52 protein-coding genes and 2 tRNA genes (2 of these 54 cut by a window edge) are annotated in these 57671 nt (G+C 44.4%); 48 read left to right on the top strand and 6 right to left on the bottom strand.

Translation table 11 applies throughout. The features are described 5' to 3' along the window. The 8 genes from FXV78_RS05300 to tyrS all read left to right on the top strand — a co-directional run. Nucleotides 1-122, top strand: the final stretch of a protein-coding gene (locus FXV78_RS05300; protein ID WP_004844026.1) for an energy-coupling factor transporter transmembrane component T family protein. 703 nt of this gene lie to the left of the window's left edge; only the last 122 of its 825 coding nucleotides appear in the window; the start codon falls outside the window, past its left edge; its stop codon occupies nucleotides 120-122. Nucleotides 123-143: 21 nt separating this feature from the next. Next, entirely contained in the window at nucleotides 144-884 is a 741-nt protein-coding gene (gene truA / locus FXV78_RS05295) for a tRNA pseudouridine(38-40) synthase TruA (protein WP_004844027.1), read from the top strand. 143 nt (nucleotides 885-1027) lie between these two features. Beyond that, a complete protein-coding gene (gene nagB / locus FXV78_RS05290) occupies nucleotides 1028-1759 on the top strand; it encodes a glucosamine-6-phosphate deaminase (RefSeq protein ID WP_004844028.1) in 732 nt (243 codons plus the stop codon). Nucleotides 1760-2051: 292 nt separating this feature from the next. Further along, nucleotides 2052-2888, top strand: coding sequence for a BglG family transcription antiterminator LicT (gene licT / locus FXV78_RS05285; RefSeq protein ID WP_004844029.1), 837 nt, complete (start codon nucleotides 2052-2054; stop codon nucleotides 2886-2888). Nucleotides 2889-2902: 14 nt separating this feature from the next. After that, complete coding sequence (locus FXV78_RS05280) at nucleotides 2903-3391, top strand: PTS sugar transporter subunit IIA (protein ID WP_004844030.1); 489 nt, start codon at nucleotides 2903-2905, stop codon at nucleotides 3389-3391. Between the two features lie 96 nt (nucleotides 3392-3487). Continuing rightward, nucleotides 3488-4945: an N-acetylglucosamine-specific PTS transporter subunit IIBC gene (gene nagE, locus FXV78_RS05275; RefSeq protein ID WP_004844031.1), complete on the top strand. Its 1458-nt coding sequence runs from the start codon at nucleotides 3488-3490 to the stop codon at nucleotides 4943-4945. Between the two features lie 240 nt (nucleotides 4946-5185). Further along, a complete protein-coding gene (locus FXV78_RS05270; RefSeq protein WP_004844032.1) occupies nucleotides 5186-5929 on the top strand; it encodes a copper homeostasis protein CutC in 744 nt (247 codons plus the stop codon). A gap of 435 nt (nucleotides 5930-6364) precedes the next feature. Then, complete coding sequence (gene tyrS, locus FXV78_RS05265) at nucleotides 6365-7588, top strand: tyrosine--tRNA ligase (RefSeq protein ID WP_039959996.1); 1224 nt, start codon at nucleotides 6365-6367, stop codon at nucleotides 7586-7588. A gap of 133 nt (nucleotides 7589-7721) precedes the next feature. Here the strand turns inward: tyrS and FXV78_RS05260 are convergent, their stop codons facing one another. Next, nucleotides 7722-8336: a LysR substrate-binding domain-containing protein gene (locus tag FXV78_RS05260; RefSeq protein ID WP_004844034.1), complete on the bottom strand. Its 615-nt coding sequence runs from the start codon at nucleotides 8334-8336 to the stop codon at nucleotides 7722-7724. A 414-nt stretch (nucleotides 8337-8750) separates the two neighbouring features. On the opposite strand from FXV78_RS05260, the gene FXV78_RS05255 reads away from it, so the two are divergent. The 21 genes from FXV78_RS05255 to FXV78_RS05155 all read left to right on the top strand — a co-directional run bounded on the left by FXV78_RS05255 (nucleotide 8751) and on the right by FXV78_RS05155 (nucleotide 32416). After that, complete coding sequence (locus tag FXV78_RS05255; RefSeq protein ID WP_022038408.1) at nucleotides 8751-9224, top strand: complex I 24 kDa subunit family protein; 474 nt, start codon at nucleotides 8751-8753, stop codon at nucleotides 9222-9224. A gap of 5 nt (nucleotides 9225-9229) precedes the next feature. Continuing rightward, the gene (locus FXV78_RS05250; RefSeq protein ID WP_004844037.1) at nucleotides 9230-11131 is read left to right on the top strand and encodes an NADH-quinone oxidoreductase subunit NuoF; all 1902 of its coding nucleotides are present in this window, start codon (nucleotides 9230-9232) and stop codon (nucleotides 11129-11131) included. A 12-nt stretch (nucleotides 11132-11143) separates the two neighbouring features. Next, a complete protein-coding gene (locus tag FXV78_RS05245) occupies nucleotides 11144-12877 on the top strand; it encodes a [FeFe] hydrogenase, group A (RefSeq protein WP_039959979.1) in 1734 nt (577 codons plus the stop codon). Between the two features lie 191 nt (nucleotides 12878-13068). After that, nucleotides 13069-13797: a DUF5640 domain-containing protein gene (locus tag FXV78_RS05240; protein ID WP_004844039.1), complete on the top strand. Its 729-nt coding sequence runs from the start codon at nucleotides 13069-13071 to the stop codon at nucleotides 13795-13797. Between the two features lie 75 nt (nucleotides 13798-13872). Then, the gene (asnS, locus tag FXV78_RS05235; RefSeq protein WP_004844040.1) at nucleotides 13873-15264 is read left to right on the top strand and encodes an asparagine--tRNA ligase; all 1392 of its coding nucleotides are present in this window, start codon (nucleotides 13873-13875) and stop codon (nucleotides 15262-15264) included. A 103-nt stretch (nucleotides 15265-15367) separates the two neighbouring features. After that, complete coding sequence (locus FXV78_RS05230) at nucleotides 15368-16423, top strand: metallophosphoesterase family protein (RefSeq protein ID WP_004844041.1); 1056 nt, start codon at nucleotides 15368-15370, stop codon at nucleotides 16421-16423. A gap of 8 nt (nucleotides 16424-16431) precedes the next feature. Then, nucleotides 16432-17919 carry an ATP-binding protein gene (locus tag FXV78_RS05225; protein ID WP_004844042.1) on the top strand — a complete coding sequence of 496 codons (1488 nt, stop codon included), beginning with the start codon at nucleotides 16432-16434 and terminating at the stop codon, nucleotides 17917-17919. A gap of 20 nt (nucleotides 17920-17939) precedes the next feature. Next, nucleotides 17940-19274: a CCA tRNA nucleotidyltransferase gene (locus FXV78_RS05220; RefSeq protein WP_004844043.1), complete on the top strand. Its 1335-nt coding sequence runs from the start codon at nucleotides 17940-17942 to the stop codon at nucleotides 19272-19274. Nucleotides 19275-19357: 83 nt separating this feature from the next. After that, the gene (locus tag FXV78_RS05215; protein WP_009244147.1) at nucleotides 19358-20428 is read left to right on the top strand and encodes a protein kinase family protein; all 1071 of its coding nucleotides are present in this window, start codon (nucleotides 19358-19360) and stop codon (nucleotides 20426-20428) included. Between the two features lie 48 nt (nucleotides 20429-20476). Beyond that, complete coding sequence (locus tag FXV78_RS05210; protein ID WP_004844045.1) at nucleotides 20477-22207, top strand: phospho-sugar mutase; 1731 nt, start codon at nucleotides 20477-20479, stop codon at nucleotides 22205-22207. Nucleotides 22208-22387: 180 nt separating this feature from the next. Continuing rightward, nucleotides 22388-22663 carry an HU family DNA-binding protein gene (locus FXV78_RS05205; RefSeq protein ID WP_004844047.1) on the top strand — a complete coding sequence of 92 codons (276 nt, stop codon included), beginning with the start codon at nucleotides 22388-22390 and terminating at the stop codon, nucleotides 22661-22663. 93 nt (nucleotides 22664-22756) lie between these two features. Further along, entirely contained in the window at nucleotides 22757-22996 is a 240-nt protein-coding gene (locus FXV78_RS05200; RefSeq protein WP_004844049.1) for an RNA-binding S4 domain-containing protein, read from the top strand. 80 nt (nucleotides 22997-23076) lie between these two features. Beyond that, nucleotides 23077-23361, top strand: coding sequence for a sporulation protein YabP (gene yabP / locus FXV78_RS05195; protein ID WP_004844050.1), 285 nt, complete (start codon nucleotides 23077-23079; stop codon nucleotides 23359-23361). Nucleotides 23362-23369: 8 nt separating this feature from the next. Then, nucleotides 23370-23678: a spore cortex biosynthesis protein YabQ gene (yabQ, locus tag FXV78_RS05190; protein ID WP_004844051.1), complete on the top strand. Its 309-nt coding sequence runs from the start codon at nucleotides 23370-23372 to the stop codon at nucleotides 23676-23678. A gap of 133 nt (nucleotides 23679-23811) precedes the next feature. After that, on the top strand, nucleotides 23812-24150 hold the full coding sequence (locus FXV78_RS05185) for an FtsB family cell division protein (protein ID WP_022038417.1): 339 nt from the start codon (nucleotides 23812-23814) through the stop codon (nucleotides 24148-24150). 88 nt (nucleotides 24151-24238) lie between these two features. After that, nucleotides 24239-25669 (top strand): SpoIIE family protein phosphatase, encoded by a 1431-nt coding sequence (locus FXV78_RS05180; protein ID WP_004844053.1) that lies wholly within the window; start codon nucleotides 24239-24241, stop codon nucleotides 25667-25669. Nucleotides 25670-25677: 8 nt separating this feature from the next. After that, nucleotides 25678-27087, top strand: a complete 1410-nt coding sequence (gene tilS / locus FXV78_RS05175) for a tRNA lysidine(34) synthetase TilS (RefSeq protein ID WP_004844054.1) — start codon at nucleotides 25678-25680, stop codon at nucleotides 27085-27087. Beyond that, nucleotides 27071-27598, top strand: coding sequence for a hypoxanthine phosphoribosyltransferase (gene hpt / locus FXV78_RS05170; protein ID WP_004844055.1), 528 nt, complete (start codon nucleotides 27071-27073; stop codon nucleotides 27596-27598). Before tilS ends, hpt begins: the two co-directional genes overlap by 17 nt. Before the next feature lie 15 nt (nucleotides 27599-27613). Then, nucleotides 27614-29434, top strand: coding sequence for an ATP-dependent zinc metalloprotease FtsH (gene ftsH, locus FXV78_RS05165; protein ID WP_004844056.1), 1821 nt, complete (start codon nucleotides 27614-27616; stop codon nucleotides 29432-29434). A gap of 71 nt (nucleotides 29435-29505) precedes the next feature. Continuing rightward, complete coding sequence (locus tag FXV78_RS05160) at nucleotides 29506-31587, top strand: glycoside hydrolase family 13 protein (protein WP_009244140.1); 2082 nt, start codon at nucleotides 29506-29508, stop codon at nucleotides 31585-31587. Beyond that, nucleotides 31562-32416 (top strand): pyridoxamine kinase, encoded by an 855-nt coding sequence (locus tag FXV78_RS05155; RefSeq protein ID WP_004844058.1) that lies wholly within the window; start codon nucleotides 31562-31564, stop codon nucleotides 32414-32416. The genes FXV78_RS05160 and FXV78_RS05155 overlap by 26 nt, the downstream gene beginning before the upstream one ends. A gap of 50 nt (nucleotides 32417-32466) precedes the next feature. Here the strand turns inward: FXV78_RS05155 and FXV78_RS05150 are convergent, their stop codons facing one another. After that, nucleotides 32467-33330 (bottom strand): methionyl aminopeptidase, encoded by an 864-nt coding sequence (locus FXV78_RS05150; RefSeq protein WP_004844059.1) that lies wholly within the window; start codon nucleotides 33328-33330, stop codon nucleotides 32467-32469. A gap of 217 nt (nucleotides 33331-33547) precedes the next feature. On the opposite strand from FXV78_RS05150, the gene FXV78_RS05145 reads away from it, so the two are divergent. The 8 genes from FXV78_RS05145 (at nucleotide 33548) to FXV78_RS05110 (ending at nucleotide 40945) form a co-directional block, all read left to right on the top strand. Beyond that, nucleotides 33548-34624: a 6-phosphofructokinase gene (locus tag FXV78_RS05145; protein ID WP_004844061.1), complete on the top strand. Its 1077-nt coding sequence runs from the start codon at nucleotides 33548-33550 to the stop codon at nucleotides 34622-34624. Between the two features lie 27 nt (nucleotides 34625-34651). Further along, a complete protein-coding gene (gene dnaX, locus FXV78_RS05140; protein ID WP_004844062.1) occupies nucleotides 34652-36220 on the top strand; it encodes a DNA polymerase III subunit gamma/tau in 1569 nt (522 codons plus the stop codon). 3 nt (nucleotides 36221-36223) lie between these two features. Further along, the gene (locus FXV78_RS05135) at nucleotides 36224-36577 is read left to right on the top strand and encodes a YbaB/EbfC family nucleoid-associated protein (protein ID WP_004844063.1); all 354 of its coding nucleotides are present in this window, start codon (nucleotides 36224-36226) and stop codon (nucleotides 36575-36577) included. Between the two features lie 21 nt (nucleotides 36578-36598). Next, nucleotides 36599-37195 (top strand): recombination mediator RecR, encoded by a 597-nt coding sequence (recR, locus tag FXV78_RS05130; protein WP_004844064.1) that lies wholly within the window; start codon nucleotides 36599-36601, stop codon nucleotides 37193-37195. A gap of 20 nt (nucleotides 37196-37215) precedes the next feature. After that, nucleotides 37216-38328, top strand: a complete 1113-nt coding sequence (locus FXV78_RS05125) for a LacI family DNA-binding transcriptional regulator (protein ID WP_004844065.1) — start codon at nucleotides 37216-37218, stop codon at nucleotides 38326-38328. A gap of 185 nt (nucleotides 38329-38513) precedes the next feature. Continuing rightward, a complete protein-coding gene (gene fsa / locus FXV78_RS05120) occupies nucleotides 38514-39167 on the top strand; it encodes a fructose-6-phosphate aldolase (RefSeq protein ID WP_004844066.1) in 654 nt (217 codons plus the stop codon). 15 nt (nucleotides 39168-39182) lie between these two features. Next, nucleotides 39183-40019, top strand: a complete 837-nt coding sequence (locus FXV78_RS05115) for a transketolase (RefSeq protein WP_004844067.1) — start codon at nucleotides 39183-39185, stop codon at nucleotides 40017-40019. Next, a complete protein-coding gene (locus FXV78_RS05110; RefSeq protein ID WP_004844068.1) occupies nucleotides 40007-40945 on the top strand; it encodes a transketolase family protein in 939 nt (312 codons plus the stop codon). Before FXV78_RS05115 ends, FXV78_RS05110 begins: the two co-directional genes overlap by 13 nt. A 59-nt stretch (nucleotides 40946-41004) precedes the next feature. Here the strand turns inward: FXV78_RS05110 and FXV78_RS05105 are convergent, their stop codons facing one another. Continuing rightward, a complete protein-coding gene (locus tag FXV78_RS05105; protein ID WP_004844070.1) occupies nucleotides 41005-41361 on the bottom strand; it encodes a DUF2085 domain-containing protein in 357 nt (118 codons plus the stop codon). A 6-nt stretch (nucleotides 41362-41367) separates the two neighbouring features. Further along, a complete protein-coding gene (locus FXV78_RS05100) occupies nucleotides 41368-41664 on the bottom strand; it encodes a zinc-ribbon domain-containing protein (RefSeq protein ID WP_004844071.1) in 297 nt (98 codons plus the stop codon). A 202-nt stretch (nucleotides 41665-41866) separates the two neighbouring features. On the opposite strand from FXV78_RS05100, the gene FXV78_RS05095 reads away from it, so the two are divergent. The 6 genes from FXV78_RS05095 to FXV78_RS05070 all read left to right on the top strand — a co-directional run bounded on the left by FXV78_RS05095 (nucleotide 41867) and on the right by FXV78_RS05070 (nucleotide 46047). Further along, the gene (locus FXV78_RS05095; RefSeq protein WP_330371469.1) at nucleotides 41867-42394 is read left to right on the top strand and encodes an HD domain-containing protein; all 528 of its coding nucleotides are present in this window, start codon (nucleotides 41867-41869) and stop codon (nucleotides 42392-42394) included. 144 nt (nucleotides 42395-42538) lie between these two features. Continuing rightward, nucleotides 42539-43660 (top strand): LysM peptidoglycan-binding domain-containing protein, encoded by a 1122-nt coding sequence (locus FXV78_RS05090; RefSeq protein ID WP_039959985.1) that lies wholly within the window; start codon nucleotides 42539-42541, stop codon nucleotides 43658-43660. 47 nt (nucleotides 43661-43707) lie between these two features. Continuing rightward, a complete protein-coding gene (locus FXV78_RS05085; protein WP_004844074.1) occupies nucleotides 43708-44901 on the top strand; it encodes a DUF5711 family protein in 1194 nt (397 codons plus the stop codon). 8 nt (nucleotides 44902-44909) lie between these two features. Next, nucleotides 44910-45728 (top strand): CvpA family protein, encoded by an 819-nt coding sequence (locus tag FXV78_RS05080; protein ID WP_004844075.1) that lies wholly within the window; start codon nucleotides 44910-44912, stop codon nucleotides 45726-45728. A 136-nt stretch (nucleotides 45729-45864) separates the two neighbouring features. Beyond that, nucleotides 45865-45937: transfer RNA gene (locus FXV78_RS05075), tRNA-Ala, on the top strand. A gap of 38 nt (nucleotides 45938-45975) precedes the next feature. Further along, nucleotides 45976-46047 (top strand) — tRNA-Asn (locus tag FXV78_RS05070). An 82-nt stretch (nucleotides 46048-46129) separates the two neighbouring features. Here the strand turns inward: FXV78_RS05070 and FXV78_RS05065 are convergent. Both FXV78_RS05065 and FXV78_RS05060 read right to left on the bottom strand, forming a co-directional pair. Next, nucleotides 46130-46600, bottom strand: a complete 471-nt coding sequence (locus tag FXV78_RS05065) for an ImmA/IrrE family metallo-endopeptidase (RefSeq protein ID WP_004844076.1) — start codon at nucleotides 46598-46600, stop codon at nucleotides 46130-46132. A gap of 20 nt (nucleotides 46601-46620) precedes the next feature. Then, nucleotides 46621-46944, bottom strand: coding sequence for a helix-turn-helix domain-containing protein (locus FXV78_RS05060; RefSeq protein ID WP_004844077.1), 324 nt, complete (start codon nucleotides 46942-46944; stop codon nucleotides 46621-46623). A gap of 240 nt (nucleotides 46945-47184) precedes the next feature. On the opposite strand from FXV78_RS05060, the gene FXV78_RS05055 reads away from it, so the two are divergent. The 5 genes from FXV78_RS05055 to FXV78_RS05035 form a co-directional block, all read left to right on the top strand. Beyond that, nucleotides 47185-54159, top strand: coding sequence for an RICIN domain-containing protein (locus FXV78_RS05055; protein WP_039959986.1), 6975 nt, complete (start codon nucleotides 47185-47187; stop codon nucleotides 54157-54159). Between the two features lie 14 nt (nucleotides 54160-54173). Beyond that, entirely contained in the window at nucleotides 54174-54623 is a 450-nt protein-coding gene (locus FXV78_RS05050; protein WP_105084797.1) for a DUF4304 domain-containing protein, read from the top strand. A gap of 133 nt (nucleotides 54624-54756) precedes the next feature. Then, nucleotides 54757-55242, top strand: coding sequence for a hypothetical protein (locus FXV78_RS05045; RefSeq protein ID WP_004844081.1), 486 nt, complete (start codon nucleotides 54757-54759; stop codon nucleotides 55240-55242). 351 nt (nucleotides 55243-55593) lie between these two features. Continuing rightward, nucleotides 55594-56679: an IS701 family transposase gene (locus FXV78_RS05040; RefSeq protein WP_004841879.1), complete on the top strand. Its 1086-nt coding sequence runs from the start codon at nucleotides 55594-55596 to the stop codon at nucleotides 56677-56679. Between the two features lie 109 nt (nucleotides 56680-56788). Then, nucleotides 56789-57671, top strand: partial view of a leucine-rich repeat domain-containing protein gene (locus FXV78_RS05035; protein ID WP_039959987.1) — the 5' portion only. The gene runs 29 nt beyond the window's last position; only the first 883 of its 912 coding nucleotides appear in the window; it begins with the start codon at nucleotides 56789-56791; its stop codon lies beyond the right edge, outside the window.

Below are 57671 nucleotides of genomic sequence, written 5' to 3'. Positions count from 1 at the left end.
CCAAGATGAAACCGCTCGTGTATTACAGCCGTGACAGAGTTGCGTATCTTGTGACAGCAGTGTATCTGGCTGTGATCATTGTGCTGGGAAGATTTGTGCCGTTTCATATCTGGATATTCTAGGACGAAGGAATTGAGAAAATTATGAAAAGATTGAAACTGACCGTTGCTTATGACGGAACGAATTATTGTGGATGGCAGATCCAGCCGAATGGAATTACGGTGGAAGAAGTTCTGAACCGTGCGCTCAGAAAACTGACAGGGGAAGAGATTACGGTCATCGGGGCAAGCAGAACAGATTCCGGGGTACATGCCCTTGGGAATGTGGCAGTGTTTGATTCTGAAACCTCCATTCCGCCGGAGCGGATTTCATATGCCCTGAACCAGAGGCTTCCGGATGATATTGTTGTGATCAGATCAGAAGAAGTGTCAGCAGACTGGCATCCGCGATACTGCAATTCAAAAAAAACGTATGAATATCATATTCTGAATGCGAAAATACCGGATCCCACAAGAAGGCTGACCCGGTATTTTGTGTCATTTGATCTGGATATTGAGAAGATGAAAAAGGCTGCACAGTATCTGGTAGGGACTCACGATTTTGTGAGTTTTTGTAATGTGCGTACGGATGTGGAGGATACCGTGCGTACGATTTACAGTCTGGATATTTTGCCGGTGGGAGATGAGATTACTATCCGGATACAGGGAAATGGATTCTTGTATAATATGGTGCGTATCATTGTGGGGACACTGGTGCGCGTGGGGCGGGGATTTTATACCCCGGAGCAGGTACAGGAGATTCTGGAAGCGAAGAACCGCAAAGCCGCAGGGGTGACAGCTCCGCCGCAGGGGCTGTTTCTTGTAGGAATCGAGTATGAAGAATAATATCTAAAAAGGAAAGCAATTTTTAGATTGTACAAAAGCAGGAAACAAGTATATAATAAATATGATTTATCCGTTTCGGATGAATGATGATCGGCCGCATTTTGGAGTTCGCGGGCTGGTATGGATAGAGGAGGAAATGGAACATGAGGATTATTGAAACAAAAGACTACAATGATATGAGCAAAAAAGCAGCGAATATTTTGTCTGCACAGGTGATCATGAAACCGGATTGTGTACTGGGACTGGCAACAGGTTCCACACCGATCGGTACATATGAGAAGCTGGTAGAATGGTATGAAAAAGGGGATCTGGACTTTTCTCAGGTGACTTCTGTCAATCTGGATGAATACAAAGGACTGGACCGTAAAAATGACCAGAGCTATTACTACTTCATGCATGAGCATCTGTTTAATCATGTAAACATCAAGGAAGAGAATACAAATGTGCCGGATGGTACACAGCCGGATGGAGAAAAGGAGTGTGCGCGCTATGAAGAACTGATCCGTTCTCTTGGCGGTGTGGATCTTCAGCTTCTCGGACTGGGACACAATGGTCATATCGGATTTAATGAACCTGCAGATGCATTTGATAAGACGACACACTGTGTAGATCTGACAGAGAGCACGATCGAAGCAAACAAGCGTTTCTTCGCATCCGCAGATGAGGTTCCGAGACAGGCATATACGATGGGAATCGGAACGATCATGCAGGCAAAGAAGATTCTGATCATTGTCAGCGGAGAAGATAAGGCAGATATTGTAAGAGATGCATTTTTTGGACCGGTTACACCACGGGTTCCGGCTTCAATCCTGCAGATGCACAGCGATGTGACACTGGTGGCAGATGAGGCAGCGCTGTCTAAAATCCCAAGATAAAAAAGCGTTGGTACATTTATACGAAAATATAAAAAAAATATAAACAATATTACCAAAATCTAAATTCGGGGCTGCCGGAAGGTTGACTTGAGGTGTCACCTCTGGTATAGTTTATATAACGAATTGAATCAAATTGGATTGTTACTGTCAGGCAGGCAAAACCAGTTTTACGAGAGAGTAATACCATAGGTTTATTCTCTTGTAAAGGCTGGTTTTTATTATTTTACGGGGAACTCCAGACACAACTGACAGAACAGGAAAAAGATTCGTATAAAAGAGGATTCGGTATAGAATGTTAATTGAAAAAATTATAAATAATAATATCGTGTCGGCTGTAGACAGCAAAGGAAGAGAAGTTGTTGTCATGGGACGCGGGCTTGGGTTTGGTATGAAGCCCGGCAGGCAGATTCAGGAGAACAAGATTGAGAAAGTGTTCCGGATCAAAAGTCAGACACTTGCAGAACAGTTTAAAGATCTTCTTGCAGACATGCCGCTTGAGCATGTAAAGGTATCCAGTGATATCATCACCTATGCGAAAGAAAATCTGAAGTTAAAGCTCAATCAGAGTATATATGTGACACTGACAGATCATATTAATTTCGCGATCACAAGATATCAGCAGGGGATTAAGCCGCAAAATGCATTGTTATGGGAGATTAAGAGGTTTTACTCGAGGGAATATGAATTGGGAATGTATGCGGTCAAGACGATTGAAGAAAAGCTGAGGATCCGGCTTCCGGAGGATGAGGCGGGATTTATCGCACTTCATTTCCTGAACGCAGAATATGGAACAGATATTCGGGATGCAGTGAAGTTTCCGAATCTGGTAAAAAAGATACTGGAAATTGTAGAAGAGAAGCTTCAGATTGAATTGGATGAAACATCTCTCCATTATGAGAGATTTGTAACACATATCAAGTTTTTGCTTCAGCGGGTCTACCGAAAAGAGCTTCTTCCGGATGAGGAGTCTGAACTGGCGGAGCTGATGCAGAAAAAATATCAGAAAGAATATGACTGCAGCAAGATGGTTGCTGCATATATTGAAGAAGAGACAAAATGCAGCCTGTCAGGAGAGGAGATCATGTATCTGGCGATCCACATCCGGAGAGTGACGACTGCGGAAGAATAAAAGGAGGAAGAAAGATGTTTGGACTTTTTAAGAAGAAAAAAGATAAAGCACATGTATTAGGAGCACCGGCAAAAGGGAAGGCAGTTTCTCTCAAAGAAGTCAGCGATCCGACATTCAGTGAGGGGATTCTGGGAGACGGAGTTGCGGTGATTCCATCAGAAGGCAAAATTTATGCGCCGGCAGACGGTACGATCGGAATGGTATTTGATACCCTTCATGCGATCAGTCTGACCACAGATTTTGGGGCAGAGGTTCTGATTCATGTGGGACTGGATACGGTACAGTTAAAAGGAGAGGGATTCGAAGGTCATGTAAAAGCCGGAGATACCGTGAAAAAGGGAGATCTGCTTTTGACAGTAGATCTTGAGAAGGTGAAAGCTGCAGGATATGATATCATCACACCGGTGCTGATCTGCAACACAGCAGATTATGCGGCTGTGACAGCTCAGGCAGACAAAGAGGTCAACGCCGGAGATGATGTTCTGACCGTAGAAGAAAAATAGTTTTATAGATATGGTTTTAAACCGGTGGTACTTGCCGGATTAAAATAAATAAAGGGATTCCAATAAGGAAAAGGATTTTGAGAAGGAGGAAAAGAAATGAAATTTTTACAAAAATTAGGTAAATCCTTAATGCTCCCGGTAGCATGTCTGCCTATCTGTGGTATCCTGATGGGACTTGGATACTGGATGTGTCCGGCTACAATGCAGGGTGGAGAAATTAACGGTATCATTCAGCAGATTGGTTTTTATCTGGTAAAAGCAGGGGGAGCTTTGATCGATAATATGGCAATCCTGTTCGCGATCGGTATTGGTGTTGGTATGGCAGATGATAATGATGGTACAGCTGCTCTTTCTGCGCTGGCTTCCTGGCTGATGATCACAAACCTGCTTTCTACAGCAAACGTTTCTGTTATCAGAACTCTGTCAGAAACTTCTACATTAGCATTCGATAAAATCGCGAATCCATTTATTGGTATCATCGCAGGTCTGATTGGATCTATGTGCTACAACAGATTTAAAAATACACAGCTTCCTGACTGGCTGTCATTCTTCAGCGGTAAACGTTGTGTGGCAATCGTATCAGGTGTTGTATCTATCATTGCATCTGTTGTATTGCTGTTTGTATGGCCGGTTATCTTCGGAGCACTGGTTGCACTTGGAGAAGCAATCGTAAGCCTGGATGCTGTTGGAGCTGGTATTTATGCATTCTTCAACAGACTGCTCATCCCATTCGGTCTGCACCATGCACTGAACAACGTATTCTGGTTCGATACGATCGGCCTTGGAGATCTGACACACTTCTGGGCAGGCGAGACATCAGCAGATGTTACATGGAGCCTTGGTATGTACATGTCAGGATTCTTCCCATGTATGATGTTCGGTATTCCTGGTGCTGCGCTTGCTATGGTACATACAGCAAAACCTGCTAAGAAGAAAGTTGCTATCGGTCTTGTTGCTTCTGCAGCGATCGCAGCATTCGTATGTGGTGTTACAGAGCCATTCGAGTTCGGATTCATGTTCCTTGCTCCAGTTCTGTATGTAATCTACGCTTTACTGTATGGTATTTTCGTAACAATTACAACATTGGTTGGATTCCGCGCAGGATTCAGCTTCTCAGCAGGTGCGACAGACTTGTTATTCTCAGCATCCCTTCCGGCTGCTCAGAAAACATGGATGATCATTCCTCTTGGAATCGCAGCATTCATCGTATTCTACGTGGTGTTCCGCTTCGCAATCGTGAAGTTCAACTTAAAGACTCCGGGACGCGAGGATGATGATGTAGATGAGACAACAGTAAAACTTGCAAACAATAACTTCACAGAAGTTGCTAAAATTATTCTGGAGGGTGTCGGCGGAAAAGAAAACGTAGCATCCATCGACAACTGCATCACAAGACTTCGTCTTGAAATCAAAGATTACACAAAAGTAGATGAGAAGAAGATCAAATCTGCAGGTGTTGCAGGAGTAATCCGTCCTGGAAAAACATCCGTACAGGTTATCATCGGAACAAAAGTTCAGTTCGTAGCTGACGAGTTCAAAAAATTGTGTAAATAAAATCAAAATTTAAATCCCTTTACTCATGAGGCCGCTGTAAGCGGCCTTTTTGAGTGGAGTGGAGGGAATAAGAAGTTTGTTGAAATCAAATGGAAAGTATGATAGACTCTCAAACAGGAAAGACCTGTGACAGGGGGCGCACAGGACAGCATACGAAGTTATTATATTGCGTTGCTTACCTTTCTTGATAAGAGAAATAAGTGAAAATAAAAATGAAAAATTGTAGAGAGGCAGACCAAAATGAATTACATTTTAGAGACATGTGCGGACAGTGTGCAGTCCGCGATCGAAGCGAAAAAAGGCGGAGCGAACAGAATCGAGCTCTGTTCCAATCTGGTGATCGGAGGGACTTCCCCGGGAGAATCCCTATTCCGTCAGGTGAAGGAGCAGACAGGTTTAAATGTGCGTGTACTTCTTCGTCCAAGATTTGGGGATTTCTGTTATGATAACTACGAGTTTCGTATGATTCTGGATGAAGTCAGAATGTTCCGTAAACTGGGGGCGGACGGCATTGTGATCGGAATTTTGAATCCGGACGGAACTTTGAATATGGAGCAGATGAAGGCTCTTGTGGAAGAAGCGGGGGACATGGGAATTACGCTGCACCGTGCCTTTGATGTTTGCCGGGATCCTTATGAGGCAATGGAGCAGTGTATTTCACTGGGGATTGATACGATCCTTACAAGCGGACAGAAAAGCTCTGCCTGGGAGGGACGTGATCTGATCAAGGATCTGGTGAAGAAAAGTGCAGGCAGGATCGAGATTCTGGCGGGGGCAGGTATCAATCCGGAGAGTATCGCAAAACTGGCTCCTTACACAAATGCGAGGGCATACCATATGTCCGGGAAAGTCGTGATTGACAGCCGGATGGAGTTTCGGAGAGAAGGTGTACCGATGGGGATTCCGGGATTCAGTGAATTTGAGATCTGGCAGACTTCGGCAGAGAACATCCGTAAAGCAGTACAGGTGCTTCAGGAACTTTAGAAAATCTCAAATCAGCCTTGACAAACAAGGGGGAATGGGATAAGATTTCGATAGTATACCCGTGTGGGCATCCCGTAATGCATGCCTGCGGCGGGCGGACTCTGTCCGATAAAGTATATGAAACAGGCAAAGAAGAGAACAAGTAGTACAGGAATGGACGAAGACAGAAAGCAGCCGGCTGATGAGAGGCGCATGAGGACATCTTGTATGAATACATCTCAGAGCTTCACACCGAACTCCTGCAGGAAAGTAGGCTGTGACGGATTGGTGCACGTTACTGCACTGAGTGATTGAGTATCGAAAAGGTGCGAGATTGACTCACAGAGGCAGATGGCGCGAGTCGTCTGTGAAAAAAGGTGGTACCACGAGCTTATGAGCCCTCGTCCTTTCGGATGAAGGCTCTTTTTATATTTTAGGAAAGTGAGGATGCAAAAGATGCAGATTTATGACGAATTGAAAGCAAGAGGTCTGATCGCGCAGGTGACAGACGAGGAGAGAATCTCCAAACTGGTAAATGAAGGAAAGGCAACATTTTATATTGGATTTGATCCAACAGCAGATAGTCTTCATGTAGGACACTTTATGGCGCTTTGTCTGATGAAACGTCTGCAGATGGCAGGAAATAGACCGATCGCGCTGATCGGAGGCGGTACAGGATACATCGGAGATCCTTCCGGAAGAACGGATATGCGTTCTATGATGACACCGGAGCAGATTCAGCACAACTGTGACTGTTTTAAAGAACAGATGAGTAAATTTATTGATTTCTCTGAAGGAAAAGCCCTGATGGTAAACAATGCAGACTGGCTGCTGGATCTGAATTATGTAGAATTGCTTCGTGAAGTGGGTGCACATTTCAGTGTAAACCGTATGCTGACAGCAGAGTGTTACAAGCAGAGAATGGAGAAAGGATTAAGTTTCCTGGAATTTAACTACATGATCATGCAGGCGTACGATTTCTATGCACTGTACCAGAAATACGGATGTAACCTGCAGTTTGGCGGGGATGACCAGTGGAGCAACATGCTGGCAGGAACAGAACTGATCCGCCGGAAACTGGGAGAGGATGCAAGTGCGATGACGATCACATTGCTTCTGAACTCTGAAGGAAAGAAAATGGGAAAAACACAGTCCGGTGCGGTATGGCTTGATCCAAACAAGACTTCTCCGTTTGACTTCTATCAGTACTGGAGAAATGTGGCAGATGCAGATGTTCTGAAATGTATCCGTATGCTGACATTCCTTCCGTTGGAAGAGATTGACAAGATGGATTCATGGGAAGGTGCACAGCTTAACACCGCCAAAGAAATCCTTGCATTTGAACTGACAAAGCTGGTACATGGAGAAGAGGAAGCAAATAAGGCACAGGAGAGTGCAAGAGCATTGTTCAGCCAGGGAAATGCAGCACAGATGCCGACAGCAGAGCTGACAGAAGAAGATTTTGAAGGAAATGAGATTGATATTCTGACACTGCTCTTAAAGAGTGGTCTGGTTCCATCTAAATCTGAGGCGAGACGTGCAGTACAGCAGGGTGGAGTTGCAGCAGACGGAGAGAAAGTTGCAGACATTCATGCGGTATTTACAAAAGATGCACTGTCAGGAGAGGGTATCGTTCTGAAAAAAGGTAAGAAAAACTTCAGGAAGGTAGTTGTAAAATAAAAAAATCTCATATAGAGAGTATTCGGAACAAACATTCCCGGATGTAATTGAAGTATTTTATTTATAATAGAACGTAAACATGATCTGTTTTCAGATAGAGGATTGTCTGAGAGCAGATCATGTTTTTGTATAATCAGGCAGGTTCCTCTGTCAGCATCATCCCGTCATCCAACACAAACTGACGGAATTTCTGTACTACAGGCGGTATAAATACGCAGTCATTATGCACCATAAAGAATGCCCGCTCATAATTTGGAGAGCGGATCTGAAGAATGTTGACGTTCAGTTTCTGTAAAATATCCATATAAGGTACAACAGCGATACCGAATCCCTGTGCGACCAGACCTGCAATGACCTGATCTTCTTCGGTCTCATAGGCTATTTTAGGAGAGGCGCCTGTCCTGGCAAACATCTGGTCAATGACATTTCGGATACCGGCGCTCTTTTCAAAGAAGATCTGCGGATAAGGAATGGTCTCAACAAGATCCACGCTGTCCTTAGCAGACAGTGGATGAGACTGCGGTGTGATCAGGATCAGATTCTGCTTCTGTATCGGAACCGCTGTAAATTTGTGTTCTTCAGATGGCTGAGAGCAGAATACAAGATCATATTTTCGTGCAGCCAGACCATCCAGAAGATATTGCGTGACACCTGTATGAAAAGTAAACTGGATGTCCTGTCCCGGGTTCGCTTTCAGGAAACCGGCAGCCAGACGGGGAATGTATTCGATTCCAAGAGGCCTGAGCATCCCGATGCGGATCAGACCTTCGCCCCGTGCATTTCTGTGGAGTGTTGTGATTCCTTCATCCAGAGTAGACAGCGTGTGTTCCGCACAGGAGAGAAATTCTTCTCCGAATCGTGTCAGGGTTGTATTTCTTCCGTTTTTTTCAAACAGCGGGATCCCCAGCTCTTTTTCCAGCTGTGCGATCGCGTGGCTCAGACTTGGCTGTGAAATGCAAAGCTGTTCTTCTGCTTTTGTTCTTTTTTAAAATCCTGAGTTTGGAGAAGGTTCACAGTTATTGTGAACAGTAATGATTTACAAAATATTCATAGAAAACTGGATAAAAAATATTGAATGATTGTATATTCTAACATATAATATTACGCAAGAGGCACTGAAAATGTAATAAAATATACAAAAATGTATCAAAAGGAGGGTTATATGTTAGATCAAAGCTACTATGACAAAGCAGATGAGATCGTTGCATCACATGGAGCTTATCAGGAATCTCTGATTCCGATCATTCAGGATATCCAGAGCGAATATCGCTACCTGCCGCCAGAGCTTTTAAGCTATGTTGCGGAAAAAATCGGCATCAGTGAGGCCAAAGCGTACAGTGTGGCAACATTTTATGAGAATTTCTCATTTGAACCAAAAGGAAAATATGTCATTAAGGTCTGTAATGGTACAGCATGTCATGTGAGAAAATCAATTCCGATTCTGGAAAGGCTCTACAGTGAGCTGGGGATTTCCGGAGAGAAGAATACAACAGATGATATGCTGTTTACTGTTGAGACGGTTTCCTGCTTAGGAGCCTGTGGACTTGCGCCTGTTTTGACGGTGAATGATACGGTTTATCCGAAGATGACGCCGGATGCGGCAGCGGAACTGATTCACGAGTTGAGAGGAGCGTAAGGCATATGAAGAGAATTGAAAACAGAGAGATTCTGCAGCAGGTCCGAAAAGAAACTTCAGAAAAGATTGAAAAAAGCCGATGCCGGATTTTAATCTGTGCGGGAACCGGCTGTCTGGCAGGTGGTTCCGGGGAGATTTATGAGAAAATGTGTGAGCTCACCGCAGAGAATCCGGATGTGGATGTGTTCTTTGGACCGGAGATCGCTCACACAGAGGCAGAACAAAAGACGGGACCTGTGGAAGTGAAAAAGAGCGGATGTCATGGGTTTTGTGAAATGGGACCGCTGATGCGGATTGAACCGATGGGGATTTTGTATACCAAAGTCCAGTTGAGTGATTGTGAAGAGATTTTTCACCGGACAATTGAACGGGGAGATGTGATTCGGCATCTCTTATTTAAACAGGATGGAATTGAATATAAGAAACAGGAAGAGATCCCGTTTTATAAAAAGCAGACAAGAAATGTTCTCAAAAACTGCGGACATATCGATTCGGAGCATATTCAGGAATACATAGCTGCAGGCGGATACCGTGCCCTGGAGAAGGTGCTTTTTGAGATGACTCCTGCACAGGTGATCGAGGAGATTTCGGAATCCAACTTACGAGGCCGGGGAGGCGGCGGATTCCCGACCGGATATAAGTGGTCACAGGTAGCACGCCAGCCGGAGAAGGTGCGTTACATTGTCTGTAACGGAGACGAGGGGGATCCGGGAGCTTTTATGGACCGCAGTATTATGGAAGGCGATCCGCACAAGATGATCGAGGGTATGATGATCGGGGCTTATGCGGTAGGTGCAAGAGATGGCTATATTTATGTGCGGGCAGAGTATCCGCTGGCGATCAGTCGGTTGAAGCTGGCGATCAGCCAGGCAGAAGAGTGCGGACTTTTAGGTGATCTCATTCTGGGTACAGATTTTTCATTCCATCTCCATATCAATCGCGGGGCGGGAGCATTTGTCTGCGGCGAGGGAAGTGCATTGACAGCGTCCATTGAAGGCAGCAGAGGAATGCCGCGTGTGAAACCTCCTCGTACTGTAGAGAAGGGATTGTTTGCGAAACCTACGGTGCTTAATAATGTAGAGACATTTGCCAATGTCCCGATGATCATCAATGAGGGAGCCGGATGGTTTAAGAGTATTGGACCTGAGAACAGTCCGGGTACAAAGGCATTTGCGCTGACCGGAAGTGTGAAGCATACCGGTCTGATCGAGGTGCCGATGGGGACTTCCTTAAGAGAGGTGATTTACGATATCGGCGGCGGAATCAAAGAGGACGGTAAATTTAAGGCAGTACAGATCGGCGGACCGTCCGGCGGATGTCTGGTTACAAGGCATCTGGATGTCAATCTGGATTTTGATTCTCTTAAGAAGATGGGAGCAATGATCGGTTCCGGCGGTCTGGTTGTCATGGATGACCACACTTGTATGGTGGAGGTTGCCCGGTTCTTTATGAATTTTACGCAGAATGAGAGCTGTGGAAAATGTGTGCCGTGCAGGGAAGGTACCAAGCGGATGCTGGAGATTCTGGAGCGGATCGTGGCAGGCAACGGAAAACTGGAAGATCTGGATCTTCTGGAGGAACTGGCAAATATGATTACAGAGACAGCTCTTTGCGGTCTCGGGAAGAGTGCGGCTCTGCCTGTTGTGAGTACATTGAAATTGTTCCGGGATGAGTATGTGGAGCATGTGGTGGATAAGAAGTGCGTTTCTCATACTTGTACAGCACTTAGAAGATACATTATCAGTCCGGAGCGCTGCAAGGGATGTTCCAAGTGCGCAAGAAACTGTCCGGTGGGAGCGATCAGCGGAAGAATCAAAGAACCGTTTGTAATTGACAATGACAAGTGCATCAAGTGCGGAGCGTGTGAGAGTTCCTGTGCGTTCGGTGCCATTCATATAGAAGAGTAGGAGGCAGAAGATATGGGATATATGACAATTAATAACAGACGGGTAGCATTTACAGATGAGAAAAATGTCCTTTCTGTAATCCGAAAATCAGGAATTGATCTTTCTACGTTCTGCTATCACTCGGAACTGTCAACATACGGCGCCTGTCGTATGTGCGTGGTGGAAGACGACAGGGGGAAGATTTTTGCATCCTGCTCCGAAGTACCAAGAGACGGAATGGTGATCTATACGCATACACCACGGCTGCAGCATCACAGAAAGATGATCCTCGAATTGCTGCTTTCTTCTCACTGCAGAGACTGTACGACCTGTACCGAGAACGGAGTCTGTACGTTGCAGAAACTGTCCCGCCAGCTGGGGATTGACGAGGTGAGATTTGAGAATCACAAACCAATTCTGCCGTTGGATGAGTCTTCAGAATGTATTGTGAGAGATCCCAACAAATGCATTCTGTGTGGAGATTGTGTAAGAACCTGTGAGGAGATCCAGGGACTGGGGATTCTTGATTTTGCCTTCCGTGGTTCCAAGATGCAGGTAATGCCGGCATTTGACCGGGCGATGTCTCAGACAGACTGTGTGGGATGCGGACAGTGCCGGGTCGTATGTCCGACCGGAGCTATCAGTATTAAGCAGGATATTGCTCCTGTCTGGACAGCCCTGGCAGATAAAGATACCCGTGTGATCGCACAGATTGCGCCCGCAGTCCGCGTGGCAATTGGTGACAAATTTGGAATTCCGAAAGGTGAGAATACGCTGGGGCGGTTGGTGGCAGCTCTGAGAATGATTGGATTTGACGAAATCTATGATACCAATTTTGGAGCAGATCTTACCGTGATGGAAGAGTCAAAAGAACTGGTAGAGCGTCTGGAATCCGGGGAGAATCTTCCGCTGTTTACTTCCTGCTGTCCGGCATGGGTAAAATTCTGTGAGAACCGTTATCCTCAGTTTCGCAAGAATCTCTCCACCTGCCGTTCCCCGCAGGCGATGTTTGGGGCGCTTCTGAAAGAAGAAGCCAGAACAGAAGAGAAAAAGGCAGCGCAGGAAGGAACGAAGAACCGCAAAACAGTTGTGATTTCGATCATGCCGTGTACTGCAAAGAAAGCAGAGATCAAACGTCCGGAGCATTTTACCGAAGGAAAGCAGGATGTAGATTATGTACTTACAACAACAGAAGTAACACGGATGATTCAGGAAGCTGGTATTGATCTTTCCCGGATTGAACCGGAAGCGCTGGATATGCCGTTTGGACTTTCATCCGGTGCCGGAGCAATCTTTGGTGTGACCGGTGGCGTGACAGAAGCTGTTCTGCGCCGGCTGAAAAACAACAGCAGTTCGGAAGTGCTGGATGCAATCAGTTTTACCGGAATCCGCGGTGTGGACGGAATCAAGGAGGCATCGGTAGATCTGAACGGGCGAGAAGTAAAAATTGCAGTCGTAAATGGACTGCATTGCGCCAAAGAACTGCTGGATCGGATGAAAGACGGAGAAGTGCATTATGACTTTGTAGAAGTGATGGCATGCAAGAGAGGATGCATTGCAGGGGGCGGACAGCCGGTTCCGATTGGACCGAGGACGAAGAAAGCCCGTCTGGAAGGCATTTACAAGATCGACAGCATGGCACAGATCAAGCTGTCCAATGAGAATCCGATCGTGGCAACGGTATATAATGGAATTTTAAAAGGCAAGGAGCATAAATTGCTGCATAATCCAACTGTTGCTGTTGGGCAAGGTCAGGATCAGGAGTAAGAATATAGAGTAATAGAAGGCGGAAGCATGAGATGAGAAAAGTCATTTTGTGCTTCTGTTTCTTTCTATGTCTCTTTCAAGTTTAAATCTTATCTTTTTTAGCAGAGTTTTTGAAACAAAATGGAAAAAACTCTCCGATTATGGTATCCTTATGCGTATGAGAAACGAACAATCAACAGGAGAGGAATCATATGAAAAAATTAGCAGCAGTGCTGATCCTGGCAGCAGCGATCACGATGACCGGATGTCAGGGCAGCAAACAAGAGGAGAAGCCGGCAGCATCGAAAACAGAAGAAGTGAATCAGGCATCTGATGAACTGAAAGAAAAGCTTGGTGACGGCTATATTCTGCCGAGTGAGGCAGTGACAAAGGTTCTGGCAAAGAAATGGGATGTAGTCGGAACAGAATCGGTTTATGATCTGAAGGAGGATGGAACCGGGACACTGGACGGAAAAGCACTTACGTTTGAGTGTGGATTTGACGAAGATGACAATATTACAATGGGGATCAAGATGGACGGGGAAGAGAAAGAACAGCTGTATGCGATTGAGGATGATACGACAGGGTATGGTCTGAAGCTCAAGTCACTGGACGGAGGCAAGGATATGGAATTGTTTCAGTCGGACATCAAGCGTATTGATATATCAGATGCACAGGCATCCGGGCTTCTGGGAACCTGGAAAGATGACAATGAGAATGAATACACATTCAAAAAAGACGGAACTGTTGTGATCAAAGGATCCTCAGGAAAAACAAAGGGAACATTTGGCGTTGTCAAAGATGCAGAAGGTATTTTGAAACTGAATCTGGTCATGGAGGGCGGCAGTCTGGAATATGAGTATACATTAAGTGAAGATCATACGGTTCTGGAATTGTGCAGTCCGGGAACGGACACGATACACCGGTGGACAAAAGCATAGGATATATGATATAATAGCCTTTATTGAATGTCCATTTTGCGGCAGAGACAGATTTGAAAAGAAGGAGTGAGCGGTATGGAATTAGTGACAGTTCGGGAATTATTTAAAAATAGAGAACAGTATCTGGATAAAAAAGTAACTGTAGGGGGATGGATCCGCAGTATTCGCGATTCCAAGACATTTGGATTTATCGTGGTAAATGACGGTTCTTATTTTGAGCCTCTGCAGGTGGTATATCATGACAAAATGGAGAATTTTGATGAGATCTCCAGACAGAATGTCGGAGCAGCGATCATTGTGACCGGTACACTGGTAGCGACACCACAGGCAAAACAGCCGTTTGAGATTCAGGCAGACGAAGTGACAGTAGAGGGAGCGTCCGCACCGGACTATCCGCTGCAGAAGAAGCGCCACAGCTTTGAATATTTGAGAACGATCTCTCATTTACGTCCGAGAACGAACACATTCCAGGCCGTATTTCGAGTACGTTCCATGATCGCATATGCGATCCACCAGTTCTTCCAGGAGAGAGGATTTGTGTATGTACACACACCACTGATCACAGGAAGTGACTGTGAAGGTGCAGGTGAGATGTTCCAGGTGACGACACTGGATCTGAAAGATGTACCAAAGAGTGCAGACGGAAGCATTGATTACAGCAAAGATTTCTTTGGAAAAGAGACGAATCTGACAGTGAGCGGACAGCTCAACGGAGAGACATTTGCACAGGCATTCAGGAGCATTTATACATTTGGACCGACATTCCGTGCCGAGAACTCCAACACGACAAGACATGCGGCAGAGTTCTGGATGATCGAGCCTGAGATTGCATTTGCAGATCTGGAAGACAATATGGATTTGGCAGAGTCCATGTTAAAATATGTAATCTCCTATGTTCTGGAGAATGCTCCGGAAGAGATGAACTTCTTCAACTCATTTGTGGACAAGGGACTGCTTGACCGTTTGAACAATGTGGTAAATTCAGACTTTGCAAGAGTGACTTACACAGAAGCGGTTGATATTCTGATGAAGAACAACGACAAGTTTGAATATAAAGTTTCCTGGGGGACAGATCTGCAGACAGAGCATGAGCGTTATCTCACAGAAGAGATCTACAAACGTCCGGTATTCGTGACAGACTATCCGAAGGAGATCAAAGCATTCTATATGAAACAGAATGATGACGGCAAGACAGTGGCAGCAGTAGACTGTCTGGTACCGGGAATCGGAGAGATCATCGGAGGAAGCCAGAGAGAGGACGACTTCGAAAAACTTCGCACAAGAATGGCAGAGATGGATCTGAACGAGGAGGATTACAAGTTCTATCTGGATCTGAGAAAATATGGTTCTACGAGACATGCAGGATTTGGTCTTGGATTTGAAAGATGTGTGATGTATCTGACAGGTATGTCCAATATCCGTGACGTGATTCCGTTCCCGAGAACTGTAAATAACTGTGATTTATAAGATTTCCAGGGAGAAGTCTATAAGAGAATTGAAAGAGGGTGGCCAAAGGCAGTGTGCTTTTGAGCACCCTCTTTGCTGATAAAAGAGACAGGAGGGAGATACCATGGTAAAATGGATTCACATTGCGGATGTTCATCTGGGTGCGTCTCCGGATGCGGGAGACGCTTATTCAAAGGTGCGGCCGCAGGAATTGTGGGATACCTTTGCGGAAGTGATCGACATCTGTGAGCGAGAACAGACGGATCTGCTTCTCATTGCGGGGGATCTGTTCCACAGACAGCCGCTGAAGAAAGAATTAAAAGAAGTGGATTATTATTTTTCCCGACTTTCCCGGACAAAGGTTGTTCTGATTGCCGGGAACCATGATTTTTTAAAGCAGGATTCTTACTACCGGAGCTTTCAGTGGAGCAGCAATGTATATCCGCTGTTTGACAAAGAGCCGGAGTGTGTGATCTTTGAGGATCTTGATGTGGCAGTGACGGGATTCAGCTATGAGTCACGGGAGATACTGACACCTTTTGATGGAGGGATCCGTGCGGAAGGAGACGCAAAGTATGAGATTCTTCTGGTTCACGGCGGAGATGAAAAACATCTTCCGATACAGAAAAGTCTGTTGGAAAAAAGCGGATTCGACTATATTGCCATGGGGCATATCCACAAGCCGCAGCAGGTGATCCCGGGACTTGCAGCATATGCGGGTGCATTGGAACCGACCGATAAGAATGATACAGGAAAGCATGGATTTATCAGGGGAGAGATTTCAGAAAGAGGCACTAGATTTGAATTTGTACCACTGGCAAAACGGGAATATCTGCATTTGGTGCTCGAGACAGAGAGCCGGATGGGAAATGCAGAAGTGCGGGAACTGATCCGGGGACAGATTCAGGAGCATGGAAGAGAGAATCTCTACAAATTCATTCTGACGGGAAAGAGGGATCCGGATATTGAATTTGATACGGGTTCCAAGGATAGATATGGGAATATTCTGGAAATTGTGGATGAGACGATTCCGGATTATGATTTTGAAGAACTGTGGAAGGCAAATCAGGAGAATCTGATCGGAAAATACATTGAAGCGTTTGGGGGATGTGAGACAGGAAGCGTAGAGTATGAGGCGCTTTGTGAAGGAATTCAGGCATTGATGGCAAACCGGCAGTAGGAGAAGGCATGAAGATAAAAGAGATTGAGATCAAAAACTTTGGAAAATTTTCAAATCAGAGATTTGTGTTTCGGGACGGGATTCAGGTGTTCTATGGAGAAAATGAATTCGGAAAGTCCACGATTTACGGATTTTTAAAAGCGATGCTCTTCGGGATGGAAAGAGGACGGGGAAAAGCGGCGCACAACGATGCGTTCAGCCGGTTTGAACCGTGGGAGAATCCGAATGAATACGCCGGAGCGATGCGGTTTTCCTGTGGTGAGAAGACCTTTTGTCTGAAACGGCGTTTTGACCGGTACACAAAAGGCGCAGTGCTGATCTGCGAGGACGACGGTGAGGAACTTTCTGTGGAGCATGGTGATCTGGATATGCTGTTAAATGGATTGACAGCGGAACAGTTTGAAAATACGGCAGCGATTGGACAGCTTGGAGCAAGACCCGGGCAAAGTCTGGCGGCAGAGCTTCAGAATTATGCAGCAAATTATTACGAAACAGGAAACAGCGGAGTAGATCTGGCAGGGGCAGAGGAGCGCTTAAAGCAGCGCAAAAAGGAAATCACCCGGAAATGGAAGCAGCTGGAATCGGAAAAAGCAGAGAAACGGCAGGCACTTCAACGAAAATATCAGTATATTCAGCAGGAAAAGATGCGTTTGGAGTCAGAGATGCAGGAAAAGAAGCGGCAGCTTGCAGATTTAAGAGAACCTGAGCATGTGACAGAAGAGGAGAAGAAAAAAATCAGCTGGCAGATAATCGCAGCCATATGTCTGTTGGCAGTTGGCATGCTTCTGCACAGTGTATATACATTGATTCCAGTCATGGTAAGTATTTTGTTTCTTATTTGGGGAATGAAAGACGCGCAGACACAAAAAAGTGTCCGGATCAAAGAACGAGAAACGATGGAATCCGGTTACAGGGAGAAAAAGCAGAAGCTGCACTGGACGCTGCAGCGCATCGGGGAGGAACAGAAGGAAAAGCACATCAGTTTAAATAATGTAAAAGAACAGTTGGAGGAGCTGGATTTTTCCGGAGAAGAGGAGCAGAGGCTGAAAAAGACGGCACGGGCACTGGAGATTGCATCCGAGACAATGGAGAAGGCAGCGGCATCCATGTCAAAAGATTTCGGTACAGTACTGAATGAAAAAGCATCAAAAATCCTTGCGAAAGTGACAGATGGAAAGTATACAAGGCTTCTGATTGAGGATTCTCTGAAACTGATCCTTTTATCAGAAGGGCGGCGGATCCCGGCAGAACGAGTCAGCAGGGGAACCGTGGAGCAGGTTTATTTTGCGCTTCGAATGGCAGCTCTTGAGATTCTGTATGGCGAGGAAGTTCCGGTGATCCTGGATGATGCGTTTGGATGTTATGACGAAAAAAGATTAAAATATACGCTAAAATGGTTGAGCGAACAGTCAAGACAGGTTATAATACTTAGTTGCCAAAAACGTGAACTTGAAATTTTAAATGAGATAGAAATGGAAAGACAGGGTAGACCATAGAATAAAGGGGAAGAGTTTCAATGAAAATAGAATTGCCAAGAAAAGTAGTTTTGATTATTAAAAACTTACAGAGACATGGTTATGATGCATATGCGGTGGGCGGCTGTGTCCGGGATTCCATTCTGAACAGAAAACCGGAGGACTGGGATATCACGACTTCTGCAAAGCCGGAGCAGGTGAAGCGGATCTTCCGACGTACCGTGGACACCGGGATCGAGCATGGGACGGTAACAGTTCTGATTGGAAAAGACGGATTTGAGGTGACCACTTACCGGGTGGACGGACTGTATGAGGATGGCCGTCATCCGAAAGAGGTGACATTTACAAGCCGGCTGGAGGAAGATTTAAAGAGACGGGATTTCACGATCAACGCCATGGCATACAATGATGATGAGCGCCTGGTGGATGCGTTTGGCGGAATGAGGGACTTGAATTATCACCTGATCCGTTGTGTGGGTGATCCGAAGGAGCGTTTTTCAGAGGATGCACTTCGGATTCTGCGCGCAGTACGTTTTTCTGCGCAGCTGGCATTTCCAATCGAGCCGGAGACCGCAGAAGCGATCAAAAGTCTGGCTCCGAATCTGGAAAAGATCAGTGCAGAGCGGATTCAGGCAGAGCTGGTAAAACTGCTGGTATCCGATCATCCGGAGCGGATTCAGGATGCCTGTGAGCTGGGAATCACAAAAGTGGTGCTTCCGGAATGGGATGACATGGTCGGTGTGAAGCAGAATACGCCACATCATAAATATGATGTAGCTGCACACACAGTTCATGCGCTGCAGAATGTAAAGAATGATAAAGTCCTCAGACTAACCATGTTGTTCCATGATATGGGAAAACCAGTAATGAAGACCACAGATGAAAATGGAAGAGACCATTTCAAAGGGCATGCGATCGCCAGCGAGCAAATTGCAAAAACAGTGATGAAACGTTTGAAATTTGATAATGATACGATTCGAAAAGTAACAAAGCTTGTTGCGTATCATGATTACCGGATGGAACCGACCGGAGCGAACGTGCGCCGCGCCATGCATGAGATCGGGGTGGAACTCTTTCCATATTATCTGGCAGTCCGGCTTGCAGATACAAAAGCGCAGAGTTCTTATGAACGCAGAGGAAAGCTGGAAAATATCATTCAGATCAGAGAACTGTATCGAAATGCGCTGCGAAACAAAGAATGTGTGACATTAAAAGATCTGGCAGTGACAGGAACGGATCTGATCAATCTCGGAATAGCGCCGGGAAAAGAACTGGGAACGCTCTTAAATGAGCTGCTGGATATGGTGATCGAAGATCCGGCATGGAATCAAAAAGGAAAATTGTGTGATTACGTGAAAGAAAGATTTGGCTTTTAGCATACTTGCTCACCGGGATTCATAGATTAGAAAGAGTCATGAATCCGCCCTGCTTTCGGCGGGGCAAAGTGCAGGGGGCAAGTATGAGAGAATATGAGTTAGAAGTTCTGGAACAGTATGACATAGAAGTAATAAGCACCCGCAAGACAAGGGGTGCTTATTTTTGCAATACAAAGGAGGGGCTGATGCTGCTCGGACCGGCAGGAATTTCGGTTGGGCGCGCACCTCTGATGTATGTTTTGCTCTGTTATCTGGAATCCAGACACGGAATGAAGGTGGACACACCCATCTTTACGAAGGCGGGAAAACTCTTTAGCGTATCCCAGGATGGAACAAAGTACATGCTGAAAAAATGGGTTTCGGGAAGAGAGTGTGAGGTACGAAGGGAGCGGGATGTGCTGGAAGCGGCACAGGCTCTCGGACTTTTGCATCAGAGAATGGATTGGGGAGAAATTCTTGGCGACGGTGCGTGGACAAAAGAAAAGATGCAGGAGATGATTCCTCAGGCTTCGGATCATGAACCTGTTTTAGAGATAGAACTGAAACCTTTTGCAGGAAGAGATATGCTGTCAGAATTAAGGCGGCATAACCGGGAATTGAAAAAAGTGCGGGCATTTATCCGTTCCAGGGTCACAAAAAATGAATTTGAGCGTCGTTTTCTGGCACATTTTGAGAGAATGTATGAGATGGCGCAAAGTGTGACAGAACGGATGGAATGCTCCGGATATCCGGAATTGTACAAAGACAATCTAAAAGCCGGAAAGCTGATACACGGAGATTATAATTATCACAACATCTGGATCAGTTCCGGCAGGATTGCAGTCACCAATTTTGAGCATTTCAGAATGGATGTACAGGTACAGGATCTGTATTATTTCCTGCGAAAGGTGATGGAAAAATATCAGTGGAAAGAAAGTCTGGGAAGAAAGATTCTGGAGATGTATGAGAGCGTCCGTCCTCTGGAGGACAGGGAAAAGGAATTTCTCGCACTTTGCCTGGCTTATCCGGAGAAGTTCTGGAAGACAGCAAATCTGTATTCGAACTCCAATAAGGCGCGGATTCCGGAGAAAAGTGTAGAAAAACTGCAGACTGCAATCGGACAGCAGGCAGAAAAAGAGCGATTTTTAGAAAATATATTCACTTTTCATTTATAGGCGGCTGTTGTATAATAAAACCATACTATATTGCAGGAGGTGCCTAAGATGGGTTACAAAGAAATATACAATGAGTGGTTGACAAATGCTTATTTTGATGCAGATACAAAAGCAGAACTGGAGCGTATCGCATCAGATGAGAACGAGATCAAAGAGCGTTTTTATACAGATTTAGAGTTTGGTACAGCAGGACTTCGGGGAATTATCGGAGCCGGAACGAACCGTATGAATATTTATACAGTGAGAAAGGCAACACAGGGACTGGCAAACTATATTTTAAAGAGTGGAAACGCAGAAAAAGGAGTTGCCATCGCATTTGACTCACGCCGGATGTCACCGGAATTTGCACAGGAAGCGGCATGCTGCCTGGCTGCGAACGGAATCAAAGCCTATGTATTCGATTCTCTTCGTCCGACACCGGAGCTTTCTTATGCAGTCAGAAAACTCGGATGTATTGCCGGAATCAACATTACAGCCAGCCATAATCCACCGGAGTACAATGGTTATAAGGTATACTGGGAAGATGGCGCGCAGATCACACCGCCTCATGACAAAGGAATCATGGATGAAGTCAAGGCAGTGACAGATTATACGACTATGAAGACGATGCCGGCAGAGGATGCCAAAGCAGCCGGACTCTACGAAGTGATCGGAGCAGAGGTGGATGATGCCTACATAGCAGAGCTGAAAAAGCAGGTGATCCATCAGGATGCCATTGATGCAGTTGGAAAAGATCTGAAGATCGTATACAGTCCGCTTCATGGAACGGGAAATATTCCTGCCCGCAGAATTTTAAAAGAGCTCGGTTTTGAGAACGTATACGTAGTCAAAGAGCAGGAACTGCCGGACGGCGAATTCCCGACTGTTTCTTATCCGAATCCGGAGGCGGCAGAGGCATTTGAACTGGGACTTAAGCTGGCAAGAGAAGTGGATGCAGACATTGTGCTTGCTACAGATCCGGATGCAGACCGTCTGGGTGTCCGGGTAAAAGATAAAAACGGTGAATATCACGATCTGACAGGGAATATGTCCGGCTGTCTCCTTGCAGACTATGAGATCGGACAGAGAAACGCATTGAGAGGACTTCCTGAGGATGGATATCTCATCAAAACGATCGTTACAACAAATATGGCAGATGCGATTGCAGATTACTATAACACAGGGCTGATTGAAGTTCTGACCGGATTCAAATATATCGGACAGCAGATTCTGGGATTTGAGACAAGCAAAAAAGGCGAGTACTTATTTGGATTTGAAGAAAGCTATGGATGCCTGATCGGAACACACGCAAGAGATAAAGATGCGATCGTTGCGACAATGGCACTCTGCGAGGCAGCTGCTTACTACAAGACAAAAGACATGACTCTCTGGGATGCCATGATCGAGATGTATGAGAGATACGGATATTACAAAGATGATATCCAGTCTATCACACTCAAAGGAATCGAAGGACTTGCAAAGATCCAGGAGATCCTTGAGACACTCCGTAAGAATCCGCCGGCAGAGATCGCAGGCTACAAAGTGCTGAAAGCGAGAGACTACAAAGCAGACACGATCCAGGATATGCAGACTGGTGAAGTATCTTCGACAGGTCTTCCGACATCGAACGTATTGTACTATGATCTTTCTGATGATGCATGGTTATGTGTGAGACCGTCAGGAACAGAGCCGAAAGTCAAATTCTACTACGGTATCAAAGGAACCTCCCTTTCTGATGCAGATGAAAAATCCGCAGCTATGGGCAGAGAAGTGCTGGCAATGATTGATAAGATTATGTAAAAATGTTGCTGTTATTGTAAACAGTACTGCTTTGCATGGTAAATCTGTGAAACTGCTTGACAAAAGCAGTTTCACCAGTTATAACAGTACATAAGGGTATCGACATGTAAAGGGTAGAGACATGCGGCCTTTACCAATTTAGAATAATCATTCTAGCATAATAAAGAGGAGGAATTATCCATGAACAAAACAGAATTGATCGCAGCAATCGCTGAGCAGGCAGAAATTTCAAAGAAAGATGCAGAGAAAGCATTAAAAGCTTTTGTTGATGTAGTAACAGAGCAGTTAAAAGAAGGAGAAAAAGTACAGTTAGTAGGATTCGGTACTTTTGAAGTAAGCGAAAGAGCAGCAAGAGAAGGAAGAAATCCTCAGACAGGAAAGACAATGAAGATCGCAGCTTGCAAAGCTCCGAAATTCAAAGCTGGAAAAGCTCTGAAAGATGCTGTAAACGCATAATTGACGAACAGATAAAGATGCATAAGAGGATACAGTCGGACAAGCCGGTTGTATTCTCTTTTCAGTTACAGGAGAAGGAAGGAGAAAAGATTGATGAGATTGGACAAATTTTTAAAAGTTTCCAGGCTGATCAAACGCAGGACCGTAGCCAACGAAGCATGTGATGCAGGGAGAGTTCTGGTGAATGGAAAGCCTGCAAAGGCATCCGTAAAAGTGAAAGTGGGAGATGTGATCGAGATTCAGTTCGGTACAAAAACGGTGAAAGTAGAAGTGCTGGATATTCAGGATACGACCAAGAAAGAAGAGGCGAAAGACCTGTTCCGCTATTTATAAAACAGAAAAATTCGTTTTTCCGGTATAAAATAATACAACCCCTCATATATATAGAAAAGCAGAAGGAAAGGGGAAAGTGTATGGAAGAACGACAAATGCCGGCGAAGGCACATAAACTGATCGTGAATAACAGAAAGACAAGTATGGTTACCGGAGTTCTGGATGTTCTCTCGTTTGATCTGAATGAGATTCTTCTGGAGACAGAGCAGGGGATGCTTATGGTGAAAGGCACAGACCTCCATGTGAACCGGCTCAGTGTTGAGAAGGGAGAAGTAGACCTTTCCGGAAATATTGACAGTATTGCTTATTCTGGAGTGAATCAGGGCGGGCAAAATGAGAGCTTTCTGTCAAAATTATTTAAGTAGGCGTTATTATGATGCTCGGAATTGAAACAGAAGTTGTGATTTTTTTCTATGCGGCGCTTACGGGGATGGTACTTTTTTGCGGTTATCAGATTCTGCTGCTGATACGAAGACTCGTGCGGCATCATCCGCTGGCAGTCGGTGTGGAGGATATCGGCTTTTGGCTGTTGGTGAGCGCGTATGTGTTTCGTCAGATGTATTGTACGACTTATGGAAGTATCCGCTGGTTCTTTGTTCTGGGAATCGCAGCCGGGCTGCTGACTGCTGTTGGGGTGCAGCATTTGTTGAAACGAATTTTCAGGAAATTGAAAAAAACATAAAAAACAAGGAAATCTTGATTAAAACGGCTGAATAACTTGAAAAAAGAGAAAAAAGCAGATAGAATACTTGTGTCAGGCAAATTTATTTGCAGGCAGGATGGAAATAGAAGTTAGATTTGATAGGGTGAGTATCATGGCGATTCAGAAAAAGAAAGTCGCTGGCAGATCAAAAAGCCGGAAGACGAATTCTGCATGGCGGTATCATAAAAAAAGTATGATGCTGATCAGTATGATTCTTGTATTGCTGGTAGGCGTACTTGCAGTGAATGCAGTATCTCTGCGCAGCAGAAACGCACAGTACAAGAAGCAGGAAGCAGAACTGGAAGCACAGATTAAAGAAGAGAAAAAGCGTGCAAAGGAAGTGGAAGCATACGAAGCGTATGTGAAGACAGACGATTACGTGAAAGAGATTGCAGAAGAAAAATTAGGGCTGGTGGATCCGAATGAGATCATTTTCAAGCCGGCAAAATAGTGACGATACGAAAGAGAAGCTCCGGGAAATTCCTGGGGCTTTTTGCATGTTCTAATATTACATACATAAGAACTAGGAGGACATCGCCATGAAAAATGGACAGGCACTGCACACCAGCCCCTATGTGACACAGATTGAAAAATACGCAGATTCTATCAAACAGCTTTCCCGGACATTTCTTCATCTGGAGGAAAAGAAATCCGCATTTTCCAATGAGGAGATTGAGGATATGTTTGACCGGACAAAAGAAAGAGCCTGCAAAAGCTGTGAAAAATGTTCCTGGTGCTGGGAAGAGGATTTTGTACATACCTATCAGATGGGATATGAAGTTTTATCTGCCATCGATCATTACGGGAGTGAACTGAATACAGAAACAAAAAGGAAGCTTCAGCAGAGGTGTCTGCGGTGGGAAGCGTTTTTACAGGAGATGCTGGGTGCATTTCACGATGCAAGACAGAATATGATGTGGAATAACCGGATCGTACTTGGCAGGGAAGGGTGCGCGGTTCAGATGGATACGTTTGCGGATATGCTCCGCAGTACGGCGAAAGAGCTGGAAAAAAGTTTATTTTCGGACGAGCGTCTGGAAAAAAAGCTGGCATCTTATTTAAAAAAGAGAGGGATTCGTGTACTGTACAGCAGTTTTTTCCTGAACAGAGAAGGAAAATATGAAGTACATCTTACCGCAAGAGCGGTGAAAAATACCTGCGTTACGATCAAAGCGCTTGTAAAGGCTGTCTCGGAAGTGATGGGGAGGCAGTTTATTGCAGAGAGTGATCAGGCGTTTATGCTGGGGAAAGAATATCAGACGATTGTGTGCATGGAAGGTCCGGTGTTTTATACACTTTACGGTGTGGCAAGGATTGGGAAGGACTGCAACAAGATCTCAGGTGATAATTTCATGATGCGTGAGCTTGGCGGAGGAAAACTGGCAGTGGCGCTTTCCGATGGAATGGGATCCGGAGAGAAGGCATGCCGGGAGAGTACGCTTGTCATGGAATTGCTGGAAGAGCTGTTGGAAGCCGGATTTCCGGCAAAGGCGGCGATTCAGATGATCAATACGACATTGGTGATGGGGCGTGAGGAAATCCATTTTTCCACGGTGGATCTGAGCATGTTTGATCTGTATACAGGAGAATGTCGTCTGATCAAAGCAGGAGCTTCTTCCACATTTATCAAAAAAGGAAACAAAGTGGAGCGTATCAGTTCGTCCAGTCTGCCGATCGGGGTCATGCACTCCATTGAAATCGAATCTGTGCAGAGAACGCTGGAAGACGGAGATTTTGTTGTTATGATAACGGACGGTGTGCTGGATGCTCTCCCGGTTGGGGAACAGGACCTTCTGATGGAAACGATCATTGGTGGAACGACAGGCGGAAATCCCAAAGAGCTTGCGCATCACATTCTGGAGCAGGTATTAAACTGGACCGGAGAAGAACCGATGGATGATATGACAGTACTGGCAGTAGGGATTTGGAATTGTCAGGATACTTGCATTTTGGGGACGGATTCGGTATAGTTTACAGTATGGAAAAGAAAGTTTTAAATTTTATTCAAAAATATCATATGCTGCAAAAAGAAGATAAAGTAATCGCAGGGATATCGGGCGGCGCGGATTCGATATGCCTGCTTTTTGTACTTTTGAGGCTGCAGGAAAAAATCGGATTTGATGTGATCGCAGTGCATGTGAATCACGGGCTTCGTGGAGAAAATGCAAAAAGAGATGAACGGTTTACGGAAACATTTTGCAGGGAGCGGAATGTTCCATGTATTGTGTATCATGAGAATGTAAAAGAAATCGCTGCACAGAAAAAGCTGTCTGTGGAGGAGGCAGGGCGTCTGGTGCGCAGAAAGGCGTTTGAGGAGGTGCGGATCCGTTATGGGGGGACCAAGATCGCGCTTGCGCATCATCAGAACGATAATGCAGAGACGATGCTTTTGAATCTGGCAAGAGGAACCGGAATCCGGGGGCTTTCCGGGATCCGGCCGGTCAATGGATATATGATCCGTCCGCTTCTTGGAATAAACAGGAAGGAAATTGAGTATTATCTGAAAGAACATCAGCTTTCCTACTGTGAAGATGAGACCAATGCCGGGGATGAATATACCAGAAACAGGATCCGGCATCAGATCCTTCCTATGCTGGAGGAGCAGGTCAACAGGCAGGCCGTCCGTCACATGAATGAAACGATGGAGCAGTTAAATCAGATCAGAGATTATCTGGAGCGGGAAATCGAAGCGCATTGCAGATGTGTGGTAAGGCAGGAGGAAGAGGGGCTTTTGCTTCTGTGGGATGAATGGATGCAGTGTGATCCGGTCATCCAAAACGGGATTATTCAGAAGTGTCTGGAAAATCTGGCGGGAACAGGAAAGGATCTTGTGTCTGTACACGTTGCGGCAGTGGCGGAGTTGTTTGAAAAGCAGAGCGGAAGAAAGCGAAATCTTCCCTACAATATCTGTGCAGAGAGGAATTATGAAGGAATACTTTTGATAAAACAGACAGCGGAAAGACAGACAGAGTGCCGGGAAGAACTTATAATTCCCGGAATTACCCGATTAAAAGACAGGAATCTGCGAATATGCTGTACAATTTGGGAAAAAGATAAGAATTTTTCGATAGAACAGATACCGCAAACCCCCTACACGAAATGGTTTGACTATGATATAATAAAAAATAGTCTCACCGTAAGAACGAGACAGCCGGAGGATGTTTTGGGTGTCAACAGACAGGGCGGTACGCAGAAGCTCAAATCTTATTTTATCAATGAGAAGATTCCTGCAAAAAGCAGAGAACGGATTTTGCTGATCGCCGAGGGGCATCAGATACTGTGGGTTGTCGGATATCGGATGAGCAGCAGATATCAGATATCTGAACATACAAAAAGGATAATAGAGATCAAAATAATGGAGGATAAAAAACATGGCAGAGACAATTAAAGTGTTAGTTTCAGAAGAAGAAGTAAATGAAAGAATCAAAACATTGGGAAAACAGATCAGCGAAAATTATGCAGGAAAGCAGATCCATATGATCTGTGTACTCAAAGGCGGAGTATTTTTCATGTGTGAACTGGCTAAAAGAATCAGTGTGCCGGTTTCTCTGGACTTTATGTGTGTAAGCAGCTACGGGGATGCGACAACATCCAGCGGTGTTGTCAGAATTGCAAAGGATCTGGATGAATCCATCGAGGGAAAAGATGTTCTGATCGTGGAAGACATCATTGATTCCGGACGTACACTGTATTATCTGATCGATGTTCTGAAGAAAAGAAATCCAAAGAGCATTCAGCTTTGTACTCTTTTGGACAAACCGGAGAGAAGAGAAAGAGATGTAAAAGTAGATTATGTCGGATTTGAGATACCGGACGAATTTGTAGTCGGATATGGACTGGACTACGCACAGAAATATAGAAATCTTCCATATATCGGAGTCGTAGAAGGTGTGGAATAGGAAGGAGCAGTATCATTGAATGACAAGAAGTATAAAGGCATAAGCGGCGCAACCGTGGTTGTGTTTATTGCTGTGATCTTTTTTGTGCTATGGATGACGAGCCGTGTACAGATGCGCGGGCAGGAGATAACTTTTACTCAGTTTGAACAGGAGATAAAGGATGACAACGTGACAGAGGTGGTGATCAACCAGAATAAGGCAGTGCCTACCGGAGTGGTCACACTGACATTGCGCGACAGCAGGGAAACGGGACGTGTCAACGTATCGGATGTCAATGAGACGCAGAAGCTGCTGGATAAAAATGATGTGGAATACCGCATAAGCGCGATCCCTCAGGATTCGGTGCTGAGTACGACGGTTCTCCCGGTTGTGCTGATGCTTGTCGGATTCATGTTTATTACGATGATGATGAACAGACAGAGTGGCGGTGCCAATGCAAAAGCAATGAATTTTGGAAAAAGTCGTGCCCGTATGAGTTCTGAGAATGATAAGAAAGTGACATTTGCAGATGTTGCGGGGCTGCAGGAAGAAAAAGAAGAGCTTGCAGAGATTGTCGATTTCCTGAAATCTCCGAAAAAATATGTTCAGGTGGGAGCAAGAATCCCAAAAGGAGTGCTTCTGGAGGGGCCTCCGGGAACCGGTAAGACCCTTCTTGCAAAAGCAGTTGCCGGAGAGGCCGGGGTTCCGTTTTTTACGATTTCGGGATCTGACTTCGTAGAGATGTTTGTCGGTGTGGGAGCGTCCCGTGTCAGGGATCTGTTCCAGGATGCGAAGAAGAATGCCCCATGTATCATTTTCATCGATGAGATCGATGCAGTTGCCAGACGCAGAGGAAGCGGACTTGGCGGCGGTCATGACGAGAGAGAACAGACATTGAACCAGATGCTGGTAGAGATGGATGGTTTTGGTGTTAATGAAGGTATTATTGTGATGGCAGCGACCAACCGGAAAGATATTTTGGATCCTGCCATCTTACGTCCGGGACGTTTTGACAGAAATGTGGTAGTTGGACGTCCGGATGTCAAAGGAAGAGAAGAGATTCTGAAAGTACATGCGAGAAACAAGCCGCTGGGAGACGATGTAGATCTGAAACAGATTGCGCAGACAACCAGTGGATTTACAGGAGCAGATCTGGAAAACCTTCTGAATGAGGCGGCGATTCTGGCTGCAAAGGAAAACAGAGTGTATATTCAGCAGTCCGATATCCGGCATGCGTTTGTCAAAGTCGGGATCGGACCGGAGAAAAAGAGCCGTGTGGTTTCTGAAAAAGAACGCCGGATTACAGCATATCACGAGGCGGGACATGCGATCCTCTTCCATGTACTGCCGGATGTGGGACCTGTCTACAGTGTGTCCATTGTTCCGACAGGAGGAGCAGGCGGTTATACGATGCCGCTTCCGGAAGGCGATGATATGTTCAATACAAAAGGACATATGCTTCAGGAGATTACAGTGTCTCTCGGCGGACGTGTAGCGGAAGAACAGATCTTTGATGATATTACAACCGGTGCATCTCAGGATATCCGTCAGGCAACTGCGATCGCAAAATCCATGATCACCAAATTCGGTATGTCAGAACGTCTTGGTCTGATCAACTATGACAATGACAGTGATGAAGTCTTTATCGGACGTGATTTTGGTCACACATCCAGAGGATACGGTGAAAAAGTGGCGGGAACAATCGATGAGGAAGTCAAACGTATCATTGATGAGTGCTATCTGAAAGCAAAAGCAATTCTGGAGGAGCATCAGTCTGTACTGGAAGCCTGTGCCCAGTTATTGCTGGAAAAAGAAAAGATTACAAGAAGTGAGTTTGAAGCACTTTTTGAGAAGTAGGTGTAGAATGGGGCAAGCTGTTTTTAATGCCGGGCAGGCATTTTAAGGGGCTTGCCCCAAAGGAGGTTTATATGAATAAAAATGCGCTGTTCTGTGATGGGACATCGGATTATGTCATACCTGCGGAACCGGGTATCCATGAAAAAGTCAGGCTGAGATTCAGAACGGCAAGAGATGACGCTCAGGAGGTCTGTCTGATTTCAGGAGGAGAAGCACTGCAGATGCAGAAGATATCCTCCGGGGAAGTGTTTGATTATTATGAAACAGAAGTGCAGCTTACAGATACGATGTTTGTTTATTATTTTCGGATAAAAAGCGAGAGTGAAGAGCTCTGCTATCATCGATGTGGCGTATCGGAACATCCGGTGGAATATTACAATTTCCGGATCATGCCTGGATTTTCCACACCGGCATGGGCAAAAGGCGCAGTGATGTATCAAATTTTTGTAGACCGCTTCTGTAATGGAGACCCATCCAATGATGTGGAGGATGGAGAATACGTTTATATCGGAGAGCCGGTCTGTAAAGTGAAAGACTGGAATGAATTTCCGGCGGCAATGGATATCCGCAGATTTCATGGAGGAGATCTGCAGGGAGTTTTGGATAAACTGGACTATCTGGAAGAGCTTGGAGTTGAAGTCATCTATTTCAATCCACTGTTTGTTTCCCCGTCGAATCACAAGTATGATATTCAGGATTATGACTACATCGATCCGCATTACGGCGTGATTATAGAAGACGGAGGAGAGGTTCTTCCAGAGGGAGAAAAGGACAATACCAGAGCGACAAAATATCAGAAGCGGACAGGGGACATTCGGAATCTGGAGGCAAGCAACCGCCTGTTTGCAAAACTGGTGGAGGAAATGCACACAAGGGGCATGCGGGTGATCCTTGACGGAGTGTTCAATCACTGTGGCTCTTTCAATAAGTGGATGGACCGGGAACGGATTTATGAACCGCAGCCGGAATACGAAAAAGGTGCTTATGTCAGTGCGCAGAGCCCGTACAGAGATTTCTTTCATTTTTTTGATGAAAGAGAAGAAGCGTGGCCTTATAATAAAAACTATGACGGATGGTGGGGACATGATACGCTGCCGAAGCTGAACTATGAAGATTCTCCCACGCTGGAGGAATATATTTTAAACATCGGAAAGAAATGGGTATCGCCGCCGTATAATGCCGATGGATGGCGTCTGGATGTGGCGGCAGATCTGGGATACAGCAATGAATACAATCACATCTTCTGGGAGAATTTCAGAAAAGCTGTAAAAAGTGCCAATCCGCAGGCGCTGATATTGGCGGAGCACTATGGAGATCCGGGAGAATGGCTTCAGGGCGATGAATGGGACAGCGTGATGAATTATGATGCCTTTATGGAGCCGCTGACCTGGTTCTTGACAGGAATGGAAAAGCACAGTGATGAGCGCAGGACAGACTTGTGGGGGAATGCAGACAACTTTGTCAATACGATGAATCATTTTATGGCAAGCATGCTGACCCCGTCATTACAGGTGGCGATGAATGAACTGTCTAACCACGATCATTCCCGGTTCCTGACCAGAACGAATCACATTGTAGGAAGAGTGGCACAGCTTGGAAGCAAAGCGGCAGAAGAAGGGATCAATCTGGCAGTGATGCGGGAGGCAGTGGCAGTTCAGATGACCTGGGTAGGAGCACCTACGGTTTATTACGGAGATGAAGCAGGTGTCTGTGGATTTACCGATCCGGACAGCCGCAGGACCTATCCATGGGGACAGGAAAACAGAGAACTTGTAGAGTTCCATAAAGAAATGATCCGGATCCACAAGCGTGAGAAGCCTCTGCGTACAGGTTCTCTGAAGATGCTTTCCTGGTCATCCAATGTTCTTGCTTATGCAAGATTTCAGGAAGGTGAACAGATCATTGTTGTGTTAAATAACAGTAAGGAACTAAAGGAAGTGACAATCCCGGTGTGGCAGGCGGAGGTGCCTATGAAAGGAAAGATGGAGCGTCTGATGTACTCCTGGGAAAAGAGCTATACGACAGAAAGAGACATTTATCTGGTGGAGGATGGAGAGACTGTTGTCAATATGGGAAAACATTCTGTTCTGATCATGAAGCCAGTCAGAGAAATGCAGGTGGATGAGTATGGGAAAGAAAGTAGCAGTAATTAACGATCTCTCAGGATTTGGGAGATGTTCTCTCACGGCAGCAATTTCAGTGCTTTCAGCGATGGGCGTGCAGGCGTGTCCGCTCCCGACAGCTGTGCTGAGTGCACAGACAGGATATGAAGACTATCATTGCGTGAGCCTTACGGAAGAAATGGAGCAGTTTCGGCGATCCTGGGAAAAGATGGAGGCACGGTTTGACGGTATCTATACAGGATTTGCAGCAGATGAAGAGCAGATCGGTCATATGATCCATATTGCGGAGACATTTCATAAGAAGAAAGCCTTTCTGCTGGTAGATCCGATCATGGGGGATCATGGATACAAATTTGATATCTTCTCCATAGAGTTTTGCAGAAAGATGCGGGAGCTTGCGAAGATGGCGGATATTGTGACCCCAAATTTGACGGAGCTTTGTATTCTGACGGATACAGATTATCGGATGATCGAAAATATGACGGACGAAAAACATCTTCTTACGGTGATCAGGCAGCTGGCGGAAAACCTGAGGAAAGATGGACCAAGAACTGTTGTAGTGACAGGGATTCAGTTTTGTGACAATGAAGACGGGATCCAGAAGATGGGAAATCTGGCAGTGACGGGAAAAGAGACACATCTTGCAGCATTCTCGTATGTAGGTGGAAGCTACTCCGGAACAGGTGATCTGTTTGCTTCCGTGCTGGCAGGCGGACTGGCAAGAGGAGAAAATCTGAAGTCCATGATGGAACTTGCAGGAAGCTTTATCGAGAAAGCGATTACAGATGCAGTGAAAGAAGAGATTCCGCGCAATGACGGAGTCGAGTATGAAAAATATCTGCATATGCTGATGAAGTAAATAAAAAAGCTGTGTGCAGCAGGAGAGGTCCTGTGTACGCAGCTTTTTGACTATTTTGTAAGAATTTCAATTCCGTCTTCTTTTACGAGAACCATATATTCGATCTGTGCAGACAGTCCGTCATCAATGGTGTAGATCGTCCAGTCATTGTCCTCATCTACGAAGAAGTCCGGGCTGCCTTCGTTGATCATCGGCTCAATGGTAAACATCATTCCGGGTACGAGCAGCATCTCGCTGCCCTTTGGTGTGACATAGCTGACAAACGGATCTTCGTGGAATTCCAGTCCGATTCCGTGACCGCCGATATCAACAACAACAGAGTAGCCGTTTGCCTGTGCGTGGGTATTGATCGCATCTGCAATATCTCCCAGATGTCCCCATGGTTTTGCCGCTGCAAGACCAAGCTCTACACATTCTTCTGTAACACGCACCAGACGTTTGGCTCGGTCGGATACTTCGCCAATCATGAACATACGGGATGCATCAGAGAAATAGCCGTCCAGAATGGTAGATACATCGACGTTGATGATATCACCCTCCTGCAGGATGATGTTTTCATCCGGGATTCCGTGGCACACTTCATTATTGATAGAGGTGCATACACTTTTCGGGAAGCCCTGATAATTCAGAGGAGCCGGGATTCCACCGTGTGCAGTTGTAAAATCATATACGATCTTGTCAATCTCAGCAGTACTCATGCCTGCGCGAATGTGTGCGGCAACTTCATCCAGAACAGCCGTGTTGAGAGCCGCACTTTTTTTGATCTTTTCGATCTGCGCCGGAGTCTTCAAAAGCTTTCTGGAAGGTACAATTTCCCCTCTGTCCCTGTGCAGTTTTATTTTTTCTTCGATCGGCATATGGCATTTTTTATATTTTTTGCCGCTGCCGCACCAGCAAGGATCATTTCTTTCCATGTTTAGTTATCTCCTTCAAATCTGTTTTGTTTTACGATGTGTCTATTTTAACACAATGGAAAGAAAATTACCAATCGGAAAGTTTGAGAAAAATTGAGGGAGAATATAAAACTGTTCATTTTCGCCTGTTTGTGATAAGATAAAACAGGAAATAAAGTCTTTTAGCACCGATTTCTGGTGCGGAATTGATAAAATCAAAGAGTAGGAGGATACGGATATGTTACGAATCGGAATGCTTACAAGTGGCGGAGACTGTCAGGCTTTGAATGCTGCAATGCGCGGTGTTGTAAAAGGTGTTTGCACAAAACGGGATGATGTGGAAATCTATGGATTTGAAGACGGATACAAAGGTCTGATCTATGGCAACTTTCATATGCTCACATCAAAGGATTTTTCCGGAATCCTGACAAGAGGCGGCACGATCCTCGGTACATCGAGACAGCCGTTTAAGTTGATGCGTGTACCGGACAAGGACGGTTTGGATAAAGTGGCGGCAATGAAGCATACTTATCATAAGTTAAGTCTTGACTGTCTGGTGATCCTGGGAGGAAACGGAACACACAAGACAGCGAATCTGTTAAGAGAAGAAGGCTTAAATGTTGTGACACTGCCAAAAACAATCGACAATGATCTGTGGGGCACGGATATGACATTTGGCTTCCAGAGTGCAGTGGATATTGCGACAGACACGATCGACCGGATCCATACGACGGCAACCTCTCACAGCCGTGTGTTTATCATTGAAGTAATGGGACATAAGGTGGGACACGTCACGCTGCATGCGGGAATTGCCGGCGGTGCAGATGTGATTCTGCTTCCGGAGATTCCGTATGATATCGATGTGGTGACGGATGTGATCCAGAAGCGTGCGGCAGCAGATAAAAAGTTTACGATCATTGCGGTTGCAGAAGGTGCAATCTCAAAAGAAGATGCCAGGCTGAAGAAAAAAGAATATAAAGAAAAGCTTGCAAAACGGAAATATCCGTCCATCGCCTACGAACTGGCAGAGAAGATCCAGCAGAAGACAGACAAGGAAGTAAGGATTACGGTGCCGGGGCATACGCAAAGAGGCGGTTCTCCATGTGCGTATGACCGTGTATTTGCCACAAGAGTGGGAGCGGCTGCGGCAGAGCTGATCCTGAATCAGGAATACGGCTACATGATCGCCATGAAGAATCAGAAGATTACAAAAGTACCGCTTCAGGATGTGGCAGGAAAGCTGAAAATGGTAGATCCGCAGGATGGAATCATCAAAGAGGCAAGAACCATCGGCATCAGCTTTGGAGATCAATAAAAGATTTGGAAAACAGAGGTGTAATACATGTCGTATACGGCACTTTACCGAAAGTTCCGTCCCGTTGAATTTGAAGATGTCAAGGGTCAGGAACATATTATTACTACATTAAAAAATCAGATTGAAGCAAACAGGATCGGACATGCCTATCTGTTCTGCGGAACAAGAGGGACCGGTAAGACAACGGTTGCGAAGATTTTTGCAAAGGCAGTCAACTGTGAGCATCCGGTGAATGGAAGTCCCTGCGGGGAGTGCGCGATGTGCCGCTCTATTGCAGCGGGTACATCGATGAATGTGATCGAGATCGATGCAGCTTCGAACAATGGTGTGGACAACATCCGTGAGATCCGGGAAGAAGTGGCATACCGCCCGACAGAAGGAAAGTACAAAGTCTATATCATTGATGAGGTGCATATGCTGTCGATAGGGGCGTTCAATGCGCTGTTAAAGACACTGGAGGAACCGCCGGAGTATGTGATCTTTATTCTGGCGACAACCGAGGTTCACAAGATTCCCATCACGATTTTATCCCGGTGTCAGCATTATGATTTCAAGCGGATCAGTATTGAGACGATCACAGACCGGATGCGTGATCTGATGCAGGAAGAGCAGGTGGAAGTAGAAGAAAAAGCGCTGCGCTATGTCGCAAAGGCGGCAGATGGTTCGATGCGTGACGCATTGAGTCTTCTGGATCAGTGTATTGCCTTTTATCTGGGGCAGAAGCTGACGTATGACAATGTGCTGGAAGTACTGGGAGCAGTCGATACGGATGTGTTCAGCAGACTTCTGCGCAGTGTGATCAGACGAGATGTCCCAAAAGTGCTTGATATCGTCGATGATCTGGTGATGCAGGGGCGGGAGCTTACGCAGCTTGCCACGGATTTTACATGGTATCTGCGAAACTTGCTTCTTGTGAAGACATCTGATAATATAGAGGATGTTCTGGATGTATCTACAGAAAATATGCAGCAGCTTCAGGAAGAGGCCGGGATGGTGGAAGCGGATATGTTGCTCCGTTACATTCGGATTTTTTCGGAATTGTCAGGTCAGCTGAAATATGCAGCGCAAAAAAGAGTGCTTCTGGAAGTGGCTCTGATCAAGCTTTGTACGCCTGCCATGGAGACGAGCTCAGATTCTATTCTGGATCGGATCCGTGTATTGGAAGAAAAGCTGGAACAGGGCGTTATATCAGGTGGTCAGGAACGAGTTGTTTATGTAAAGGAAGATGGTCAGGCACCGGCGGAGCCAACGCCGAGACCGGAACTTCCAAACGCAGTACCGGAAGATGTGCAGCAGGTAGTAAAGAATTTCAGACCGATCGCAGATGAGGCATCGGGAATGCTTCGGACATACCTGAAAAAAGCGCGTCTAAGCCTTGCAGGTGACAACCGTCTGATGATCGTGATGCCGGATGCACTGGGGGCAGATTTTGTTGGCAGAGAAGATAGACGGAAGGAACTGGAAAGTCTGATTGAAAACAGGATCGGCAAGAAGGTGGAAGTAGAAGTACGCCACGTAGAAGAAGGACGCCGGTTTGAGGATACATTTGTAGATATTGAGAAGAAGATCAATATGGAGATTATAGTGGAGGACTGATTTATGGCAAAAAGAGGTGGATTTCCTGGCGGAGGAATGCCGGGAAACATGGCAAATCTGATGAAACAGGCACAGAAAATGCAGCGTCAGATGGAAGAACAGGCAAAAGAGCTGGAAGCAAAGGAATTTACTGCGACTGCAGGAGGAGAAGCGGTGGAAGTGACCGTTTCCGGTAAAAGAGAAGTTCTAAAGGTGAAGCTGGCAGAAGAGGTTGTGGATCCGGATGATATTGAAATGCTGGAGGATCTGATCGTGGCAGCAACAAATGAAGCGCTTCGCAAAGTGGATGAAGAATCCAGCTCTGCAATGTCCAAACTGACAGGAGGACTCGGCGGAGGAATACCGGGTATGTTCTAATCCGGACAGAGGTGAAAAAGAATGGATTATTACAGTAATCAGATCAGCAGGCTGATCGAAGAATTTTCACGCCTTCCGGGAATCGGAGCGAAGTCTGCCCAGAGACTGGCATTTCATATTATCAATATGCCGAAAGATCAGGTGGAGAATCTGGCAAAGTCGATCGTGGATGCCAGAAATAATGTGAGATACTGTGCACAGTGCTGTACTCTGACGGACCGGGAACTTTGCCCGATCTGCAGCAATCCGGAACGGGATCAGCGGACCATCATGGTAGTGGAGACTCCAAGAGATCTGGCAGCATATGAAAAGACCGGAAAATATAACGGAGTGTATCATGTGCTTCATGGAGCGATCTCTCCGATGCTGGGGATCGGACCGGGGGATATCCGCTTAAAAGAACTGATGGAACGACTGCAGCAGGATGTAGATGAAGTGATCGTGGCGACCAACTCAAGCCTGGAGGGGGAGACTACCGCAATGTACATCAGCAAGCTGATCAAGCCGACCGGGATCAAAGTGAGCAGGATTGCCAGCGGTGTTCCTGTAGGCGGAGATCTGGAATATATTGATGAAGTGACGCTTCTGCGTGCACTGGAAGGCAGAACGGAGCTTTAACAGGACAGGGAAGAGAAATCATGAACAAAAAGAAAGTGACATCTTCGGATGTGGCGAAATATGCCGGCGTTTCCCAGACGACGGTTTCTATGATTTTAAATAAGAAGTACAATGTTTCTTTTTCCAAAGAAGTGGTAAAAAAAGTGGAGGATGCAGCCCGGGAGCTGGGGTATGTGCTTCCCAAGCGCAGAACACAGAAAGAAAGCCGCAGGGAAAAGCTTCTGGTGGTTTTCTGCCCGAATCTGACCAATCCGTATTATGTCATGCTTTTGCAGGGAATCGAAGCAAGAGCAACGGAGCAGGGGTTCGGGCTGTTTGTGTGTAATACCCAGAGAGATCTGGAGTTGGAGGAGCGTTATTTAAAGATGCTTCCCTCTCTGAATCCGCAGGGGGTCATCTACACCTGTAATCCGAGCAGCTGCTTTATGGAGACAGTGGAGCAGTTGTCCAACAAGATTCCCTTTGCTGTCATCAACAATCAGAATGAACGGCTGAATGTGGATGCGGTAGAGCTGGATAATTCAAAGCTTGGCAGAATTATGGCAAAGCATCTGCTGGAACTCGGACATACCCATGTGGCATATATTGCGCCGCCGCTGACTGTAAGGCAGAAGCAGCGTTCCAAGCGGGTAGAAGGATTTTTGAAGGAGTTTCAGAAAGCAGGACTTGGAGATCATGTGGTGATCAAAGCCGCGGATGAGCAGATTGATAAAGATGTGCCGGGAATCGATTCGGAATATCGGATCGGATATGACCTGACAAAGGAATTGCTGAAAGAGCATACGGATCTGACTGCGATCGTGGGGCTCAATGACATGATCGCCTTTGGTATTTTAGATGCTCTGTACGAGGAGAAATACAAAGTTCCGGGAGAGATGTCCGTGATGGGATGCGACAACACATTGTTTGCGAGAATGCATCATATTGCGCTGACAACAGTCGAACATTTCGTGATCTATAAAGGCAGAGACGCCTGCGATATCATCATGAAAAAGATCAAAGCCCGCAGTGAGCCGTATGCCGGGATCGAGCCGGTGAGCATCTATCATGTGGAGTATGAGCCACAGATCGTGATGCGGGGAACAACCGGATATCCAAATCTGAAAAAAAGAAAAATTAGTACAAAAAAGTAAATTATTAGTAATAAAAATTAACAGTAAAAGGCAAAACCAAAGTTAGCAGTAGTTTTTTCATTAATAATGTGATATTATTAGTACGGCAAAATTACTAATAATTTTTGGGCCTATTGACCTGTTTCCAGGGAGTCTATATAATCGAATTATAACAAATCGACGAAGATTTTAAGGAGGGACAGGCAATGAAATTTTTTATTGACACAGCAAATGTAGAGGATATTAAAAAAGCAAATGACATGGGTGTGATCTGTGGAGTTACAACAAATCCATCCCTGATCGCCAAAGAAGGACGTGTATTTGAAGAAGTAATCGCAGAGATTGCATCCATCGTAGACGGACCAATCAGCGGAGAAGTCAAAGCGACAACAGTAGACGCAGAAGGCATGATCAAAGAAGGACGTGAGATTGCAAAGATTCATCCGAACATGGTAGTGAAGATTCCAATGACAGTGGAAGGCCTGAAAGCTTGTAAAGTCCTTTCATCTGAGGGAATCAAGACAAATGTGACTTTGATCTTTTCTGCAAATCAGGCACTTCTGGCAGCAAGAGCGGGTGCAACGTATGTATCACCGTTTTTGGGAAGACTGGATGATATCTCGGTAAGAGGAACAGATCTGGTTGCAGAGATCGCTCAGATCTTTGAAGTTGCAGGAATTGATACAGAGATCATTGCCGCAAGCGTAAGAAATCCGATCCACATTACAGACTGTGCACTTGCAGGGGCTGATATTGCAACAGTGCCTTACAAGGTAATCGAACAGATGACACATCATCCGTTGACAGACGCCGGAATTGAGAAATTCCAGGCTGATTATAAAGCTGTTTTCGGAGAGTAAAAGCAGGAGGCAATCATGAACAAATTAGAATTGATGAAAACTGCAAATGAAGTCCGCAAAGGGATTGTCACAGCGGTACACAGCGCAAAAGCGGGACATCCGGGCGGATCTTTATCAGCAGCTGACATTTTTACGTATCTCTATTTTGAAGAGATGAATATTGATCCAAAAGAGCCGAAAAAAGCAGACCGTGACAGATTTGTCCTGTCTAAAGGACACACAGCTCCGGGACTGTATTCTGTACTGGCGCAGAGAGGATATTTCCCGGTTGAAGATTTAAAGACACTGCGTCATACAGGATCTTATCTGCAGGGACATCCGGATATGAAGCACATTCCAGGTGTGGATATGTCTTCCGGATCTCTGGGACAGGGAATTTCTGCGGCAGTTGGTATGGCGATTGCAGGAAAACTGGACAACGCAGATTACAGAGTTTATACACTTCTTGGAGACGGAGAGATTCAGGAAGGACAGGTATGGGAAGCAGCGATGCTGGCAGCGCACAAAAAACTGGATAATCTGGTTGTGATCGTAGATAACAACAATCTGCAGATTGACGGTGCGATTGATGAAGTCAACTCCCCATATCCGATTGATAAGAAATTTGAAGCATTCAATTTCCATGTGATCAACATCGACGGAAATGATTTTGATCAGATCGATGCAGCATTCAAAGAGGCAAAGACAGTGAAAGGGTGCCCGACAGCGATCATTGCCAAGACGATCAAAGGAAAAGATGTTTCATTCATGGAAAATCAGGCAGGATGGCACGGAAAAGCGCCGAATGATGAAGAATACGCAGTAGCAATGGCAGATTTGGAGAAAGTAGGTGAAGCATTATGTCAGATGTAAAGAAAATAGCAACAAGAGACAGTTACGGAAATGCTTTAGCCGAACTCGGAACTGCACATGAGAATGTAGTTGTACTGGATGCAGACCTTGCGGCAGCTACAAAGACAGGTGTGTTTAAAAAAGCACATCCGGAGAGATTTATCGACTGTGGTATCGCAGAGAGTAATATGATGGGTGTGGCAGCAGGTCTTGCAGCAGCCGGAAAGGTACCATTTGCAAGCTCTTTCGCAATGTTTGCGGCAGGCCGCGCATTTGAGCAAATCAGAAACTCCATTGGATACCCGAAACTGAACGTGAAGATCGGTGCGACACATGCAGGAATCTCTGTAGGAGAAGACGGTGCGACACACCAGTGTAACGAAGATATCGCTCTGATGCGAACAATTCCGGGAATGGTTGTGATCAACCCTTCTGATGATGTAGAAGCAAGAGCAGCAGTAAAAGCGGCTTACGAGCATGTAGGACCTGTTTATATGCGTTTTGGACGTCTGGCGGTTCCGGTAATCAATGACAGAGAAGATTACAAGTTCGAACTCGGAAAAGGTGTTGTGCTGCGCGAAGGAAAAGATCTGACTATCGTGGCAACAGGACTTCCGGTTTCCAACTGTCTGGAAGCTGCAGAGAAGCTTGCAGCAGACGGAATCGATGCGAAAGTGATCAACATCCATACGATCAAACCTCTGGATGAAGAACTGATCGTGGAAGCTGCAAAGGCAACAGGAAAAGTTGTTACAGTGGAAGAGCACTCCGTAATCGGAGGACTTGGAAGTGCAGTATGTGATGTCCTTTCAGAAAAAGCACCGACACAGGTGATGAAGATCGGAATCAATGATACGTACGGTGAGTCCGGACCGGCTTTGGAGCTGATTGCAAAATACGGACTGGATACAGAAAGTATCTATCAGAAGATCAAAGCGTTTGTATAAAATTCAGAAAAGAGAAATCCCCTGCCGGCAGAAACAAATTGTTCTCCGTCAGGGGATTTTTACTTTGGCACTAGATTGTAGCCAAAGTGGAATGTCCATATCGTAGAGACAAGAAACAGTCTCATCAATGCATATCCAAACAGGAATCCTGTAAGGAACCTTCTTATATTTGTGCTTTCGTAAGAAGTGACCATCTGAATCACCCCATCCAGGATCATCGGCAGCATCAGTATTGCAAAGATCCATGGAGACCAGGAAACAAGCGGAAAGGTAAGCGGACATAAAATCATGCCGACCAGTTCTCCGGTACACCTGGCACAGATTGGAAACTGTGTCCCCTTCCAGTAAAAGGAACGGTCACTTCTGCAATGACAGCCAAATATAATAGGAAGCCACTTATAAATCCAAACTCTCATCGAGCCTTAGAATCCCATAGCGGCAAAGCCTACACCAACCACTGCGATCAGTATATAATACAGGATCATCAGGATTACACCGACCAATGCGCCGATACCGGCAGCCTTGGATGTCTTTGGTTTGGTGTCTTTCCATACAAGGAATAAAACAAGACCTACAATCGGGATACAGCAGCCTAACAATCCCCAGAGAAAGCCACCGTTATCCGTGGCTTGTGGAGTCGTGTTTTGAGAAGCTCCGCAGTTTGGACAGGTTGCGGCATTGTCCTCAATCTGATTGCCACAGTTTTTACAAAAAGCCATAGGAAATCCCCCTCTCTTTAATTGGTTGATAGTTACAGATATATACTCTGTAAATGAAATCTTATTGTATATTTATACCATACAATTTTTGTATCGTCTACAAAAAACAGAAAAATGTCCGAAAATATTTTTTGCAGGTAAAGTGCGTGCTATAATAGGGAAAGGAGCTGTCTGTACAGTGAGAATCCGGAGGTGGAAAGACTTGAAATTATGGTATCGAATGATTCGACGTTTGGAAGAAATTTATATAAGAAAGCATAAAGAAGAGTTCCTGTTGAGGAAACAGAAGTGGGATGAAGAATTTTATGAATGTATTCAGGATATTACGAAGCATCCGGTTGTGCTTCGTATGAAACTATATCCGCATCATGGAAATACGAATTGTTATCAGCATTGCCTTCATGTATCTTACTACAATTATGTGTGGTGCCGCTTTTTTCATCTGGATGCAAAATCAGCGGCAAGAGGCGGGATGCTGCATGATCTGTTTCTGTATGACTGGCATACCCATGCAAAAGAGACGGGGCAGCGTTTCCACGGGCTGACACATCCGAAAACAGCCTTAAACCATGCATGTCGTTTATTTTCTCTGAATGATATAGAGAAAGATGTGATCCGGGCGCATATGTGGCCAGTCACATTTTTTAGCATTCCTCACACAAAAGAAGGATGGATCATCACACTGACAGACAAATATTGCGGAGCATTTGAAAGTATGAAAAGAAAATAGAAGAATTTCGGGCAAAAATTTTGTCGAACTTATGTGACATTAACTGATAAAATCGGCCTTTTTCGTGTGCTATTCTCTAAAAGAACCCGGGGGAGCGGACAGGCTTCCGGCAAAAAATTAATTGAATCAAGGAGGATATACAGCATGGAAAGACAGATCCCAAAAAATGTTCGTCAGATTGGAAACGTGAGTGACAGCCCGAAAATTTATGTGGAGGACTATGTAGATACTTTTTTCCTACAGCTTTGTGATAAGGCGAAGGACGGACCGATCGGGGCATTTCTCGTAGGAGATATGCAAAAGAGCGAGGATGAGGAATATGTATACATATATGGTGCGATTCAGATGCACGACTTGAAGCTGGTCGGCAATGAATACGTGATCGATGATGAAACATGGAAAAATGCATATGAGGACTGTAAACAGTATTTTGAAGACGGAGAAATGTTGGGCTGGTTTGTCGCACAGCCCGGAGTAGAACTGGATGCAAAGAGCAACATAGTGAAACTTCATAAAAAATCGTTCCCGAAACAGAATACTGTTTTTGTTATGAAGGATTCCGCAGAGAAGGAAGAATCTTATTTTGTGCATAAACTGAATGATCTGATGGAGATCGGCGGTCGTTATACATATTATGAGAAAAATCCATGTATGCAGAACTATATGATTGCTGCTCGAAGAAAGAATGGGGTGTCTCCCTCGGAAACTGTTGAGGATCGAGCTGCTCAGGACTTTCGGAACATGGTCCGCAGTCGAGGAAGCCGGACGCATCAGAAAAAAAACAACCGTCTGATGTATGTGGCAAGTTCCATACTGATACTGGTGGCAGTTATTATGGGAGTTACGACACTCAATAATTTCGGGAAAATGAAAGCTGTCCAGAAAGTGATGAGTCAGGCGTCGTCAGCGGTCTTACAGGAAAATAATACAGAGGAAGTGCAGCCGGTGAGCGGTGAAGTGACAGAGACATCCAATGAGGGAGACGTGGAAAAACAGGAAGAAACACCACCATCAGAAAAGGATGCATCAGATCCGGAAACAAAACAGGAAGAAGAAAAAGCAGATGATATTGTTCAGGAACAGGAGAGCACAGAAGGAGAAGGTGATTCCTCAGAAGGAGTGTACGTAGTAGAGCAGGGAGATACACTGGCGATCATCAGCAAAAAGGCCTACGGAGATGTTTCGCATGTAGATTCTATCTGTCGGATGAACGGAATTACGGATGGAAATTTGATTTATGTAGGTCAGAAATTGCTATTACCATAAAATAATGCTATAATCGGAAAATAAAACAAAATGATAAGGGGTCGGATATGAAGCAAAAGAAAAATCCGCGGTTTCGATTTTCTGGATCCATAGATATGGAGATCATTCGGAGGCAGGTCAAAAGGCACAGAAGAAGCGTGCTGGGACAGTGGACGATCCGGATCGTCGTGGCAGCCATGATCGTGACAGGAACCTATCTTGTGATTGAAAATCAGACGTATACGTCCGTTGCAACAGCGGACTCACATAAGAAAGATACAGAAGACAGCAACCAGTATATCGCATTTTCAGACGGTGTGATCCGATATAGCAGAGATGGCGTTGTGTTTCTGAATAAAAGGAATAAGGAAAAATGGATTCAGCCCTGTCAGATCCAGAATCCGATAGTGGACGTTAATGAGGATGTGTTTGCAATAGCAGATGTGGGCGGTAATACGATTATGATCTTTCAGAAGAGTGGATTAAAGGGGGAGATTGAGACTACGCTTCCGATTGAAAAGATTTCTGTTTCAAATCAGGGGATTGTAAGCGCAATTCTGAAAAACGAATCTACGCCGCAGATCATTTCCTATGATGCAGTGGGAAATATACTTGTAGAGCATCAGGTGAATCTAAACAGTACCGGATATCCAATCTCACTGGATATGTCGGCGGATGGGGAGAACCTGATGGTATCGTATCTTTCCACAAAAAACGGAACATTGAAGTCCATGGTTGCTTTTTATAATTTTGGAAAAGAAGGTCAGGAAAAAACGGACAACCTGATTTATACAGAAGATTTTGAGCAGACAGTCGTTCCGGATGTGTTTTATATGGACGCGTCCACATCCGTTGCGGTTGGTGATAAATCATTTGTGATCTATGAAGGTACAAAGTCCGTGAAAAAGAAAACCGAAGTGAAGCTGAATCAGGAGATACGCAGTGAATTTCACTCGGACAGGTATATCGGGTTTATTCTTACGAATAAAGATAAATCAGGATATGAAGTGCAGCTTTATGATAAAACGGGAAAACAGATAATAAACCGGGAAATAACAGGAGAATATAGTCATGTAAAGATAGCAGGAGATGAGATCATCATGTTCGACGGAACAAAGGGATGTATCATCAGCGACACAGGAATACAGCGATTTAAGGGAGACTGGGGAATAGAAGCACAGGAAGTGATTCCGGCTGCCGGAATTCACAGATACCTGATCGCCGGTGAAGATGAACTGCGGCTTGTTTACCTGACAAATTAGGAGAAAATATGGATAATTGGTTATTGATTATTGTAGGAGTGATATTTTTGATCAGTATCGTGGCAGGCTATGTCAGAGGACTGCTCAAAATCGGAATTTCGTTGCTGGCTACGGTTCTGTCGATCGTGCTGGTTATGTTTCTGGCGCCTTATGTCAGTGATGCGCTTATTAAATGGACACCTGCGGATGAGATGATTGAAGAAAAATGTATGGAGATGTTCATGCCTCAGATTTCTGCAGATACATTGAAAAATGCAGATTTAAGCGGTACTTCACTTGGAGAATTGAATCAGGATCAGCTGGCGGATATCAACAATCTGGACTGGAACCAGTTGGGGATCAACATTCAGGATATTTTGAATATCATTGGAGAGATTCCAAAAGAAGTGCAGATTCAGGAGATTGAAAATGCAGCGTTGCCGGAGTTTTTGAAAAACCGGCTGCTGGAAAACAATAACAGCACAATTTATCAGGAACTGGGAGTTAAGTCATTTCCTGAGTATGCGGCATCGTATATTGCAAGGATGATCCTCAAGGTTGTGGCGTTTCTTGTTACATTTATCCTTGTTTGGATTCTTGTCAGGGCACTGATGGCTGCAGTAGATCTGATCGGCGAGCTTCCGATTCTGGGATTTTTCAATCACCTGGGCGGAGCGGTTGTCGGAGCAGCGGCGGCACTGGTGATTGTCTGGCTCTTGTTTTTGATCATAACATTATTGTATAATAATGCGATTGGACAGTCTTGCTTTGAGATGATTGAGAAAAGCAGTATTCTGACATTTTTGTATGATAACAATATATTGATTACGAAGCTGTTGTCATTTTAAGAGGGATTTTCGATCTTGAAAAGTCGGTTTTGAAGATAAAATATATATTTTACAAAAAATTGAAAAAATCTATTGACAGGTACTGTGCGATATGGTATATTTTAATAGCTGTCGGTGATAACTGAACAGCTTGAACGGGGGATTAGCTCAGTTGGGAGAGCGCCTGCCTTGCAAGCAGGAGGTCACGAGTTCGAATCTCGTATTCTCCATTTACTCAGTGATAAGAGCTGAGACAATTTTATAGTATTCCTCGATAGCTCAGTGGTAGAGCATTCGGCTGTTAACCGAAGGGTCGTTGGTTCGAACCCAACTCGGGGAGTTGTTAAGTTCCATAGATAGTAATGTCTATGGAATTTTTTTGTAGAAAGAATAGAAAAATGAGGACGACGATGGCGTTGTCCTCATTTTTTCTTTCCTATCATCAGATAGGGTTCAAACATAATATAGTAGTTCTGATATTTGGTACAGACTCCATATTTTGAGCGATAATCGGCAATGGCATCGCGAAGCTGTTCTTCTGTTACATCCAGAAATTCAGCAGTTTCGTGATATTCCCGGCATCCATGCTGATAGGCATCGATCAAACCACGCAGACCGATCAGCCGTTCATAGGTCCACATTCGTGCCTGGCGTTCCTGCTTTGCATTTGCAGGATCGGAGATATCCAGAATATTTCCAACAGAAGTGTAGTGATGACCAAGTTCTTCTGCCAGAATACAGGCTTTTTCTGCAGAGGTCTCCAATTGGTCCGAGAGGGCGATATTTTGATCTACATACAATCCCTTTAAGTTTCCATGAAAAGGAAAGTTCTCATCTACTGATATGTTCTGGGCGGCAGCCTCTTCTAACAGTTCTTCATATTTGTTCAGCATAGCCGTTTCTGAATGCTCCTTTATTGTTTTCTTTTTGAACGGATAAATTGAATGTATTTTTCAACATCATCCAACTCAGCCTGCGTAAGGTCAGAGGTATCAAGGTGTGCGGCAATCGTGACAGGTTCGGGTTCATGAGAGAGTGAACTACGTCCGAGAAGATAGTCTGCATCGACCTGGAAGATATCTGCAATTTTATTCAGAATATCAAAATCAGGTTCACGCCGTCCTTGTTCGTACATACTGACTGCACTCTTTGAGATGCCAAGGCGAGTGGCAAGCTCCTGCTGGGATAAGTGTTTATCTGTTCGCAGTGTTTTGAGTATATTGGCAAATACAGCCATAACATACACGTCCTTTCTAAGCAGCTTTTTGCTGCACTGGGAAGTTTTTGTAAAAATCAAAACTTTTTATGAATACAATATGATTATACACAAATCGTGGGAAAAAGTAAATAAAAAATCCACAAAATGTGCTTGACAAAAGAACACGAATTGTGTATTGTATAACTACACGAAACGTGCACAAAGCGTGTGAAAAGAAATAGAAAGACCGAATACAGAGAATTTCGGCAGGAGGTAAATATGAGAGATAGAATTTTACGGGAAGTACCGGAAAAGAGAGAGCGTTGTGTCAAACATTTTCAGATGACACAGAAGGGAATGGCGGCAGCTGTATATCCGGCTCCGGTTCATTATGAAGAAGACGGACAGTGGAAAGAAATTGATAACCGTCTGGAACCTGTACAGGAAGACGGGAGAGAAGTTTATCGAAATTTTGCGTCCGCAGTTCGTGTAAGTTTTGCAAAAGAGTCAGATACAAAGGAACTGGTAACGATCGAGAAAGACGGAAAGAAAATCTTATGGGGATTGTCACCTTTTTTACGCACAAAAAGTACACGAAACGTGAATTTTAAAAACAAAATTTCTACATTTCGTGTTTTGGAAAAGGAAGATTTCTGGAAAGAAGCAGAAATGTTGGATATGAAAGTGTCTGTTTTAGAAGAGGAAGAGTCAGAAGAGGATGAGATCCGAAAGATGATGTGTGTTCCGCATTTAAACGGAGAAGGTGTGTATGAGGAAATTCTTCCGGGAATTGATCTGCATTACTCAATCCAGGGAGAGCAGCTAAAAGAGAATATTCGACTGAACAGAAAAGAGGCGGCAGAACAGGAATTGAGCTTTCAGCTGATGCATCCTGGAATGGAGCTGCGAAGCGAAGAAGATGGAGGACTTGGGCTGTATGATTCGGAAAATCAGGAGTCAGGAAGGATTTTCAGACTGGTGAAACCGTATATGTATGATGCCGCAGGAAATCAGTCTCTTCAGGTGGAATTTCAAGTAGAAATCGGCACAGAGAGCAGTGTTATCAAAGTTGTGCCGGATCGTGAATGGATGCAGGACACAGAACGTGTTTATCCAATCGTGATTGATCCAATGACAGAGACGAGTAAAACAAAAGGAAATATTGAAGATACGTATGTTTTCACAGGAGGAAATGTACCGGAGAATCCGGGGAACGTATATGCATATGGATCTTTCGTGGTAGGGCGAAGTGATGAACTTGGAAAAATGAGAGCGCTGCTTCGGTTTCGAGACCTTCCGGATATTGGAAAAGGTTCGATCATTTACGGAGCGACCATGTATATCTGGCAGTTTGAATATTCATCCTACAGCAATCCGGAGCTGCCGCTTCTTGCTTATGAAGTAAAAAACAGCTGGGATGAAAAAAGCGTCCGTTGGGGAAATCAGCCGGCAGTAGATGGTGCAATACTGGATTATAAAAAAGTAAAACAGGTAATCAATGGAAATACAGTTTCGATCACACCGATAGGATTCAATGTGACCAGATTGGTGCGTCAGTGGTATAACACAGGAAAAAACTATGGAATTATGGTGAAATCAAAATATGAAGATGATGAAAATCTGGCAAACCGTGCTTATGCGAGATTCTATGCATCTGACTCACCAAGTATCTCTTCTGAACAGTTTCCAAGCGGTGTGTTTTATTACAGGAATGTGAATGGTCTGGAAGATTATCAGAGTTACCATGAGCAGTCAGCAGGGCGCGCAGGAATCGGTTACACGAATGACTTTACAGGAAATGTTGTCTGGAGTCATCTGGATGTGGCAACGGAGGGCGGTCCGATGACAACAGAAATCCGTCACGTATACAATTCCAGTGAAGCAGATACCTCTTCCCGTATGGGATACGGATGGAGACTCAGCAGCCAACAGGAATTGAAAGAGAGTGGGATCAAAGATTATCCGTATGTGTATATCGATGAAGACGGAACAAAACATTATTTCTATAAAGATACCAATGACGGTAATAAGCTGAAAGATGAGGATGGGCTGGGACTGACGATCACAGTGACGTCAAGTTCTGAACATGACCGTTATCGCACGATGGAAACAAAAGACAAAGTGAAGTATATATTCGGACAGGACGGATTTTTACGATTCATCGAAGATCTGAACGGAAATTCCGTGAAACACCAGTATGGTCCGAATTCAGCGGGAAATTATCTGGGATATATTACAGATGCGTCAGGTGGATTTTTAAATATCATTTATTCAACGGATGAGGGGAAATCAAAGATAACAGCTATTCAGGATACCAAAGGGCGAGAGATCCGATATGGGTATGATGCGCAGGGGAATCTGACATCCATTACTTATCCGGATGGAAGTAAGAGCCAGTTTACTTATGATGGTTCTCATAAACTGCTCAGTGTGACCAATCCGGATGGCTATCGTGTAAATTACGAGTACACAAATGATTTCCGGGTACCCCGTGTCAGCAAAGTATCCGAAACGGGACAGAAAAATGCACCGGGTCAGGAATTAAAGATTTCCTATGAAAACGGAAATACTACGATTTTTGAAGAACCTGGATTGGATGGTCAGATGGAACATCCGGGAGATAATAAGAAAACAACGTGGCATTTTGACAATATGGGACGTCCGACAGATGTGCTGGATGCAGATGGATTTGCAAATAATTATTCTTACTATACATCCGGCATGAAAAATCATAAGCTGAGTAAAGATGGTTCTGTTCAGAAAACAGTGTGTGGTCTGCTGAGAAATCCAACATTTGATCCGTCTCATGGAGATGGCGGATGGTACACCTGTCGTATGTCAGATGGAAAACGGGGAGCGATCACACATGCAGATGGATATATTGGTACAAAAAGTGCGAAACTGACAAAAACAGAGCTGACATCAGAAGAAGGAATCTGTCAGGATGTGCATCTGTCAGCTGGAACATATACGTTGTCTGCTTATGTAAAAACAGAATCGCTGAACCCGGAAAACCAGGAACAGGGAGCGGTTGTATCCGTAATCCGGGCAGACCGGACCAGAATCATGGGGGAACGCTGTATTGACTATGTGACAGATAAAAACGTGGATGACGGATGGGAGAGACTGGTTCTCACATTCCAGCTTCCGGCAGAAGAAACCATTTCCGTGTTTGTGGGAATGACAAGAGCAAGAGGAACACTTTTGGTAAGTGGTGTTCAGCTGGAAACAGGAAATGTGGCAAATGAACTGAATCTGATCGACAATCCGGGATTTGAACGGTGCACAAATGATGTGCCTGATAATTGGGGATTTCATGCAGCTGCAACCGGGAATAAGAGTATGATCACTGCAGATAAGGGAAGATGTGCAGTACTGAACGGACAAATGGAGCAGCAGCTTCATCTGTCTCAGGCTGTAAATATTTCAGGACAGGAAGGTGATATCTTTAATCTTAGCTGCTGGGTAAATGGATTTGGAATTCCGGATAAGCAATTTTCAGTGGATGCAGCAGTCATTTATACGGATGGTACAGTTAAATGGCATCAATTACAGTGTAATCCCAATATTAAGGGATGGCAGTTTGTCAGCAACACCTTCAGTACAGACGATCAAAATGAAGGGGCGAAGAAAACATACAAGGCGATCCATGTGTATCTGATGTACCACAATCAGGTGAATCAGGTGTTATTCAAAGGTGTGCAGCTTGTCAGAGATGACGGGGAGAGTTACCAGTATGATGATGACGGGAATCTGATCCATGCAGTGAGTGCAGCGGAAAAAGAGAGTTTTTCATACGACAAAAAAGGAAGTCTGACGAAGCTTGGAAGTATTGACGGAACAGGGTTTGAATATCGATACGATACGAAAAATCATCTGACTCAGGCTGCCAATTCTGAAGGAGTCCGTTATCGATTTACATACAATGACAAAGGACAGCCGATCCAGATGACGGCAGATGGCGGAAAATATCTCGGAGCAGTCATACCGGGCAGAGTGTATTATATCCGGGAAAAAATTTCCGGAAATTATCTGGATGTCAGAAACAGTGAGACGGCAAACGGAACTGTGGTACAGTTGTGCACGTTCTTTGGATTTGCCGCGCAGAAATGGAAGCTGATTGATGGAAAAGACGGATATATGCAGTTTGAGCCTCTTTGTGGCTCTGGATACCGCCTGGATCTTAATAACAAATCTGAGGCAGAGGGAGAAAAAATTCAGATTTATGGAAATAACAATACCGATGCACAGAAATGGAAGCTGCATCCAAACGCAGATGGAAGTTTCCAGATCACCAGCAAGGCAACGAAAGATAAGAAAGCGCTGACAAACGGACCAAAGAGTACGACAAGCGGACAGCCGGTGCAGAGTTATACACGAAAAGAAGAAAACGAACATCAGGACTGGTATTTTGAACCGGCAGATGAGGGAACTGTTTCAGCAGTTCCGAAAGCGGGAGGGATTTATCATATCCGGGTACGTCATTCGGGACAATATATTGATGTGAAGAATGCTTCGACAGCAGCAGGAACACAGGCAGTGCAGTTCAACTACAATGGCGGGATGAACCAGCAGTATCGTTTGCTGCCATATGACGGCACGTATTATCAGTTAGAGCCGGTTCACGCACCGGGAAAAGTACTGGCAAAATCAGGAACCAACGACAGAGGTTTTTCCATTCTTTCCTTAGAGGCATCTATGTCGGGAGCTGCAAATCAGCTGTTCCGATTCGAAGAGGTGTCACCGGGAAATGGATATGCGATCATCTGTAAGGATGGAAACCTGTCTCTGGATGTGATGGATTATTCCCATCAAAAATTGGCAGATATCATTCTGACAGCCCACCAGTCAAACAGCCAGGTCAACAAATGGTGGATCCTGGAAGAGTGCAGTGAGCGCATGGAATCGTCTATGACATACACATCCGATTATAAGCAGCCGAAGACGATCACAGATTCCAGAGGAAATACCGTTCATTATGAATATGATGACAAGAACCGTCTTCTGACGAAGCTGACAGATGCAAAAGGAAATGCCACTTCCTATGTATACGATGCCGACACGGATAAGATGACAGAAGTTGCGAGAATGGTGGATGGAAAAGAAGTGAAAGTTTCTTACACCTATGAAAACGAAAAAGTGACGTCCATCGGTCACAATGGATTTACGTATGATTATGCGTATGATCCGTTTGGAAATCTGGAATCCGTATCGATTGGAGGAAGAGAACTGGAGCGCACCACGCTTCGAAGCCGGAACGGTCTTGCGGACAGGATTACCTATGCGACAGGGGAAGCCGTTCGAAATGAATACAATCCGGAAGAACAGCTTGCGGCACAGTATCTGATCACCGCAGACGGCAGAGAAGAAAAACTGTTTGAAAATACGTATGACAGTTGTGGAAAAATTGCAAGGCACAAAGATCTTTGCAGTGGAGTGACCAGCACATACCAGTATGACCTGATCGGAAGAATGGTAGGAACAGACCGTTCTGACGGGATGAAACTTCGCAAAGTGTATGATGAGAAAAATCGTGTCAAAGGATATACGTATCAGAAAGATCGAGTCGGACATGAGGTGGAATTCCTTTACGGGGATGTGGAAAAACAGCAGAAACCGGGGCTTGGATATGGAATCGAGATCAATGGCGCCCAGAAGATTGCCTATGAGTATGATGCCCTTGGGCGTGTGATCCGTACCCACAATCACTTCTCCGATACGAATACATCGACTCAGGAGTATACATACGTCTCAGGTAAAGAGGAAGGAGTGACTACAAACCTGGTTGCATCTGTCCGGGAAGGAAACCGTGCAGAATCTTACACCTATGACGCCTGTGGAAATGTGGAAACAATGGTGGAGCGAAGCGCCGATGGCAGCGAAAGAAAAATCCGCTACTACTATGATGCACTGAACCAGCTGGTACGAGAAGACAATCAGAAGCAGAATCAGACAATCTGTTACACCTATGATGTGGGTGGAAATATGGTCAGAAGAGACGAGTACCGTTATACCGAAAATCCGATGATCACAGAAGCACCGTGGAAGTCCGATACGTTTGATTATCAGACCGGAGGATGGAGAGATCAGCTCCGTTTCTACAACGGACAGGCAATTACCTACGATGCCATGGGAAATCCGCTCCAGTATCTGGAGATGCAGATGGAATGGGAAAAAGGACATCAGTTGAACCACATCACAGGAGCCGGGCTGGATATGTACTGCATGTACAATGACAGCGGAAAGAGAATCCGAAAGACGGTCAATGGCGTTACGACAGACTTTTATCTGGATGGTTCGGCCATTCTGATGCAGACGTCCAGTGACGGCAGCAGGATCGATTTCTTCTACGATGACAAGGGTAATGTGTTTGCCATGAAGTATCAGAATGAGATGTATTTCTACCGCAAAAATCTTTTTGGGGATATTCTGGGAATTCTTGACAGTCACGGAACGGAACTTGTAAAATATGAGTATAATTCCTGGGGAAAACTGCTGAATCTGACGGATTACAGTTCGAATGGACTGGGCAGAAGGAATCCATTCCGTTTCAAGGGATACTACTATGACGAAGAACTGGGAATGTACTATCTGAATAGTCGGTATTACGATCCGGAGACGGGGAGATTTGTCAATGCGGATGATGTAGAGGTTTTAAAGACAACGCCAACAGCATTGACGGATAAAAACTTATATAGTTATTGTGATAATAATCCGGTTGGCAGAAAAGATGGAACAGGCGCGGTTTGGGAGACTGTATTTGATGTAGTTTCCTTAGGGTTTAGTATTGCGGAAGTTGCAGCTAACCCATATGATCCAAGTGCATGGGCAGGTGTAGTTGGTGATGCAATTGATTTGATTCCGATTGTTACAGGTGTAGGAGAAGCTGTGAGAGCACTGCGATTTACCGATAAGATGGGAAATACGCTAGAAATTGCAGAAGCAGTAGACTTTACCAAAGATGCAAGAGATATTATTAAATCATTAGAACATACCAATGGCTTCACTAAGTCCACAAGAAGTGCGGGTAGAAAGATACATAAGGGGTATAAATCAGGACCAGCGTTTAAAGCGGAGTATAAAGAATATAAAAAAGTAAAAGGGATTAGACCTGATTATTACAATCCTAAAACTAAAACGATTTATGAGTTAAAGCCTTATAATCCACGATCTGCCAAAGCGGGTGTTAAACAACTTAAAAAATACAAGAAAAAAATTGGGAAAAGAAGTAATGTACGACTAGAATTTTATTAATGGAGGAAAAGCCTATGACAAAACAAGAATTTAAAGAATTTTGCCATGAGGAGTTCACAAAAAGAGGTTTTAAAAAGCGAAGAAATATGTGGTATTTACAGGGAAAAGGTCTTTTGTGTGGGATGTATCTGCAAAAATCAATGGCGGAGGCATTTTATGTAGAGTATGATTTTTTCTTCGGAGATTTTTCAAATGTGAAAAAGTATCCGACAACATATGACTCCGATGTATATAGGAGAATAGGTGTTTTGACTAAAGAGGACAAAACGTTGACTGGGTTGATAGACTATGAACTATATACACCCGATGAACTCAGGCCATATTTTGATAAAGCATTTGAAGAGCATATTATGCCAGCGATACATTATGGAAAGTCCTACATTTTGAAAGAAGCAGACTATTATTATCATCTTTTTGCAGATGATGAATGGGAGGAATTTTTAGAAAAATTAAAAGAAGATTAGGCAAAACACACAAAATGGGTAATGGGTGAGAAGATTGTATTTGACGAAGGAAAATAGAGAGTAAAACAACAAGAAAATGTCGATATACAGAGGACAATACCACTTCCGATATATATCGGCAAGAGGGGGATTTATGAAACCATTTAAGTGGATGTTTGAAGAACAAAATGCAACAGAGATAGAGTATAAGGGTAAGCAAGTAAGTGCACTTTATCGATACGATAAAAAGGGGAAGTATCGATTAAAATTTACTTTTGTAAGTACAAATTCGCAACATGAACAGTCAATTATTTTACATTTGTATGATTTCAAGGGGAAAATATTCTGGAATGGAAAACGTTTAAAAAAGGAAAGGAGAAGATTTCCGCAGATTATTTTTGAGGAAACTTGGGCTCCGAAAGAATTTGAACTAGAAGTTATCTTGGAAGACGGGGATATTGAAATTAGTAATGGATATTCAAAAACTGATGTAGGAAGGATAGATTGTTTTATGGGTGGCTGCGCCATGATCAAAGAAGAATTAGGTGAGGATAAGTTTCGGTTTTACTGCAACGATATTGATTGGGATGATGACTTTGACGATTTGATTTTTGATCTTGAAATCGAAAAGGTACTGTAGAACAAAAGTGGACGAGTGAAATGATTTGACGAGGCGGCAGGATGGAACAGAATATTAGTAGGGCTGTTCTGCCGTCTTGAATTAAGGAGAAATTACATGAAGACATTTGAACTTACAGAAGAGCAAAGGAATGATTTGTATTCTATAAATGAGCAAGTTCGTGATTTTGCATAAAAGAAAGACACCTCGATTCCATGTGTTGTATAATGAAAGTGCCAAAACAAACATTTGCAACATTTACGAAAGAAGGTGTCTCTCGCAAATACTATACATCATTCCTCATTCATATACAACCAGTTTAAAAAATTAAACTTATGCAAATTTTATTCGAACCGAGTAATAAACCATCTTATGAGTATCCTAATCAGTATTTTCATTTCAGGATATCATGGAAAAACTACGGACTTTGCTAAAAACAGTTCCTGCCACAGAACGACGATTGCCCATTTTCTCAATTCCGGAAAATGGGATGATTCATTACTTTCAGATACGTTAAAATGCTCTGTCATTGAGATTATTTATTCAGAAGCAGCACGCACCGGAAAGCCTGTTTTCTGCATTGTGGACGATACGATTGCTTCAAAGACAAAGCCTTCGTCACGGGCTTTACATCCGATTGAAGATGCGTATTTTCACCAATCCCATTTAAAGGGAAAACAGGACTACGGGCATCAGGCAGTTGCTGTTATGCTTTCCTGCAATGGCATTGTTCTGAACTATGCTTTTGTAATGTACAATAAGTCAATTTCCAAGATTGACATTGTACAAAGCATTGCAAAGGAGCTGCCTGTTCCACCGGTAATGTCCTATTTTCTTTGCGACTGCTGGTATGTTTCTGAAAAGATAATCAATACCTTTGCACAGAGAGGATTCCATACCATCGGTGCTTTGAAAACAAACCGTTTGCTGTATCCATCGGGAATGAAAAAGAAACTTCGTGAACTGGCCGCCGAATTGTCTGTTACACATCGTGAATTTGACCTTGTGACAGTCAAAAAACGAAACTATTATGTGTACCGGTACGAGGGAAACCTCAACGGCATAGAAAATGCGGTAGTTCTTTTGAGTTATCCGGAAAAAGCATTTGGTAATCCCAAAGCATTGCGTGCTTTCATCAGTACAAACGCAGCCCTATCTACACAGGAGATTCTTTCCTGGTATGTGTGTCGATGGCCGATTGAAGTATTTTTCCGCCAGTGTAAGGATAAACTGGCACTGGACAGCTATCAGATACGCTCTGCACAGGGAATCAAAAGGTACTGGCTGCTTATGTCACTGGCACATTTCATGTGTGCAGTGGGTACTGGTAGGTTCTGTTCGTTTGAAACTGGATATCACGAAATCTGTGATACCATTCAGCTGGAAAAGTATCGTTATCTTTTTCAATGCGCAAAGGAAAGCAATGATTTTGATTCATTTATGAAATTCGCAGTGTAGTTTTGTGCAATTTTTCAAATTTGCTCATTTATAGTTGTATTTTAAAAATTTTGATGGAACGATCAAAATAGACGGATTTGTATTCAGCGATTATAAAGGGAACACTACTATGAGAATTTCAAATACACAGGAGGAACGACCCAAACGCCGTACAGAACGAACCATAGAAGAACATGTAAAATTTATCAATGAAAATAATGTGGAGAGAGTAGATGTTTTTACGGAAAGTATTGAATTTTTAAAAGAATGTCCGGGAATAAAGGCAGCATCTGTCTATGTTCCCCTGTGCGTTGAGAAAGAATTTGACTTTTCTCCGTTGTATGAGATGGAAAATTTAGAAGCTGTGGATTGTGGAGCAGAAAGTTTAGCAGGTGCTCCACGAGTTAATAAATTTTTTGTGGACTTCACGAAAATGAAACATATCAAACAAATCAAGATATCATTAAATGATTTCAGAAGTGGAACAGGATTTCAAAAAGTGAAGGATTTAGAACTACTTAAGATATTTGATTGTAATAAAGAAGACTTAAGGGAATATTTTTGCTCAGAAAAAATGAAGTATCTTATGATATATGATTCAAGGCTTCGAAATTTAGACCATATAGAAACAGCCCCCAACTTAAAATGGGTTCAATTGGAAGATTTAAAAAGGTTGGAAGATATTTCGGCGCTAGAACATATAGCAGAATCTGTCGAGGCGCTTTGTATCAGTGGATGTCCGAAGGTAAAAGATTTTTCTGTATTGGAAAAACTGGTAAATCTGAGACATTTAGAGTTGACCGGAAGAAATGAAATTTCGAGTTTGAGTTTTTTGAATCAAATGCCTCAGATACAGACGTTTCTGTTTTCGGTGAATGTGTTGGATGGAGATCTGACTCTTTGTATGAAGATTCCATATGTGTATTGTGAAAGGAACCGGAAGCATTATAATTTAAAAAATAAAGATTTGCCAAGAACAGTGGATGAATATTATGGATGGGGATATAAGTTCG

It is taken from the genome of Mediterraneibacter gnavus ATCC 29149 (assembly GCF_008121495.1).
Classification (GTDB): domain Bacteria; phylum Bacillota; class Clostridia; order Lachnospirales; family Lachnospiraceae; genus Mediterraneibacter; species Mediterraneibacter gnavus.
This window is presented reverse-complemented; position numbering and strand designations above follow the sequence as displayed.

Coding starts and splice junctions, on each gene's coding strand:
- FXV78_RS05260 (WP_004844034.1), bottom strand. CDS start 8,336: ATGCTCAGGCCTCTTGGAATCGAATACATTCCCCGTCTGGCTGCCGGT.
- FXV78_RS05210 (WP_004844045.1), top strand. CDS start 20,477: ATGGGTTACAAAGAAATATACAATGAGTGGTTGACAAATGCTTATTTT.
- FXV78_RS05145 (WP_004844061.1), top strand. CDS start 33,548: ATGTTACGAATCGGAATGCTTACAAGTGGCGGAGACTGTCAGGCTTTG.
- tilS (WP_004844054.1), top strand. CDS start 25,678: ATGGAAAAGAAAGTTTTAAATTTTATTCAAAAATATCATATGCTGCAA.
- FXV78_RS05180 (WP_004844053.1), top strand. CDS start 24,239: ATGAAAAATGGACAGGCACTGCACACCAGCCCCTATGTGACACAGATT.
- truA (WP_004844027.1), top strand. CDS start 144: ATGAAAAGATTGAAACTGACCGTTGCTTATGACGGAACGAATTATTGT.
- nagB (WP_004844028.1), top strand. CDS start 1,028: ATGAGGATTATTGAAACAAAAGACTACAATGATATGAGCAAAAAAGCA.
- asnS (WP_004844040.1), top strand. CDS start 13,873: ATGGAATTAGTGACAGTTCGGGAATTATTTAAAAATAGAGAACAGTAT.
- dnaX (WP_004844062.1), top strand. CDS start 34,652: ATGTCGTATACGGCACTTTACCGAAAGTTCCGTCCCGTTGAATTTGAA.
- FXV78_RS05155 (WP_004844058.1), top strand. CDS start 31,562: ATGGGAAAGAAAGTAGCAGTAATTAACGATCTCTCAGGATTTGGGAGA.
- FXV78_RS05215 (WP_009244147.1), top strand. CDS start 19,358: ATGAGAGAATATGAGTTAGAAGTTCTGGAACAGTATGACATAGAAGTA.
- FXV78_RS05050 (WP_105084797.1), top strand. CDS start 54,174: ATGACAAAACAAGAATTTAAAGAATTTTGCCATGAGGAGTTCACAAAA.
- yabP (WP_004844050.1), top strand. CDS start 23,077: ATGGAAGAACGACAAATGCCGGCGAAGGCACATAAACTGATCGTGAAT.
- yabQ (WP_004844051.1), top strand. CDS start 23,370: ATGATGCTCGGAATTGAAACAGAAGTTGTGATTTTTTTCTATGCGGCG.
- FXV78_RS05225 (WP_004844042.1), top strand. CDS start 16,432: ATGAAGATAAAAGAGATTGAGATCAAAAACTTTGGAAAATTTTCAAAT.
- FXV78_RS05110 (WP_004844068.1), top strand. CDS start 40,007: ATGTCAGATGTAAAGAAAATAGCAACAAGAGACAGTTACGGAAATGCT.
- FXV78_RS05255 (WP_022038408.1), top strand. CDS start 8,751: ATGTTAGATCAAAGCTACTATGACAAAGCAGATGAGATCGTTGCATCA.
- FXV78_RS05220 (WP_004844043.1), top strand. CDS start 17,940: ATGAAAATAGAATTGCCAAGAAAAGTAGTTTTGATTATTAAAAACTTA.
- FXV78_RS05115 (WP_004844067.1), top strand. CDS start 39,183: ATGAACAAATTAGAATTGATGAAAACTGCAAATGAAGTCCGCAAAGGG.
- FXV78_RS05270 (WP_004844032.1), top strand. CDS start 5,186: ATGAATTACATTTTAGAGACATGTGCGGACAGTGTGCAGTCCGCGATC.
- FXV78_RS05090 (WP_039959985.1), top strand. CDS start 42,539: ATGGAAAGACAGATCCCAAAAAATGTTCGTCAGATTGGAAACGTGAGT.
- FXV78_RS05100 (WP_004844071.1), bottom strand. CDS start 41,664: ATGGCTTTTTGTAAAAACTGTGGCAATCAGATTGAGGACAATGCCGCA.
- recR (WP_004844064.1), top strand. CDS start 36,599: ATGGATTATTACAGTAATCAGATCAGCAGGCTGATCGAAGAATTTTCA.
- FXV78_RS05040 (WP_004841879.1), top strand. CDS start 55,594: ATGAGTATCCTAATCAGTATTTTCATTTCAGGATATCATGGAAAAACT.
- FXV78_RS05085 (WP_004844074.1), top strand. CDS start 43,708: ATGAAGCAAAAGAAAAATCCGCGGTTTCGATTTTCTGGATCCATAGAT.
- FXV78_RS05200 (WP_004844049.1), top strand. CDS start 22,757: ATGAGATTGGACAAATTTTTAAAAGTTTCCAGGCTGATCAAACGCAGG.
- FXV78_RS05185 (WP_022038417.1), top strand. CDS start 23,812: ATGGCGATTCAGAAAAAGAAAGTCGCTGGCAGATCAAAAAGCCGGAAG.
- hpt (WP_004844055.1), top strand. CDS start 27,071: ATGGCAGAGACAATTAAAGTGTTAGTTTCAGAAGAAGAAGTAAATGAA.
- fsa (WP_004844066.1), top strand. CDS start 38,514: ATGAAATTTTTTATTGACACAGCAAATGTAGAGGATATTAAAAAAGCA.
- FXV78_RS05125 (WP_004844065.1), top strand. CDS start 37,216: ATGAACAAAAAGAAAGTGACATCTTCGGATGTGGCGAAATATGCCGGC.
- licT (WP_004844029.1), top strand. CDS start 2,052: ATGTTAATTGAAAAAATTATAAATAATAATATCGTGTCGGCTGTAGAC.
- FXV78_RS05280 (WP_004844030.1), top strand. CDS start 2,903: ATGTTTGGACTTTTTAAGAAGAAAAAAGATAAAGCACATGTATTAGGA.
- FXV78_RS05150 (WP_004844059.1), bottom strand. CDS start 33,330: ATGGAAAGAAATGATCCTTGCTGGTGCGGCAGCGGCAAAAAATATAAA.
- FXV78_RS05230 (WP_004844041.1), top strand. CDS start 15,368: ATGGTAAAATGGATTCACATTGCGGATGTTCATCTGGGTGCGTCTCCG.
- FXV78_RS05240 (WP_004844039.1), top strand. CDS start 13,069: ATGAAAAAATTAGCAGCAGTGCTGATCCTGGCAGCAGCGATCACGATG.
- FXV78_RS05160 (WP_009244140.1), top strand. CDS start 29,506: ATGAATAAAAATGCGCTGTTCTGTGATGGGACATCGGATTATGTCATA.
- FXV78_RS05065 (WP_004844076.1), bottom strand. CDS start 46,600: ATGCTGAACAAATATGAAGAACTGTTAGAAGAGGCTGCCGCCCAGAAC.
- FXV78_RS05250 (WP_004844037.1), top strand. CDS start 9,230: ATGAAGAGAATTGAAAACAGAGAGATTCTGCAGCAGGTCCGAAAAGAA.
- FXV78_RS05060 (WP_004844077.1), bottom strand. CDS start 46,944: ATGGCTGTATTTGCCAATATACTCAAAACACTGCGAACAGATAAACAC.
- FXV78_RS05205 (WP_004844047.1), top strand. CDS start 22,388: ATGAACAAAACAGAATTGATCGCAGCAATCGCTGAGCAGGCAGAAATT.
- FXV78_RS05045 (WP_004844081.1), top strand. CDS start 54,757: ATGAAACCATTTAAGTGGATGTTTGAAGAACAAAATGCAACAGAGATA.
- FXV78_RS05055 (WP_039959986.1), top strand. CDS start 47,185: ATGAGAGATAGAATTTTACGGGAAGTACCGGAAAAGAGAGAGCGTTGT.
- FXV78_RS05105 (WP_004844070.1), bottom strand. CDS start 41,361: ATGAGAGTTTGGATTTATAAGTGGCTTCCTATTATATTTGGCTGTCAT.
- FXV78_RS05245 (WP_039959979.1), top strand. CDS start 11,144: ATGGGATATATGACAATTAATAACAGACGGGTAGCATTTACAGATGAG.
- nagE (WP_004844031.1), top strand. CDS start 3,488: ATGAAATTTTTACAAAAATTAGGTAAATCCTTAATGCTCCCGGTAGCA.
- FXV78_RS05080 (WP_004844075.1), top strand. CDS start 44,910: ATGGATAATTGGTTATTGATTATTGTAGGAGTGATATTTTTGATCAGT.
- FXV78_RS05135 (WP_004844063.1), top strand. CDS start 36,224: ATGGCAAAAAGAGGTGGATTTCCTGGCGGAGGAATGCCGGGAAACATG.
- tyrS (WP_039959996.1), top strand. CDS start 6,365: ATGCAGATTTATGACGAATTGAAAGCAAGAGGTCTGATCGCGCAGGTG.